A 57,671-nucleotide genomic window follows, 5' to 3' on the forward strand; every position below is an offset into this window, starting at 1 on the left:
TTTTTGTTGCACGGGACCCATGGGTGCAACCGGCACCCGGCTTTCCCTGCGCCCTCTGTTCAATGAGAGGGCGGAAAGTGACGCAAACCTCGGACGCAGAGCGCCGCGAGAACGCGAACTCACATCCCCACGCTGTTTGAAAGTTGAATCAGAACCCATCCCCGTCATTGCGAGCGCAGCGAAACCCATCATTTCGCGCGGCTTGCTCCATCGCGATGGGTTTCGCTGCGCTCTACCCATCCTACCTACCATCTTGCACGCATCCATGATGGCGCGTCGCGAACTATCTCGCAGGACAAGCCGCGCCGCTCTTCGCCCATGCTTCGACGAGCGCGCCCGCCTGTTTTTGCGTGCCCGGCGCGGGGGAACGGCCGAAGCCAGGCTGCCACGCCCAGCCGACCAGCGTATCCTCGCCAATGTGGTGGATCAGCTCTTCGACCTTGCGGCCGCCATTGCGGGCCGGGTCCTTGATCTGGGCGCAGATCTCGGCGAGCGACTTGCCTTCCCAGCCCATCTCCCGTGGCGCGAGATGCCATTCCGAGTGGCCCGGTATGCGGCCAGGCTCGAAATTGGCGTTGCCGTGACAGCTCGAGCACCGCATCGCCGCCAGCCCGTGGCCGTCGGTGCCGCGTGTGACCGGTGGCTGATGCGGCCGGCCCTCGTCGCCCTGGCGCGGACGGTCGCCGGCGGGATGGCAGTTTACGCAGCGCGGATGCGTCAGCACTTTGCCGAGCTCGGTGAACATCGCCGCCGATCGCGCGTCACTGTCGGCGATCCCGGCAAAGCTCTCAGGCGAAGCCAGGCCATGTGATGCGGTCTGCGAGGCCGCATAACCTGTCACCATGCTCAGGCCGAACGCCGCGACCACAACGACAATCCGAAACCGCATGTCTGATGTCATGGTCAGGCCAGATAACGCTGGGGATCGGCGAGGATCACGTCGCGGACGGCCTCGTGATATTTGATGTAGCCGGTGCAGCGGCAGATATGTCCGTCAAGCGCTTCTTCGATGGTCTTCTCGAGCTCGGTTCGCGCCACCGGCTTCTTCGCGAGACGTTCCAAGAGGACCTGCGCTTCGTTCAGGAAGCCGGCGGTGCAGTAGCCGCACTGGAAGGCGAAGTGATCGATGAAGGCTTGCTGAAGCGCGGTGAGCTGGCCATCTCTCGCATGGCCCTCGACGGTCCGGATCGCCTTGCCGTTGAAGCTTGCGGCCGGCACGACGCAGGTCGGAGTTGTGTCGCTGGTGCCATCGGGGTTGTCGACGATGATCGTGCAGCTCAGGCACTGTGCGGCGCCGCAGCCGAACTTGGTACCGGTCATGCCGAGATGTTCGCGCAGGAAGTCGTTCATCGAGAGATCGTCGCGGACCTCGATCGGATCGATCGCGCGGCCATTGATCGTGATCGCAAGCCTTGTCACGCGAGGGCTCCCTTGAGCATGGCCTGGGTGACCGGCAACGAATTGAAGCGGTGGCCGGTGGCGTCGAAGATGGCGTTGAGAAGGGCAGGGACCACGGGGACCATCACGACTTCGGCCATGCCTTTCGGCGGCTCGTCCGGCGTCAGTGGCGGCAGCATCTCGATCTCGAGATCGCGCAGCGGCAGGTCCGATCCCCGCGCCACCAGATATTGCCCGAGGTTCCATTGCCCGTTGCCGGGACCGCCTTCGTGAGGCGGCAGCGATTCCAGCAGGGCGTAGCCGACGCCCATGGCAAAGCCGCCCTGCGACTGGCCGAGCACGACTTCCGGCACCAGCGGCTGGCCGCATTCGAGCACGCTGTAGGCCTTGGCGATGCGCAGCGCGCCGGTCGTGCGCTCGATCTCGACGCGAACCAGCGTGCCGCACATCGAGGCGTAGGCCGTGCCGATCCTGTTGTTGTCGGTTGGCGGAAACCACACGCTGGCGCGATTGAGCGCGGTGAATTTCCCGCTACCCCTGCGCACCGCGAGCGCATCGATCTCCGCCCGGTGCTGCTCGGCGCCGAACTGGAAACGCGCGCGCGACCAGGCCCAGCGGGAGAAGCTGTGGGTGATCGCGCCGGTCACGAGGTTGCGCGCATGCGCGGTTGCGGCGAGCGCCGGCAGTGCCAGCGGCGCAAGGCCGGGCAGGATGAGTTGTCCATCCTTCCAGCGCGCTTTGGCGAAATCCTTCGCCCGCGGATCGGAGGGCGGGATGCGCCAGAGTTCGAGCGCCGCCGGCCACAGGCCATAGCGGAAGATGACGCGCGCCGCCTCAGCGGCCGCATGGGTCCCGACATGCGCGCCGATCGAGGCGCTGGTGGCCGAACTGATCGCAGGCACCCAGCGCGGATTCCTCGCAGCCGCGTCCTGGGTCTTCTGATCCATCGTGTAGGGATCGCCTGAGGTGACGAGACCCAGCGCATCATAGGTATCGATGCGGGCCACCGACACTTCGTCGGCTGCCGCGCCAAGATGGATCGCGACGCGGTTGGCGAGCGCGGTTCCGATGCCATTGCCCATCTCGACATGATCGCAATGGATCGAGATCTTGCCGTCGGCTGCAATCTCGACACGTCCGAGCGAGCAGTCCGCGCCGGTGCCGTAATCCTTGGTGACGCAGGCGACGCCGGTGCCGACCAGGACGCCGCTGTGTGCAAGCCGCGCCTTCTCTGCGGCGCGCTGCCGCCAGATCGGATGTGTCTCGAGCTTGTCCAGGATCTCCGGCGTGCGGACCGACACGATGTACGGATTTCCCGTCATGGTCCGGCCATTCTGCTTGAGCGCATTGCGCCGCCGGAATTCGATCGGATCGAGCGGCAAGGCGGCTGCGGCCTCGTCGATCAGCACTTCGAGCGCGGTCATGGTCTGTATGGTCCCGTAGCCCCGCATCGAGCCTGCGGTCACGCCGCGCGAATGCACGGCCACCGTGGTGACGTCGACCTTCGGGACGTCATAGATGCCGATCGCCGCCGTGGCGCCGACGACCGCCACGCTCGACGAGAAGTTCGCGAGGCCGCCGCCATCGAGCACGTGATCGGCCGCGAAGGCCTGGATCTTAGCGGTTGCGCGGTCGATCCCGATCCGGGATCGCATCTTGAACGGATGACGTTTGATGCCGCCCTGGAACTGCTGATAGCGGTCATGCGCGAGCCGGACCGGCCGTCCTGGAAAGAACATCGCAGCGAGCGCGACATAGAGCACGAAGGGCGTGTGGTCGCGGCCGCCGAAGCCGCCGCCGATATAGGTGAACTGCGTGTTGATGTGCGCGGGCTTGAAGGGAGGGCGGGCTTGCCCGAGCAGGTACGCGATCGACTCGGTGGCCTCATAGGGCGACTGCACGCCGAGCACGAGTTCGAGATTCCCGCCTCTATTGTCGTACCAGCCGAGGCCGCATTCCGGTTCGAGGAACATCGGGTCGACCGACTGGGTCTCGAAGGTGCGATCGAGCACCAACATTGCGGGGTTCTTCGCATCCAGTTCGGCGCGGATCTGCTCGCCATACCGCGCCGCCTTGCCATAGGGCGCCAGCGTCTCCTTGGCGAAGGAGGACCAGACCGGAAGCGTGGTGTCCTGGAGCCGCCCCGGCGTCACCCAGCCGGCCTGGATCGGCGAGTACACGTCGGGGGATTCGGGCGTCGGCCCGGCCACGCGCGTGAAGCGGAAGGCGGCGTAATTGGGAACGGAGACCGGACCGGTCTCTTCGCCTGACTTCACGAAGGTGCCGTCGCGCAGCGCCAGCCGCGCACGATCGAAGGCGTCGAACTGCTCGAAGATCAACAGCGCCACCGGCTGTCCCATATAAAGCGGCGTCTTGCCGACTGGGCAGAACAGATCGCCGGCATAGAATTCAGGGACGCGGGCGCCGATCTTCGCAAGCTCCTCGGCCGTCACCACGACCGACGGCTTCAGCGCGCCGCTGAGGCGTGCGAGGTCCATGCCGAGATAGACACGCGTCGCATCACTCGCGCGGACGAGGATCGCGTGCGACGTCGTGGCCGGCCATCCCGGCAGGTCGGCGGCGCGAAAATCGGAGGCGTAGAGCTTGGCGCCGGTGACCTTGGCGACGCCATCGATGCGACCGCGGCCATCGGCCGCCGGATTCCAGTTCTGCCGTCCGGGCAGCACCGCGCGCGCCGGATAGCCCGCCGGCTCGGCCGCCCCCAATCGTGACAGGCTGAGCGCTATCCCGCTCGCCGTGACCCACTTCACGAACTCCCTTCGCGAAGGCCGCATGCCCCTTACCCCCCTCGGTCAACGCTATCAGGCGTGCCCGATATCAGATCGTCGTTGCGCCCGAATCACACGCCGACACGGAAACACTATCGCAAGTCCGCGATCGATGCGGGGCCAGGACCGGGCGTGACCAGGGTCGGCCATTGCTTTGAGCCGAATGGCACGGCCGGCGGCAGAAACGTCGTCATGCCGCGCTTCTTGGTCTCGGCTGATATCGCGACACGCGCATCGCCGCCCATCAGTTCATAGTCCATCAGATGATAGTTGCCGAAGAACAGCGAACCGACCGAGCGATCCGCGATGATCCGCGTCAGCGATTCCAACATGTCCGCAGGCGTCGTTGTGAACGAGATGGTTTCGATCAGGAGCAGGCGATCATTGATGGCATCGGGACCGAAGAACTGCGCGAGCACGCTGAACAGCACGTTGTTCTGGCGCGCGACATAGATGGTGTTGCTCGCGGCATAGGTCTTGTCCCAATCGGCGCCGAGCTGGGCTTTCCAGTCCGCCAGCACGCCCATCCAGTGCGCAACTTGAGTCTCTGCCGCCCATGCAACGTTCTTGGCGAGGTACGGCGCCTGCTTCTTGCCGAAAGCCTCGAGCGTCGCAAATGGAATGGCGTCCTTGGCGAGGCATTCGTCCATGAAGGCGAGGTTGTTCTGCAGGATGGTGCGGTTGTTGTCGCGCCAGCCGGCTTCCATCGGCGTGCGGTCCAGCCCATCGAGCGCCGATTGCATGCGGCTGCGATAGGCGAGCATCGAGCCGCGCCAGGATTTGTCGCCGGGATTGTCGACATAGGGGCCGACCACTTCGGCCAAGGCCATCGTGCTGTGACCCACCGACTTCAGCAACTGGTAGACCATCGGCACCTGCGGCGCCTCCGTCGGCGCCATTCCCGGACGATAAAGGATCATCCTGCCGCCAGCGCCGGAAAACAGCGCAAGGATGACCGGGTGCTTGCTCAGGATGTTCTTCTGGAAAATCTTTGCCGCGTCACCATACAGCTCAAACATCGCGGTGTTGAGCGCCAGCACGTCCTTGGTCGCGGTGTCGGCGGGTGTCGCGTTCGTCTTGCCGGAGATCGGCGCCATGTAGGATGGAAGGCTCTGCGCCTCGGCGCCCGCACCGCTACCGCACCACAATAGAGTCGCCACCGCCAAGCCGACGTAGCGCTTCATGCCGATTCCCCCGCCCGTGATTCGCACGATTCCTAGCCGGGGCGGCAGTATTCCGTCATTCGCGCGACGCGCAAGCGACACTTGCCATGATCAACAGCGCTGGTTGCGGGATGATTGATGCGGTCCGTAAAATAGTGCGTTCATTGAAAAGCGGCGGACTAGTCGCTTGCGCCCGCAATGTCTTGCCGTCCCGAGTTAAGCCCGGGACGACTCGCTTGTCAGGTTGTGAACCACAACTTCCTTACGCGAAGCTGATGTTCTGCTGCCGCAGCGGCACCGAGCGGATACGTTTTCCAGTCGCCGCGAAGTAGGCATTCAGCACCGCGGGCGCGGCGACGCCGATGGTCGGCTCGCCGACGCCGCCCCAGAAGCCGCCGCTCGGCATCAGGATCGTCTCCACCTTCGGCATCTCGCTGATGCGCATCGAGTTGTAGGTGTCGAAGTTGGTCTGCTCGATGCGGCCGTCCTTCACGGTGCAGCCGCCGTAGAACAGGGCGGAGAGGCCGTAGACGAAGGAGCCCGCGACCTGCCGTTCCACCTGCGCCGGATTGACGACGTAGCCGGGATCGGTGGCGGCGACGATGCGATGCACCTTGATCTTGCTGCCGTCGGTCACCGAGATCTCGGCGGCGCCGGCGACATAGCTGCCATAGCCCATCACCTGCGCGAGCCCGCGATAGACGCCCTGCGGCGGCGGCTTATCCCAGCCGATCCGCTCGGCGACCGCATTCAGCACCGCCAGATGCTTCGGATGACCCGCCATCAGTTTGCGACGGAAGGCGAGCGGATCTTGGCCGACCGCATGCGCGAGTTCGTCCATAAAGCTCTCGAGATAGATCGTGTTCGGGTTGATGTTGACGCCGCGCCAGAAGCCGGGCGGGACGTGCGGATTGCGCATCGAATGTTCGATCAACAGGTTCGGGATCGAATAGCCGATCGCCGCTTCGCCGCTGGGTGCAAGCCCCTGGAAGGTCGCGGGATCCATGCCGTTGATCATCGCCTCGGGCCGCAGCCGCGCCAGGATCGACTGGCCGGAGATCCGCATCCGGAGCGCGGTCAGGTTGTTATCGGCATCGAAGGCGCCGACCATCCGGCATTGGGTGACCGGATGATAGAAGCCGTGCTGCATGTCCTCTTCGCGGGACCAGAGCAGCTTGATCGGCGTGCCCTGCATCTCCTTGGCGATCAAGACCGCCTGCCGCACATAATCGCTCTGGCCGCGCCGGCCGAAACCGCCGCCGAGGATCAGCTTGTGGACGTCGCATTTCTCAGGCGGAAGGCCTGAGGCTTGCACCGCGGTAGCGAAGGCAGCTTCGCCGTTCTGCGTGCCGCACCAGACATCGAGCTTGTCGCCGGTATGGAGCGCGGTTGCGTTCATCGGCTCCATCGTGGCCTGGTTCTGGTAGGGATAGTTGTAGACCGCCTCGACCACCTTTGCGGCACGCGCGATCTCCGCCATCGCATTGCCGTTCTGGTTGCCGACGAACGCCGCCTGCGACGGTTCCAGTCCTTCGGCCAGCCATTTGCTGATCGTCTCGCTCGAGGTCTTGGCGTTCGGGCCTTCGTCCCACTCGATCGGCAGTGCATCGAGCGCGGTCTTGGCGTGCCACCAGGTGTCGGCGACGACGGCAACCCCGCTGTCGCCGACGCGCACCACCTTCTTGACGCCTTTCATGTTGGCGATCTTGGCCTCATCGAAGCTCTTCAGCTTGCCGCCGAACACCGGGCAATCCTTGATCGCGGCGTTCAACATGCCGGGCAATTTGAAGTCGATGCCGTAGACCATCGCGCCGGTGGTCTTGTCGGCGGTGTCGAGGCGCTTCAGCCCCTTGCCGGCGATCTTCCAGTCCTTGGAGTCCTTCAGCTTCACATCGGACGGCGGGCTCAGCTTTGCCGCCGCTTCCGCCACCTGGCCGTAGGTCGTGGTCCGGCCCGTCGGCAGATGGGTGATGACGCTGCTCGCGGCCGAGCATTCGGCGGCCGGCACCTTCCACTCGTTGGCGGCGGCCTGGATCAGCATCAGCCGCGCGGTGGCGCCGCCCTTGCGGACGTAATCATGTGAGCCGCGGATGCCGCGGCTGCCGCCGGTCGAGAAATCGCCCCATGGCCGGCCGCGTGCCGCGCTCTGGCCCGGTGTCGGGTATTCGGTCGTAACCTTCGACCAGTCGCATTCGAGCTCTTCGGCAACGAGCTGCGCAAGCCCGGTGAGCGAGCCCTGGCCCATCTCCGAACGTGCGATACGGATCACCACCGTATCGTCCGGGCGGATCACCACCCAGGCGTTGACTTCAGGCGAGCCATCGGCTGCCCGCGCCACCGTCGGGCCGAGCGGGAGATTGAAGCCGAGTGCAAGGCCGGCACCCGCCGCGGCGGTGCCAATCACGAACGCGCGGCGATTGAGCATGACGTGCTGATTCATGATGGCACCTCACGCGTTCGCAACAGCGTGGATCGCTTCACGCACCTGCGCGAAGGTGCCGCAGCGGCAGATATTGGTGATGGCTTCGTCGATGTCCTGGTCGGTTGGCTTCGGATTGTCCTTCAACAGCGCCGCCACCGCCATGATCATGCCGGTCTGGCAATAGCCGCATTGCGGCACGTCGTGCTCGATCCAGGCCTGCTGCACCTTGTGCAGCTTGCCATCAGCGGCAAGGCCCTCGATGGTCGTGATTTCCTTGCCATCAGCTTCGCTGACGAGCACGCCGCAGGAGCGCATCGCCACGCCGTCGACATGAACGGTGCAGGCGCCGCATTGCGCGATGCCGCAGCCATATTTGGTGCCGGTCAGTCCAATGTTTTCGCGAATCGCCCAGAGCAGCGGCGTATCCGGCTCGACATCGACTTCGATTTTCTTGCCGTTGATTGTGAGGTTAGCCATCGCAGTCCCCATTTTGATCCAGTTCCACAACTGGATCTCGCTGCGAGTGTGAACCGGGCGCTAGAACGATTCAAATCAAGAAAATGCGTAGGCGGCGAGGCAGGAACAAACCGGATGATGCGGTGTTCTTGATTTCTTGTGCCTAGAGCATTTTCGGTTCTGATTGAATCAGAGCCGAAGCTCTAGATTCTTGTTTTGACGCGTTTTCTTCACGCGAACCGGTTTCCACTTCGCTGGAAAACGCTCTAGCGCAGGATCATGCGCCCTTGGGCGCGACAGCCAGCCGCAGGAAGCTCATTGCGCTTCCGAGCACGGCAAATCCGGCGCCCAGCGCTAGCGCGTAGGTTGCGCCTTCGTGGCCGGCGATGGCAAAGCAGAAAGCGGCGAGCGCGGCGCCGATGGTTTGCCCGGTGAGGCGCGCAGTGGCGACGATGCCGCTGGCGCTGCCGCTGCGATGCGGCGGCGCGCTGCTCATCAGTGCCTTCATATTGGGCGTCTGGAAAAAGCCGAACCCGATTCCGCAGATCACCATGCGCCAGACGATATCGGGAATGCTGGGCGAGGCGGGCAGTGTCGCCAAGAGTGTCATGCCGAGGCCGAGCAGGATTAACCCGATACCGCCGAGAATGCCGACCGGGTAGCGGTCAGACAATCGGCCGCCGATCGGTGCCATGATTCCGACAACCAGAGGCCAGGGCGTCATGAAGAATCCGGTCTCGACCTGCGACCGCATCAGCACGGCTTCGAAATAGAACGGCAGCGAAACGAAGGCGAGGCCCTGGATCGCGAACGAGCAGACCGCGGTTGCCGCGGACAAGGCGAATATCGGCCGGCGGAACAGGTCGATCGGCAGCATCGGCGCCGGATGATCCCGATGCCGATGCATCAGCAGCCAGCCCAGCACAACCGCGCCGACCAACTCAACCAACACCAATACCGGCGACGTCTTGTGCGCGGCGCTGCCGATGCCGATGATGAAGAGGCCGAGGCAGCCTGAGGCCAGCACTGCGCCGGGGAAGTCGAAGGCGTGCACGGCGCGCGGCGTTGGCGGCAGCGTCTTCATCCCGATGAACAACGCGATCAGGCCGAACGGGATATTGATCGCAAACAGCCACGGCCAGGTTCCGAACGCCAGGATGCCCGAGGCGATCGTCGGCCCGAGGGTAAAGGCAGTCGCGACGACCAGCGCGTTGTGGCCGAAGCCGCGGCCATGCATCCTGCTTGGGTAGACGTAGCGGACCAGCGCGGTGTTGACGCTCATCAGCCCGCTGGCGCCCAGCCCCTGCAGCGCTCGTGCAATGAGAAGGCTATCGAGCGACCATGCGAGCGCGCAGCCGAGCGAGGCGAGCGTAAACAACAGGAGGCCGCCGAGATAGATGCGCTCATGGCCGACGATTTCCCCGAGCGCGCCAAGCGGCAGCAAGGTCGCGACCAGTGCGATCTGGTAGACGTTGACGACCCAGACGACATCCGCCGGGCTGACCTGGAGATCGGTCGCGATCGCCGGCAGGGCGATATTGGCAATCGCTGTGTCGAGCGAAGCCATTGCGAGCGCGGTGAAGATCGCGGCAACGGCCCAGCGCCGCTTCTCCGGCGGCAAGCCGTCCATGACCGGCGCAACTGGCGCCCTCGCCACGAGCATGTCCATTGTGGTCAGATTCCCCGGAAGGGCGGGATCCCGCTCCGACCCATGTACTACGCGCGCGTGGGTTGCCACAGGCGTGCGGTTGCATGATGCGTATGCGCAATTCTGCCTTCCGGCCCCGCGTCAGCCGTGCAGGCGCGACAGATCAGGCGTTGGTGCTGAGCCCGAGCCGAGCATAGATGCGCCGGGCGTAGGCGCCGAATTCATCGGTGGTCTTGATCGGCAGCGCACGGGGCAGCGGCAATTCGATCGGGAAATATTCCGCCATCCGAGCGGGACCGGCGGTGAGCACGGCGCAATGGGAGCCCAGGAAGACGGCTTCCTGGATGCTGTGGGTGACGAAGATGATGGTCTTGCCGCTTTCGCGCCAGATCCTGAGCATCTCAAGATTCATCTGCTCGCGCGTCAGCGCGTCCAGCGCGCCGAACGGCTCGTCCATCAGGATCAGCTTTGGATCGTGGATGAAAGCGCGGGCGATTGCGGTGCGCTGCTGCATGCCACCGGAAAGCTGCTGCGGATATTTGTCCTCATAACCGGCGAGGCCAACCATTTTGAGCAGATCGCGGGCGCGCTCCCGTGCCGCCCTGATCGGCAGGCCGACGATCTCGGCCGGCAGCAACACATTGTCGAGGATGGTGCGCCATTTCAACAGCAGCGCCTGCTGGAACACCATGCCGATATCGCGCGCCGGATCGAACGGCGTCTTTGCGTTGCCGATCTTGATCGTGCCGCCGTCGGCGCCGTGCAGGCCGGCAAGAATCTTCAGTACTGTGGTCTTGCCGCAGCCGGATGGTCCAACCAATGCCACCAGCTCGCCCTCGGCGATGTCCATGGTGACGTCGGAGACGGCAAGGAATTCGGCTCCCTTGGACCGATAGACCTTGCGGACGTTACGCAAGCTGATGAAAGGCTCGGCTGTCATGCCAGCCATTTCTGCAGGTTCGCGGCGACGAAAGCATCGTCCGAGAGATCGGCGTGCTCGCGGCAGACGCGGTCGATCTGCTGCATCTGGCCCGGGCTGAGGCCTTCGTTGGGATCGAGGCACCGGATGCCCTCCATCAAGCCCTGGCGGCGGAGGATCTCGTGACAGCCGGCGATGCAGCCATGGAAATTGTTGGCAACGTCGAAGAACGCGCTGTTGCAATCGGTTACGCGGGCATCGAGCGCGAGCAGATCGGCGGGCACTGCATCCTTGTAGCGCGCGTCCCTGCACATCTCGAACTGCCGGATCGCCGTCTGCGTCCACACCGACCAGTGGCCGAGCAGGCCGCCCTTGAAGTAAGTGCGGGTGGTGACGCCGTTCTGGCGCAGGTCGAACGGCAAGGTGAGGTCGAGCAGGATGTGATCATCATTGCCGGTATAGAGCGCGACGCGGTCGAGGGCTCCGGCCGCGGCGACGCCGCGCAGCACATCGAGGGTGCGATAGCGGTTGAACGGTGCGATCTTGATCGCGATTACATTGTCGATCGCGGCAAAGCGCCGCCAGAAATCCGCGCTCAACACGACTCCGCCGACCGCCGGCTGCAGGTAGAAGCCGACCAGCGGGATTTCGCGCGCCACCGCCTGGCAATGCGCGATGATGTCATCTTCCGACGCGGTCTTCATCGCGGCGAGGCTGAGCAGGCCGGCGTGGTAGCCGATATCGCGCGCCGTGCGCGCTTCCGAGATAGCCTGCTGCGTCGGACCGGCGAGGCCTGCGACCAGCGCCAGTGGCCGCTTGGTCCAGTTCGCGGCCGTCTCGGCGGCGAGCTCCAGCACCGGTCGATAGAGACCAACCTCGCGGATTGCGAACTGGGTGGTGTGGACCCCGACTGCCAGGCCGCCGGCGCCGGCGTCGATGTAATAGCGGGTCAGGGCGCGCTGATGCCTCTTGTCGAGTGCGCGATTGGCGTCAAGCGCGAGCGGGTGCGCGGGCAGCACGGTGCCGTCGGCGATCAGCTTGCGTATGTCGGATTTGATCTCGCTGTGGTGCATGGCCAATCCTATCCAAATTCTGGGCCGGCGACCGCGAAGGGAAGCTCTTCGCTTTGGGTGGTGGCGCGACCGAACCGCATGCGCTGGAACGGCCGCTCGATGTTCCAGCCGGCGCCGGTCAATCCGACGATGAATGGTTCCTGCGACGCGATCGCGTCGATCAGGAGCGGACCGGTTTCGGTTCGGCTGATCGCATCGACCAGCACCAGCGCGTCAGCAGCGTTATCCGCGAAAAGTGGTCCGATGTGGCGCGCGGTGTGGCCGTCGCGCACGAGCGCCATCGCGTCGCCGTACGACAGAATGCGCGAGTTCGTGCGCGCGGCGAATTCGGTGAGCAGGGCGTTGCGCTCAAATCCCATGGCGCGCCGGTCGCGTGCGCTGAACGTATCGATATCGAAGGCCGCCAGCATCGCGGGCGCCTCCTGCGTCGGATGTTCGAGCCGCAAGCGCCGGAGCTGCAATGTCGGCGTGAAGCCGAGCGGGCCGTACACCGTGGCGCCCGCCGGCGTCGCGTCGAGCCAGGCGGTGAGCCCGCGCTGTCTTGCCGCGTCGAGACAGGCGTCGACGAGCCGGGTCGCGAGCCCGCGGCGGCGCCAGAGCTCCGTCACCAGCACCATGCTGATCCAGGCATTGCCGGCGGAATACGGCAGCAGCGCCGCGGTCGCGACCAAGTGCGTTCCGTCGCGGACGCCGAACACGATGCCGTTGGTCAGGAAGAAGCGCCAGTCGGCCTCGTTCTGGTTCCAGCGCGCTTCGGTCGACAGCGCAAGCCCGGCCGGTGCGTCGTCGACGCCGAGTTCGACGATGGCGACGGGCTCAGTATCGGCCATCGCGCACCTCATATTTGGTCGGCTTGCCGAGGCTCGGCATCGCGCGCGCCACCCAATCCGCGGTCCAGGCGATCAACTGCTCGGTGTCGACGACCGGCAGGCCAAACAGCTTGACCGCTTGCGATGTGTCGGTCAGCCACGCCGTCGGCTCTTCCTTGCCGACGATCACAGGCTCGCGGCCAAACCGCGCGCCGAACTTAGCGGCGAGATCGCGCACCGCGAGGATTTCATCGCCGCTGACATTGATCGGCGAAGTCGGCGTCGTGCAATGCGCCAGGCACCGCAACGCCTGTGAGGCGGCATCGCCCTGCCAGATGAAATTGACATGGCCGAGACTGACGTCGATCGGCGTGCCCGAAAGCACCTTGGTCGCGATGTCGTGCAGCACGCCGTAGCGCATGTCGATCGCGTAGTTCAGGCGGAACAAGCGGCCGGGCGTCGAGAATTTCCTGGAGAAGTACTCGAACATGCGTTCGCGCCCGACGCAGGATTGCGCGTATTCGCCGGGCGGATTCGGCGCTATGTCTTCATTGGAGCCTTTGCCGTCGACCGGCACGAACGGATAGACGCAACCAGTCGAGAAGGCCACGATCCGTGAAGCGGGGAAGGCCTGCGCGACCAGTGCGGGAACATGCGCATTCATCGCCCAGGTCAGCGACAGGTCACCCTCGGCGCCGAATTTGCGGCCAGCCATGAAGATGATATTCGGCGCCTTTGGCAGTGTCTTGATCGCGGCCTCGTCCAGGAGGTCGCAATTGATGGTCTCGATGCCGCGCTTCTCGAGCCAATCCTTCACCGCGGGATCGCTGAAGCGGGCGACGCCGATGACGCGGCGGTCCGGTGCAGCCGCCTTGGCAAGTCCGGCCAGCGTCGGTCCCATCTTGCCGGCGACGCCGAGGATCATGATGTCGCCGTCGACCCTGCTGATATCGTCGATCAAGGCCTGGCTCGGCCGGCACAGCAAGTCGTCGAGCGCTGCGATATCCGGGATCGTCTTTGGCAAAGTCTCGCGCGTAAGCAGCATGGCTCTTCCCCTGGTTTCTTATTGCAGCCGGATGTCGGAGACCACGAACAGCCGTTCAAGGCCGAGCACCAGGCCGTAGAGCGCGACGCCGAGCAGCGTCAGCAGCACGACCGCCATCACCATGGCCGGCGTATCGAGCGAGGACTGTACCTGGATCATGAGGTAGCCGAGCCCGCGCTCCGAGGCGATGAATTCGCCGACGATGGCGCCGGCAACCGCGAGGATAGCGCCGACCTTCATGCCCGAAAACACGTAAGGTAGCGATCCCGGCAACTGGATCTTCCGGAACAGCGTCCAGCGCGAGCCGCGCAGCGATTTGACGAGGTCGAGCAGGTCGGGCTCGACCTCGCGCAGGCCGCGTGCGGTCGTCAGCAGGATCGGAAAGAAGCAGATGCTGAAGGCGATCAGGATGTTCGGAATGATGCCGTAGGAAAACCACACGATGATCAGCGGTCCCATCGCCACTTTCGGGATCATGTTCAGCGTCACGAACAGCGGCAGCAGCAACAAGCTCACCAGTGGCGACCAACTGAAGATGACGGCGAGCGCGACGCCGACCAGCGCGCCGAGGCAGAAGCCGCCGAGGATCTCGGCTGCGGTGACGAGCAGGTTCGACAGCCAGGCATATTTGGCGGAGCTGAGCGTGGCGACGGTCGCGAGCGGCGAGGGCAGGATGAACTTCGGCACCTGGAAGGCGTCGACCAGGACTTGCCAGAGCACGATCACGGCAAGATGCACGATCAGGATGATCGCGATGGACCGCGTGGATCGCCCGCCGTCACTGAACACCAATTGCTCCTTCCAAACGCCGGCCGCTCTCGGCGGCCGCCATCAGCCTAGCCCGGTCGCACCAATCTTTCAACCATCTGGTTGATTGGAGTGCCAGGACCCAGCCTCCGTCATTGCGAGCGCAACGAAGCAATCCACGCCTCCACACGCGCGGAGAGAAATGGATTGCTTCGCTGCGCTCGCAATGACGGCTGTGGTAGCGGCTAACGCCGCAGCGACTGTAGCACCAGATCGGTCACGTGCCGCCGGCGGGCCCGCCGCGCGGTCGGGCTCGACAGGTCCTTGCCGAAGATCGCCGACAGCGTCGGCGTGTTGGAGAAGAAGAAGTAGCTCAGGGCCGCGATCGAGATATACAGGTGCACCGGATCGATGCCGCGCCGGAACACGCCGGCGCGTACGCCTTCATTGAGGATCTTCGAGACCATGCTGACGAGCGGCGAGTGCATGGCCTCCAGCCGGCGGGACCCGCGGACGTGCCGGGCGCCGCCGCGGTTCTCGTCGTTCAGGAGCACGATGAAGTCCGGGTGGGCGGCCAGATGGTCGAACGAGGCTTCGATCAGCTTCTTGATTGCCTGTTCGGGCGGCAATCCCTCCAGGTTGAGCTTGCGCTCCTGCTCCCGGATCTCCTCATAGACCCATTCGAGCACGGCGAGGTAGAGCGCGTCCTTGTCCCCGAAATAGTGATAGACGAGCTGCTTGTTGACGCCGGCTCTGGCCGCGATCTCGTCGACCCTGGCGCCGGCAAGTCCGTTCTGCGCGAATTCGCGCCGTGCCGCGGTTAGGAGCTTCCGTTGCGTGGCGACCGGATCGCGCCGCTGCGGCTTTGTGTCGTCGGATCGTCGCTTCAGCATTTTCAACCAAACAGTTGACAACTACACCTGTCCCCTGTTGCATTGGTAACGTCACAAACGAGGTGCGACAAGGCCGGGTTGCACACGAGGAGAGTAGCGATGAAGGGTTTGAGGCTTGCAGCCTTGGCGCTGGGGTTGGCTCCGGCCTTAGCGTTTGCGCCGGCCGCATCGGTTGCGCCGGCGCGCGCTGCCGAATCCGTCAATCTGATCCTGAACTGGACGCCGACGGCTGATCATTCACCGTTCTATTACGCCAAGGCGCAGGGCTGGTACGAGAAGGCCGGCATCGATCTCACGATCGAGACCGGCAAGGGCTCCGGCGTCTCAGCGCTGAAGGTCGGCTCCGGTGGCTCGCCGTTCGGCATCGCCGACCTCGCGACCATGCTGGTGGCCAAGAGCAAGGGCGCCGACGTGGTGGCGCTGATGAGCATCTACGCCAATACCGGGCAGACCTTCTATTGGCTGAAGAGCTACGGCGTGAACGGGGTGAAGGATTTCCCCGGCCACAAGATCGGCAATCCGCCGGGCGATGCCTCGCGCGTGATGTGGCCGGCTTTCGCCAAGGCGGCCGGGATCGCGCCTGACTCCGTCACTTTCGTCAATGTCGGCCCGACCGCGAAGATCGCGGCGCTGAAGAGCCACACGGTCGACATCATCAGCGACTTCTACAACGAGCACGATCTCAAGGCGATCGAGTTCGGCGCCGATCTCGGCTATGTCAACTGGAAGGACATCGGGCTCAATCCTTACGGCAATTCGCTGGTCGTCAATGGCGCATTCCTTCAGAAGAATCCGAAGCTGGTCGAGGAGTTCGTGCGGATCACGCAGAAGGCCTACGCTACCTGCGTCGCCGACGTTGCGCCCTGCCTGAAGGCGCTGCTGGACCAGGTCTCCGGGCTCGACCGCGAGAACCAGGAGCGGCAGTGGGAGCGCATCAAGTTCCTGATGACGGACGAGTTCACCACGACCAAGGCGCTCGGCTGGATCGACGCCGAGCGGATGAAGAAGGATTACGAGTTGGTGCACACCTATCTCGGGATGGAAAAGCCATTCGACGTGAACACGGCGTTTTCGACCAAGATGCTGGATACCAGCGTCAAGATGGACGCCAGCAAGGTGAAGAAGTAGCGGCTCGTCGTCTGCTTCGTCATGGCCGGGACAAGCCCGGCCATGACGAGCATTTGACGACTGGAGCTATGCTCTCATAATCCCTCTCCATAGCCGCGGCCGGATCGGCCGGGCGGGGAGGGACCAGACATGACCGAGACAATCGCAGGCGAAGCTCCCAAGGACGCTTCGCCCTCCGTGCTAGCGCAGCACGCGGCGATGCTGGATGCATTGCCATTCTCCGACACCGCCGATTTCGACGACGCTGCGCGCGGCTTCCTTGGCACCATCGAAAACGCGCATATCACCACTGCACAAGGCAGGGTGGTCTGGAGCCTTGAACCTTATCGCTTCCTGACCTCGGAAGACGCTCCGCCTACGGTCAATCCCAGCCTGTGGCGGCAGTCGCGATTGAACATGCATCACGGCCTGTTCGAGGTGGTGCCCGGGGTCTACCAGGTGCGCGGGCTCGATATCGCCAACATGACGCTGATCGAGGGCGATAGCGGCGTGATCGTGGTTGATACGCTGACCTCGATCGAGGGCGCGCGTGCTGCGATGGAGCTCTATTTCAGGCATCGTGGCAAGCGTCCGGTCATGGCCGTGATCTTCACCCACACCCACACCGATCATTGGGGTGGCGCCCGCGGGGTGCTCGACGATGAGACATTGTCGAGCGGGCGGGTGCCGATCATCGCGCCTGACATGTTCATGGAGCACGCCGTCTCCGAGAACATCATCGCCGGCCCGGCGATGCTGCGGCGCGCGCAATATCAGTTCGGGCCGTTCCTGGCGAAGGGGGCGCGCGGGCAGGTCGATTGCGGGCTCGGCAAGTCGATGGCGGCCGGATCGGTGGCGCTGCTGCGGCCGACCGATCTGATCATTGCGTCCGGCGACAGGCGCGTGATCGACGGCGTCGAGTTCGAATTCCAGATGGCGCCGAACAGCGAGGCGCCGGCGGAGATGCACTTCTACCTGCCGCGCTACAAGCTGCTGAACCTCGCGGAGAACTGCACCCACAATTTCCACAACCTGCTGCCGTTCCGCGGCGCCGACGTGCGCGATGCGCTGGCGTGGTCGAAATATCTCGGCGAAGCGCTCAAGATGTGGGGCGGCAAGGCGGAGGCGATGTGCGGTCAGCATCATTGGCCGGTGTGGGGGCGGAAGCGGATCGACACCATGATCCGGCAGCAGCGCGATCTCTACAAGTTCGCGCATGACCAGACCATCCGCCTGATGAACCATGGGCTGACCCCGAGCGAAATCGCGGAGACCATTCGCCTGCCGAAAAGCCTGGAAGGTGCCTGGCACGGGCGCGGCTATTACGGCCATATCAGGCACAATGTGAAGGCGATCTACCAGAAATATCTCGGCTGGTACGACGCCAACCCCGTCAATCTCGATCCGATGCCGCCGGTCGAGTCGGGCAGGAAATATGTCGAGTATATGGGCGGCGCGGATGCGATCCTGGAACGGGCGCGGAAAGATTTCGCCAACGGCGAATTCCGTTTCGTCGCGCAGGCGGTGAGCCATGTCGTGTTCGCCGAACCGGAGAATCAGGCGGCCCGCGCGCTGCTGGCCGATACGTTCGAGCAGCTCGGCTATGCCGCGGAAAGCGCGACCTGGCGCAACAGCTATCTGTTCGGCGCGCAGGAACTGCGGCAGGGCATGCCGAAGGCGCCGGCGCGGCCGGCGATGCCGCGCGAAACGCTCGCCGCGCTGCGCACCGAACAGCTCTGGGACGTGCTCGGCATTCGCCTCAACGGCCCCAAGGCCGAGGGCAAGCGCATCGTCTTGAACTGGAAGTTCACCGACACCAACGAGGCCTTCATCCTTAACCTGGAGAATTGCGCGCTGACCTATGTCGCCGGTGCGCAAGCTGGGGACGCCGATGCAAGTTTCACGCTGGTGCGCAGCACGCTCGATGAAGTCATTGCGAAGTTGACCACGTTTCCGGAAGCGGTCGGCAGCGGCAAGATCAGCGTCACCGGCGATGCAATGCGGCTCACTGAGCTGATGACGCTGATGGACGAGTTTCCGCGAATGTTCGAGATCGTCGAGCCGAATCGAACAGCGGTGAGTTGACTGGCGCGTAGGGTGGGCAAAGCGACGTCTTGCACCGTCGCTCGAACAAACGCGGGCGGAAGCGTGCCCACCATCACGGGCGGAGCGCGGAGAGGTGGGCACGGCGCTTGCGCGCCTTTGCCCACCCTACGGCACCTACGGCACGTTACTCCGCGCTTGCGACCAGCTTGATGCGCGGCTCGGCCGCTTCCATCAGGTCGCGATAGCAGTTGAGATAATCGAGCGCCATGCGGCGCGCGGTGAAGCGGGTCTCGAACCGCTTGCGGATCGTCTGCCGGCTCAGCGACGGAAGCCGGCCGACCGCGCCGACGGCGCTGGTCTCATCCTCGACGATGAAGCCGGTCAGGCCATCCTCGATGATTTCCGGCACCGAGCCGCGGTTGAAGGCGATGACCGGCGTGCCGCAGGCCATGGCCTCGATCATCACCAGGCCAAACGGCTCCGGCCAGTCGATCGGCAGCAACAGCGCGATGGCGCCGCTGAGGAACTCCGGCTTCTCCCGGTCGCTGATTTCGCCGATGAAATCCACCAGCGGATTGTCCACGATCAGCGGACGGATCACCGCCTCGTAATATTCCTGGTCGGCGCGGTCGACCTTTGCCGCCATTTTCAAGGGGATGCCGCAGCGCATCGCGATCTTGATGGCACTGTCGACGCCCTTTTCCGGCGCGATGCGGCCGAGCACCGCCAGGTATGACGGATTGACCGCCTGCGGCGTCAGCAGGTTCTCCGGCAGGCCGTGATGGATCGTCCTCACCCAATTCGCCTGCGGCACCGGACGGCGCTGGGCGTTGGAGATCGAGATCACCGGCACCTCCGGGAACGTGTCGAACACCGGCTGGTGCTCGGGAAGGTCCAGCCGACCGTGCAGCGTGGTCACGAACGGCGTCGGCTGCCGCTGGAACAGCGACCACGGATAATAATCCAGATGGAAGTGAAGGAAGTCGAACTCCTCCTGATCGCATTTCTGTCGGACGCGCTCGAGCAGCACCATGTGCAGCGCGTTGGGATCGCGGACCGATCCGTCCAGGCGCAATGCTTTCGGCCAGGTCGCCTCCAGCTTGCCTGAGGTTTGCGAGTCCCCGCTGGCGAACAGGGTGACGTCGTGGCCTAGCGTGACCAGTTCTTCAGTCAGCCAGTGCACGACCCGTTCCGTCCCGCCATAGAGCTTCGGGGGAACAGCCTCCGTCAGTGGCGCAACCTGCGCGATGCGCATGCTTTCGTCTCCTCTGTGTGATGTGGGATAATCAAGCCCAACCCCATTTGTCCGGCACCGGCATGCCGTAACGGGAACGTTCCCGCACGTGCGAAGTTCCTTTGCTGTGCGGGTCGTTCTTTCTTCCTTCACAGTGTGGTCTTGCTGATGCCATCTGCCACGAACAAATTTTCGCAACTATCGGTGCTGCAGAATTGTTGCGCAGTGATGGCCTCGCCATACGAAACATCGATCGCTGTCCCTCACGGAATCGTGTGCGGGACGGTGCGCTAAGAAAATTCACCTTACTGCTCAACAGGTTTGCAGGCGCTCATGGACAATCTTTCAGGATACGCGCACCGCCCCTTTCCCTTTGTGCTGCGCTATCTGCGGCGGCGGCCCGCATCACACGCCGTAATATTGGGATGCGTTCTGGGTGCGGTTGCCTGCTCGGTAGGCACGCAGTACGGGGTGAAGAGCCTCGTCGACAGCCTGTCGGGCGGTCCGGCCAAGGCCAGTGGCGTATGGCTGGCATTCGTTCTGCTCATGTCGCTGATCGCGGCAGATAATTTTCTGTGGCGGATCGCAAGCTGGATCGCGAGCTACGCCTTCGTCGGCGTCACCGGCGACCTCCGGCGCGATATGTTCCGTCACCTCACCGGCCATGCGCCGAGCTATTTCACCGATCGCCTGCCGGGCATGCTGACCAGCCGGATCACCGCGACCTCGAACGCGGTCTATACGGTCGAGAACATGTTCGTCTGGAATGTGCTGCCGCCGTGCGTTGCGACCTTCGCGGCGATCGCGCTGATAGGGACCGTAAGCATGACGATGTCAGCGGTGCTGATCGTCATTGCGGGAACCATGGTGTTCGCGATGTTCCGGATGGCGGCCGCCGGCCGCCCCCTGCACGATGATTATGCCGACAAGGCGGCCGCCGTGGATGGTGAGATGGTTGACGTCATCAACAACATGCCGCTGGTGCGGGCGTTCTGCGGATTGAGCTTCGAGCACGCCCGGTTCGATGCGACCGTGAACCGGGAACTGACCGCCCGGGGCCGCAGCCTGCGCTACCTCGAAAAGCTGCGGCTCACCCATGCGGCGGTGACGGTGGTTCTGACCATCTGCATGCTGGCGTGGGCGGTCAACCTTTGGCAGCAGGGCGCCGCCACCACCGGCGACGTGGTGCTGGTCTGCACGCTGGGGATCTGCATCCTGAGCGCGACGCGCGATCTGGCCGTGGCGCTCGTCGATGCCACCCAGCATGTCGCCCGCCTGATGGAGGCGCTGGCGACGCTGCTGACCCCGCACGAATTGAAGGATCACCCGGAGGCGGAGCCGCTGATCAAGAGCGGGGCCGCGATCGCCTTCAACAACATCTCGTTCCAATACCCCGGCGGCATCCAGGTGTTCGACAAGTTCAACCTGCGTATCCAGGCCGGCCAACGGGTCGGGCTGGTCGGGCAATCCGGCGGCGGCAAATCGACGCTGTTCACGCTGCTGCAGCGCTTCTACGACGTGGAGCGCGGCAGCATCACCATCGACGGCCAGGATATTTCGCGGGTCACCCAGCAGAGCCTGCGCGAGGCGATCTCGGTGGTGCCGCAGGACATTTCGCTGTTCCACCGCTCGATCCTGGAAAACATCCGCTACGGACGGCCGAACGCCACCGACGACGAGGTGCTGCGCGCGGCGATCGCGGCGCGCTGCGACTTCATCGAGAATTTACCCGAGGGCATGGACACCATCGTCGGCGATCGCGGCATCAAGGTGTCAGGCGGCCAGCGCCAGCGCATCGCGATCGCCCGCGCGTTCCTGAAAGATGCGCCGATCCTTCTGCTCGATGAAGCGACCGCGGCGCTTGACAGCGAGTCCGAGGAGGCCATACGTGAAGCGCTGTCGCGCCTGATGCGCGGGCGCACCGTGGTTGCGATCGCCCATCGCCTGGCCACGCTGCGCAGCTTCGATCGCGTGGTCGTGCTACAGGGCGGCCGCATCGTCGAGGACGGGCCGCCCGATATCCTCGTGCAGGGCAGGGGGCCATACCGCGAACTGGTCGCGCGCGAAGTGGGCCGCCTCACCACCCAGGCTGCCTGATCCATAGTAGTTGCGTATAATCAGCGTCCATCGCAAACCCGAGAGAGAAGCGCTCGAGGTCTAAATGGCAGCGGAGATCGTTACGCAGATTTCGACCATGCGCGTCGTCGAACAAATCGCGGAATCGCCCTTCTACATCCCGATGACCGGTCCCGCCGCGAGGCCGCGGCGGTCGCTCAAGCACGACGACACGTTCATCGTGCTCGACAGTCATGGCGACATCGGCGCTTCCGCCGGCGGACCCGATGGCCTGTTCAACGCCGACACGCGCTATCTCGCGCGGCTGGAAATGGTGCTCGACGACGTGCAGCCGCTGTTGCTCGGCTCGAACCTGCGCGACGACAATTCGGCGCTGACCGTCGATCTCACCAATTCCGATGTCTATCGGGGCGGCCGGCTGATGCTGCAGAAGGACACGCTGCACATCGTGCGCTCGATCTTCCTGTGGCGCGGCACCGCCTATCAGCGCATCGGTCTGCAAAATCATGGCGATCGGCTCGCGAGCTTCGATCTCACCTTGCTGTTCGACAATGATTTCGCCGATCTGTTCGAAGTGCGCGGCGAGCGCCGGCCGCGGCGCGGCATCGGCTCGAGCAGGTTGCTCGGCCCGACCGACGTCGTGCTCGAATACGTCGGACTGGACGAACAGTCACGGATCACGGCGCTGCATTTCGATCCCAAGCCGACGCGGCTCGCGGTCAATGCCGCGACCTATCATTTCGAACTGGAGCCCAAAGCGGTCACCTCGCTGTTCATCGCGGTGTCCTGCAACAAGCCGATCATGCACAAGCCGGTGCCGTTCTTCCGCGGGCTGCTTGCCCATCGCCGCGAGATGCGGCGCTCGACGGCGGGTGCTGCCAGCATCGAGACCTCGAACAACATCTTCAACGAGGTGCTGTGCCAGGCGATGGCCGACCTCAACATGCTGATGACGGAGACGCCGCAGGGCCGCTATCCCTATGCCGGCATCCCCTGGTACTCCACGACTTTCGGCCGCGATGGATTGATCACCGCGTTGCAGATGCTGTGGATCGATCCGCGCATCGCGAAAGGCGTCTTGAAGCGGCTTGCGTTCTTCCAGGCCAAGAGCGTCGATCCGCTTTCCGATGCGGAGCCCGGAAAGATCCTGCATGAGATGCGCGGCGGCGAGATGGCGGCGCTGCGGGAGGTGCCGTTCGCGCAATATTACGGCAGCGTCGATTCGACGCCGCTGTTCGTGCTGCTGGCCGGCCATTATTTCGAGCGCACCGGCGACGAGGCGACGCTTGCGGAACTCTGGCCCTCGATAGAGGCGGCGCTGCAATGGATCGACGGCCCCGGCGATCCCGATGGCGATGGTTTCATCGAATATCAGCGTGCGACCGAGCAGGGCCTCGCCAACCAGGGCTGGAAGGATTCCTTTGACGCCATCTTCCATGCCGATGGCAGGCTGGCGGAGGGCTATATCGCGCTCTGCGAGGTGCAGGGCTATGTGTTCGCGGCCAAGCGGCTGCTGGCCAGGGTGGCGCGACGGCTCGGCTATGCCGATAGGGCGGAAAAGCTCGATAAGGAGGCCGAGACGCTGCGCCAGCGCTTCGAGGAAGCCTTCTGGTGCGAGGAACTCGGCACCTATGCGCTGGCGCTCGACGGCAAGAAGGAACCGTGCCGGGTGCGGACCTCGAATGCCGGCCAGCTCCTGTTCACCGGCATCGTGCGGGAAGACCGCGCGCGGCTGGTTGCAGCCGACCTGATGAGCCAGAGCTTCTTCTCGGGCTGGGGCATCCGCACGGTTGGCAGGAACGAGGTCCGTTACAATCCGATGTCCTATCACGACGGCTCGATCTGGCCGCACGACAATGCGCTGATCGCGCTCGGCTTTGCGCGCTACGGGCTGAAGCGCTCCGTGGCGCATCTGTTCAAGGGCCTGTTCGATGCCGCAAGCTACATGGATCTGCGGCGGCTGCCCGAATTGTTCTGTGGGTTCCAGCGCGAAAGGCGGCGCGGCCCGGTGCTCTATCCGGTAGCCTGCGCGCCACAGGCTTGGGCGAGCGCGACCCCATTCACGCTGCTGGAGGCGGCGCTGGGGCTCGAATTCGATGCCGTGCGCGGCGAGATCAGGCTGCGCGATCCGCGCTTGCCGGAATTCCTAAATGAGGCGATCCTGCGCGACCTGCAGCTCGGCGCCTCCAGCGTCGATCTGAGAGTCCGCCGCCATGATGGCGAAGTGTCGCTGGAAGTGTTGCGTACACGCGGTCAAATCCAGGTGTCGATCGTGCTGACGCATTAGAATGTCGGCCAGAATGTCTAGCTTTATTCCTGGATTGGAGGCCCCCGATGTGGGCGAGCATGGTGATGACAATTATTGCCGCGGCCTTTGCCGCTACTGTGGCCGCGCAAGCGGCCGATGATCCGGCGGCACCGCCGCCGGCCAAACCCCCGGCTGCGCAAAAGGAACCGGCGCCTCCACCCTCGGTGACGGTGATCGGCGCGAGGGATGCGCATGGCATCCTCGGGCGCGACGTGCGCAGCGCCGCCAATGAGAACATGGGACGGATCGTCGACGTGATCGTCGATCGCGAAGGCACCGTGCGCGCCGCCGTGATCGACTTCGGCGGCTTCCTCGGTGTCGGCAGCCGCAAGATCGTCGTCGACTGGAACGCACTGCATTTCGGCCAGGTCGCCAACAAGAGCGACAGCATCACGCTCGAACTGAACAAGGAGCAGGTGAGCGCGGCGCCGGAATACAAGGAGGACACGCCCCTCATCGTGCTCGGCGCTGCCGGCAGTTTGCGTCCATGGCAATATGACCATTAAAGTCGGAGATACATTGATCGCTCGTCCCTCCTCTTTAACGGACAGGATTGGCGGCGATCGCAGGCGGTCGACGGCGGACGATCACGGTGCGCCATTGGTTCCGGAGTTGCCGGCACCAGAGCCGTCGCGCCAGCCTTCATCCCAGAGCCAGCGCGGACTAGACTGGTTCATCTTCTTCCTGGCCGATGTGCAGACCGGGTTCGGCCCGTTCGTGGCGGTCTACCTGACCACGCAGAAATGGACCCAGGTCGAGATCGGCTTCGTGCTGTCGATCGGCGGCATCGTCGCCTTGCTGGGACAGATGCCGGGCGGCGCTATCGTTGACGCGGCGCGCTCCGAAAAAATGGTCGCCGGGGCCGCGGTCGCGACCATCGGCTGCGCCGCGCTGGCCTATGCGGTGTGGCCGATCTTCCCGGTCGTGGTGGCGGCGGCGACCCTGCACGCGCTCGCAAGCTGCGTGCTCGGCCCCGCGATCGCGGCGATCAGCCTCGGCCTGGTCGGGCCGTTCGCGATCGGCGAGCGGCTGGGGCGCAATGCCCGTTTCGCCTCGCTCGGCAACGGTTCGGCGGCAGCGCTGATGGGCGCCGCCGGTTACCTGATCTCGAGCCGTTCCGTGTTCCTGGTCACCTTCATCCTGGCGATACCGACCTTGATCGCGCTGTCGCGGATCCGCGAGAAGGAGATCGATATCGCGCAGGCCCATGGCGCCGTTGTCCGCGAGGTGCCCGACAAGAAAGCGACCAGCGTGTTCGCGCTGTGCAGCAAGCGGGCATTGCTGATCTTCGCCGTCAGCATGCTCCTGTTCCAGCTCGCGAACGCGGCGATGCTGCCGCTGATGGCGGGCGTGGTGACGATGCGATCCAGCCAGTGGGCGCCGGTGCTGATCGCGGCTTGCATCATTGTGCCGCAGGCGATCGTGGCGCTGGCCTCGCCTTCGGTCGGGCGCAAGGCGCAGGCCTGGGGCCGGCGGCCGCTGCTCCTGCTCGCCTTCGGCGCGCTCGTGATCCGCGGCGTGCTGTTTGCGACTGTGCACGATCCCTATCTGCTGGTGGCCGTGCAGATCTTCGACGGCATTACCGCGGCGGTGTTCAGCGTCATGGTGCCCCTGATCGTGGCCGACGTCGCCTTCGGCAGCGGGCATTTCAACCTGGCGCAGGGCATCATCGGCACCGCGGTCGGGATCGGCGCATCGCTGAGCACAGTGCTCGCCGGCTATGTCAGCGACAAGTTCGGCAGCAATGTCGCTTTCCTGGGGCTCGCGGGCATCGCCTCGCTCGGCCTCCTGATGATCCTGTTGATCATGCCCGAGACGCGACGAACCGCGCCGACGTGACTCGCGTAGCCCGGGTGGAGCGCAGCGAAACCCGGGACCGCTGGCGGAATAGGATGCAGGGGCTCCCGGGTTGCGCTGCGCTCCACCCGGGCTACGAGATGGGCTGCGGCAGTGCCAGCTTGCGATAGAGCGCGCCGTAGAGGGCGGCCGAGATGCTCCAGCTAAAGCTCCGCGCCATGGCGCTGCGGCGCATGGCGTCGAGCCGTTCCTTGGCGACGAACGCCTCGAACGCCCGGCGCACGCCGCCGAGGAAGGATTCCGGCGACGGCTGCGGGAACAGAAATCCGGTCTCGCCGTCCTTGATGGTCTCGGCCAGCCCGCCGGTCTGGTGGCCGATCGGCAGTGAGCCGAAGCGCTGCGCATACATCTGGCTCAGGCCGCAGGGCTCGAAGCGTGACGGCATCAGCGTGAAATCGCTGCCGGCAAAGATCCTTCGTGCCTGGGCGTCGTTGAAGCCGATCGCGACCCCGATGGCGTCCGGCCGCCGCCGGTGCGCTTCCACCAGCGCCTGCTCGATTCCCGGCTCGCCGGAGCCGGTGACGACGATCTGCCCGCCGGCCGCGACGATCTCGTCGGCCGCCGACAGCACGAGGTCGACGCCCTTCTGGTGGACCAGCCGGGCGACCAGGCCGAACATCGGTCCGCGGGAGACCGCGAGGCCGAACTGCTTGCGGACGTAATCCGCATTGGCCTGCTTGCCGGCCCAGTCGCCGGCGCCGAACTGCTGCGCAAGCTTGGCGTCGAAGCGCGGGTCCCAGCTCTCGTCGATGCCGTTGAGGATTCCGGTGAGCTGCGCGGCATTGGAGCGGATGCGGAGCAGGCCCTCGAGCCCGCAGCCGAGCTCGGCCGTCGTGATCTCCCTGGCATAGGTCGCGCTGACGGTCGTCAGGTGCGAGGCATAGACGATGCCGCCCTTGAGGAAGGACAGCTTGTCGTAGAATTCGAGCCCGTCGATATGGAAGGAATTTTCCGGCGCGCCAATCCGCCGCAACGAATCCTTCGGGAAGAGTCCCTGATAGGCGAGGTTGTGGATGGTCAGGATCGAGGGGATGCGCGCGCCGCGCCAGGCCAGATAGGCCGGCGCCAGCGCGGCCTGCCAGTCATTGGCGTGGACGAGGTCGGCTGCCCAATTCTTGTCCAGACTGCCTGCGGCGAGTTCTGCCGCGGCGGACGCGAAGCGCCCGAAGCGGATGTCGTTGTCCGGCCAGTCGCATCCACTCTCGTCGCCGTAAGGGTTGCCTGGACGGTCATAGAGCTGTGGGCACAGCACGACGTAGACCGGCATGCCGTCGCGGGTCGCGGCGCGGCCGATCGTGCATGCGGGCATCTCCGCAAGCGGCGCGCATTCGCCAACGATTTCAATATGAGTGAGCTGCTCGATCACGTCCCGATAGCCGGGGAGCATGATCCGGACATCGTTCAGGGGACGCAGGGCTCGGGGAAGGGCGGCAGAAACAGCGGCAAGGCCGCCGACGCGGACGAAATCGTCCATTTCAGTGGTGATGAATAAGACCCTCAAAAAAAGCGCCTCGCTCCAACCTGTAAACGACTATGCAAAAATGGGTCCAGTTTTCCTTTGACGAAAATCAAAGGGCCCGCCCAGTCCGGTCTGGATCAGACGCTTCCCTGTAGAAGCCGCTCCACCTTCTTGTTTGAGCATGATCCTTTCGGAAAACCGGTTTCCACTTTTCCGGATCAGGCTCTAGGTTGACGCCGCGCCGACAAGAGGTGCGGCCGAGGGAGCTTTGCGAATGACGATAGTCGAGAACGATGAGGGCTATTTGACAAAGAGCCTGGACGGCCTTCGTGTGCTTGATTTTTCGACTACGATCGCCGGCCCTCATTGCACGCGCATGCTTGCCGACCTCGGAGCGGACGTCATCAAGATCGAGCCTGCCGAAGGCGAGATGATGCGTACCCGCCCACCGGTGCGTAAGCTTTGCTCGACTGCGTTCGGCCAGCTCAATGTCGGCAAGAAGAGCCTGACGCTCGACCTGAAGTCGGCGGAAGGGGCGGAGGTGGTACGCCGGCTCGTCGCGACCGCCGACATCCTGGTCGAGAATTTCCGCCCGGGCGTGATGCAGCGCTTGAGGCTCGATTATGCCAGCCTGCGCGGGCTCAACCCGCGGCTGATCTATTGCTCGATCTCCGGCTATGGCCAGACCGGGCCGTCTGCCGGCTTGCCGGCCTATGCTCCGGTCATCCATGCCGCCTCCGGCTACGACATGGCGCATCTCGCCTACCAGGCCGGGCGGAGCAGGCCCGACTATTGCGGCATCTACATTGCCGACGTGCTGAGCGGCGTCTATGCGTTCGGTGCGATCGGAGCGGCGCTGCATCAGCGGCACCGCAGCGGGGAGGGCCAGCACATCGACGTCTCCATGCTCGAAGCGATGCTGAGCCTGACCTTGAACGAGGTGCAGTGGGCGCAGTTCAAGGTGCAGCCGACGGCGCGGCCGATGTTCGGCCCAGTCGAAACCTCCGACGGCTACGTGATGGTCGCGATCGCCAGCGAGAAGACGTTTCAGAGCCTGATGCAGGTGATCGGCCGTTCCGAATGGGTGAGCGACCCGCGCTTCGCCAGATATTCCGACCGCCGGGAAAATTGGGCGGCCTTGATGGATGGCGTCGAGGATTGGTCGCGCCGCGTGACGACGGAACAATGTCTCGCCGCGCTGAATGAGGAGGGCGTGCCCTCATCCGCCTATCGCACGGTTGAGCAAGCGCTGGCCGATCCGCAGCTCGCGCATCGCGGCGCTCTGGCCGAGGTCGAGGACGGCGGCGGGACCTTCAAGGTGGTCAATCTGCCGTTCCGGATGTCCGGTGCGAAGGTTGCAGCCGTAAAGCGAGTCTCGACACTCGGCGAGCACACCCGCGCCTATCTCAAGGAGGCGGGCCTGTCTGACGCGGAGATTGCCGCATTCGCTGGCTAACAGCCGGCAAGGCTGATCGTCGCCCGCCGCGGTTTGTCTCGCGTCGGCAGACGTGGCAATGTTGCCGCAACAACAAAGAATGTTGGGAGAATAGAGATGAAAAGTTTCCAGGTTGCCGAGTTCAACGCCCCCTTGAAGGAAGTCGACCAGCCGACGCCGGAGCCGACCGGAACGCAGGTGCTGATCAAGGTGAAGGCGGCCGGCATCTGCCACAGCGATCTGCATATCTGGGAAGGCGGCTACGATCTCGGCCACGGGCGCAAGCCGCTGTCGCTGAAGGATCGCGGCGTCTTGCTGCCGCGCACGATGGGGCACGAGACCGTCGGCGAGGTGGTGGCGTTCGGGCCGGACGTGAAGCCGGGCGACAGCGGCGGCCTCAAGGCCGGCGACGTCGCGCTGGTCTATCCCTGGCTCGGCTGCGGCAAATGCCCGACCTGCCTGGCCGGCGACGAGAATATGTGCGCGGTCAAGCCGAACTCGCTCGGCGTCTATTGCGATGGCGGCTATGCCGATCACATGCTGGTGCCGCATCCAAAGTACCTGCTGACCCTCAAGGGGCTCGATCCCGTCACCGCCGCGCCCTATGCCTGCTCGGGCGTGACCACCTACAGCGCGCTGAAGAAGGTCGAGTTCGCCTTCGATTCGCCGATCGTGATCATCGGCGCCGGCGGTCTCGGTCTGATGGCGCTGTCGCTCCTGAAGGCGATGGGCGGCAAGGGGGCTGTTGTCGTCGACATCGACGCGCGCAAGCGCGAGGCGGCGGAAGCGGCCGGCGCGCTCGGCACCGTTGACGGCAAGGCGCCCGATGCGCTGGAGCAATTGGCGAAGAAGGCGGGCGGGCCGATCCGCGCGGTGATCGATCTGGTCGGCAACGCCCAGACCACGCAGCTCGGCTTCGACTGCCTGGCCAAGGGCGGCAAGCTCGTGATCGTCGGCCTGTTCGGCGGTGGCGCGACCTTCGCGCTGCCGCTGATCCCGATCAAGGCGATCACGATCCAGGGCAGCTATGTCGGCAACCTCCGCGAGACGCAGGAACTGCTCGACCTGGTCCGGACCAAGAAGATCGCGCCGATCCCGGTAACGACCGTTCCGCTCGCCAAGGCCTATGATTCCCTGCTCGAATTGCAGAAGGGCAAGCTGGTCGGCCGCGCCGTGCTGACGCCTTAGGCCGCCACGGTACTCCGCCGTCATGCCCGGGCTTGCCCGTCTTCGCTATCGCTTCGCCGGACTGACATTAGAGTGCCCGGCGAAGCCTCGGCGTAGCCGGGTCCCGGGCATCCACGTCTTACTGTCAATCAGCGGGAAGAGCGTGGATGGTCGGGACAGGCCCGGCCATGACGAGTCCAAAACTTCCATTGTCTCGAATGGAAAATCCCATGTCCGCAAACAACGCGCTCCACATTGCCGTGCTCGGCGGCGACGGCATCGGTCCGGAGGTAATGGCGCCGGCACTCGAGGTGTTGCGCAAGATCGAAGCGACGACGGAGCTCAGGTTCCGCTTCACTGAGTCGCCCGCGGGCGCCAACCATTATAGAGAGACCGGCACCTCGATGCCGGAATCGACGGTCCGGCTATGCGAGCAGGCGGATGCGATCCTGTTAGGGGCCTGCGGCCTGCCGTCGGTGCGCTACCCTGATAACACCGAGATCGCGCCGCAGATCGAGTTGCGCTTCCATTTCGATCTCTATGCCGGCGTGCGGCCGGCGCGGCTGATCCCGGGCGTGCCAAGCCCGATCGTCGGCGCCGAGCAGCGCGGCATCGATTTCGTCGTGATCAGGGAATCGACCGAAGGCCTGTTCGCCTCGATGGGCAAGGGTGTCGTCACCGAGGACGAGGCGCGCGAGACCATGCTGATCACGCGCAGGACCTCCGAGCGCCTGTTCGAGTTCTCGTTCCGCCTCGCCGAACGCCGCAAGGCACGCGGCCGCGTTGGCGGCGGGCTGACCTGCGTCGACAAGGCGAACGTGTTCAAGGCTTTTGCGTTCTTCCGCGGGATCTTCGACGAGACGGCAAAGCGGCATCCGGACGTCAGGGCCGACCACCTCTATATCGATGCCTGTGCGGCGTTGCTGGTGAAGCGTCCGTGGGATTTCGACGTCATGGTGACGGAGAACATGTTCGGCGACATCCTCTCCGACCTTGCTGCCGGACTGATCGGCGGCATGGGCATGGCGCCGTCAGCCGACATCGGTGACCGCTACGCGGTGTTTCAGCCCTGCCACGGCACCGCACCCGATATCATGGGGCAGGGCAAGGCCAATCCGACCGCCATGATCCTCTCGGTTGCGATGATGCTGGACTGGCTCGCCGACAAGCACGGGCTTGAGAGTGCGGCGGAAGCCGGTGAGCGGATCGAGCGCGCAGTCGACAAGGCCTATGCCGGCGGCATCAAGCCGACCGAATTCGGCGGCAGCAACGGCACCGCCGACATCGCCAAGGTAGTGCTGGCGCTGTTGTAGGTCGAACGCGCCAGCCGCCCCAGGGACGCGGTCACGTCGCCGGCGATCGCGCGACCAATTGTCGCTCCCGGCATCGCTGCTGGAACGAATGCGCGGCTGCGCATCGCATTGAGAGCCGCGATGTCAAAAGCAAAAAGCGCCGCCATCTCGATGGCAGCGCTTCAGCAAAGCCTCGATCCGAACCAACGCATAGCCCGGTGCAGCGTTTTGCCACGGTTCGACGCGCTTGCGCGGATCGATGCGGTCCGCGCCACGAAACGGAGAAGGGCCGACGGCTCAGCCTTCGTTCGCGGCGATCGATTCCATCAAGGACACCAGTTGACGTTGAACCGTCTGGTCCTTGATCTTGCTGTAGGCTCGCAGCAACCTCAGGCTGAAAGCACTGTCCAGGAAAAGGAGGCTTTCGACCTCGCGCGACTTGTTGTCGCCGTCGTAGAAGAATGTGACAGGCACGTCGAGCGCGGAAGCGATCTGCTGAAGGCGAGCAGCGCCGACGCGGTTCACGCCCTTCTCGTACTTCTGGACCTGCTGGAAGCTGACGCCGAGCTTTTCGCCCAGCTCCGCTTGCGAGATCTTTTGCTCCACACGCCGCAGGCGAATCCGCTTGCCCAACTCAATGTCGGGCTTGCCGGCACTGCGTTGCTTCATCTTCTTTGCTGCTGATCTGTTCATTCTGGTTACCCGTCCTTCAAATCGGGAGGCCCTGCGCAGATTGGTCAGGGATTCGTCCATACTTCCGCGTTAACTTTGTCCGGATCGTGAGTTCGTTCGCGAACAACGGTACTCCAAGCAGACTGTCGAATGGTAGCCAAACGCCACGCGCTTTGGAAGTATCCGGATACCGGCGCCGTCAGACTACCTAAAGTCGTCAACGCCCGGGATAACTTGCGATATCCCGCCACGTACATTTGGCAAAATATTGGACAAACCACAACTACTACGGGTTGGATCGACACAGATTTTGAACGCATGCTTACTACCTCGCCTCTGCATACGTAATCCTACACCCCGTACTTGTACGGGACCTGAACGGCTCGGATTTCGCCGAAAAATGACAGCGGACGTAGCCGCGTGGCGCATCCCTCCCGCGCGTTACGCGCATTAGAAGGAAAACAGAGGACCAATCACCCGCTGGACAATTTCGCAAAATTTCTGGATCATCTGCTCATTCACGCGCCCGACCACCCGCAGGCTTTTGTGGAGAGGCTCATGAAGCGAAGAAATGAAACGCCGCGAATCTATCTCGCAAGTTCGGGAGCGGAAGAAATGCCGGTTGCCCATACCGAAGAACGGTTGCTCTCGCTGCTTGCGACGCTTGAGGAGTGCAGGGACTTCCTCACGGACAAGGCAAGTCCGGAAACGGCGCGTTTGCTGTCGCTGGCAATCCTCGAACTCAGGATGGAACTGCATCAGGTGACCGACGCCGAGCTCAAGGCGCTGTGCGATCTGATGACTCCGGAGGAGCGGCGGCCGCAGGAAGTAAGGTCGGTCTCGGGCAGGCCGCTGCCGCCGTATCTGAAACTAGTCAAATAGCGCCCGTTAGCGCGTAGCCCGGATGGAGCGAAGCGCAATCCGGGACCTGGCCAGACGAATCGTGTGGTCCCCCGGATTACGCTGCGCTCCATCCGGGCTACGATTCTCTAGCCCGCCGTCACGTCGACCAGTTCGGCGCCGTCGAGGACGCGCGTGGCCTTCTCGCGGTCGAGATCGCCTTCCCACGCCGCCACCACGACCGTCGCAACGCAGTTGCCGATCAGGTTGCCGACGGCGCGGGCCATGCCGATGAACCAGTCGACCGACAGCACCAGCACGAGGCCGATGGCGGGAATGGTCGGCACCGCGTTCAGCGTCGCCGCCAGGATCACGATCGCCGAGCCCGGCACGCCGTGTGCACCCTTCGAGGTGATCAGGGAGACGCCGAGCACCAGCAACAGATCGCCGAACGACAGCGGCGTGTTGGTCGCCTGTGCGATGAACACCACAGCCAGCGTGAGGTAGATCGAAAAGGCGTCGAGATTGAACGAATAGCCGGTCGGGATCACGAGCCCGACGACGGAGTCCTTGACGCCCAACCGCTCCAGCTTGCGCATGATCTGCGGCAGTACCGCGTCGGAAGAGGCGGTCGCAAGCACGATGGTCAATTCCTCGCGCAGGTAGCTCAGGAATTTGAGGATGTTGATGCCGGCCAGGGCCATGACGCCGCCAAGCACGCCGAACACGAAGATCGCGACCGAGACGTAGAACAGCGCGACCAGCGAGACCAGTTGCTTGAGCGAGCCTACGCCGTATTTGCCGACCGTATAGGCCACCGCGCCGAGCACGCCGAGCGGGGCGGCGCGCACGATCAGCCCCATCGCGCGGAACAGCACCGCCGACACCGCGTCGATCATGGACGTGACCTTCTCGCCCTTTTCGCCGCCAACCAGCGCCAGGCTGACGCCGAAGATCACCGCGAAGAACAAGACCTGCAGCACATCGTTGCGCGACAGCGCATCGAAGGAGGTGGTCGGAATGATGTTCAGGAGGAAAGCGCCGATGCCGCCGCCTTGCAGCTTGTGGGCGTTGTCGGCATAGGTGTTGAGCGCCTTGGCATCGAGCGTTGAGGTGTCGATGTTCATGCCATGGCCGGGCCCGAACAGATAGGCGAGCAGGAGGCCAACGACCAGCGCGATCGTCGTCATCACCTCGAAATAGATCAGCGCCTTGACGCCGACGCGACCGACCTTCTTGAGATCGCCGGCGCCGGCAATGCCGTGCACGACCACGCAGAACACGATCGGCGCCACGATCATCGAGATCAATTTGAGGAATGCGTCGCTGAAGATCTTCAGCCCGATCGCGAAGTCAGGGGCGATCACGCCGAGCGCGATACCGAGCAGCAGCGCGGCAAGCACCTGGACGAAAAGGGATGTGTAGAGCGGCTTGCGAGCTTCGGCGGCGGCCGTTGCTGTCATGGTCGACATGGCGTGTTCCCCATAGGTTTCGTCCAGTCGTAGCAACTTGCGTGCCAAAAGGTCGCAGGAGATCGCCGTCTGCCGTGCAGCGCGCGGCTCGAATGGGCGTTCGATCCCTGCCTTGAAATCAGCTTCCATCGCTCCATTCTTTTGCATACGCTTCGAGATCGCTGCCGCTTCGTCGGCGGCACCCACGACCCCGGTTAACAGGGGCGGGGCATCACAGGGAGGGAGACGATGAAGCGAAGATCCGTGCTCGCCGGGCTTGGCGCTACGGCTGTTGTCTGCACATTCGGCGCGCCGTCAATTCTCAGAGGCCAAACGCCTGTCTCGCTGAATGGCGCAGTGCAGTTCAACGACGATCACGCGTTCACCAAGGCGCTGGTGCGATTCCAGGAGCTGGTGCAGAAATACTACGGCAAGCCGGTCAATTTCACGCTGCACAAGAACTCGTCGCTGGGTCTCGAAAAGCAGTATTTCGAATATATGTCGCAGGGCAAGGCCGTCGACTATGCGATCGTCTCGCCGGCCCACATGTCGACCTTCGCCAAAGCCGCGCCCTTCATCGATGCTCCCTTCGTGTTCAAGGGCATCGAGCACATGAACAAGGTCGTTGAACAGAATATCCTGGCGCCGATCGCCGATGAAGTGGCGAAGAAGGCCGAGGTCGTTCTCGTCGGCTACGCAGGCGGCGGCGTCCGCAACATCTTCGCCAACAAGCCGCTGAGGACGCTTGCCGACATCAAGGGTCTCAAAATCCGCGTGCAGGGCGCGCCGATATGGTCGAAGACGTTCGCTGCCGCCGGCATGAGCCCGACCGTGATCGCCTATAACGAGGTCTACAACGCGATCCAGAATGGCGTGATCGCGGCCGGTGAGAACGAGGCGGCAGGGGTCGAGGCGATGAAGTTCTACGAAGTCGCGCCGCACCTCAGCCTGACGCAGCACGCCGTGTCGATCCGGCCGATCTGCTTCTCGGTGAAGACGCTCAAGACCCTGCCCAAGGAGCTGCAGGACGCGATCTTCAAGGCCGGCAAGGAGGCCGGTGATTTCGGCCGGCAGCTCGAATCGAGCGAAGAAGTCGTCAAGCTCGATGCGTTGGAGAAGGCAGGCAAGCTCAAGCGCGTCCCGTTCGAGGAGCGCGACGCCATGAAGAAGCTCGCTGATCCCGTGATGGCCACCTACGCGAAGGAAATCGGCGCCGAAGGCATCTTTGAAAAGATCAACGTCGCGTAAGCCGGCAAGCCATTGAATGAGATGTCGGGGCGAGCCTTGTTGCTTGCCGCGGGGACGACTGAGAGCGCGGGGGCCAATGACCGAAATGCCGCTGACAACCAGGCCAAGTTTGTGGCGTCGCGTCACAGCCGGCTACGCGAAACTCCTGGAAATCCTGCTGGCGGCGTGCGTCGGCATCCTGGTCGTCCCCGTCACGCTGCAGGTGATCTCGCGCTACACCCCCTTCATCCCGTCCTACATCTGGACCGAGGAGATGGCGCGGTTCCTGTTCATCTGGACGATCATGATCGGCGCGATGGTCGGTGTCAGGGAGGCGCTGCATTTCGAGGTCGACGTGTGGCCGGACCTCTCGCGGCGGGCCGAGGCCGCGGTGCGGATCCTTGCGCGTCTTGGCATCTTGGGGCTGGCGCTGGTGTTTGTATGGGCGGGACTCGAGTTCACGCAGTTTGCCTGGAACAGGACATCGGAATTGGCGGAGTTGCCGCTCTGGCTCATTCACGTTGCCTGGCCGGTGGCGGGCGTCACCTGGATCGTGTTCGCCGGCGAGCAGATCATCGATGAAGCGCGCATCCTGTTTGGAGCTGCGCAATGAGCGGAAACATCCTTTCCGCCAGACAGGCCGCTCTGATCTTGTTTGGCTGCTTCGTCGCGCTATTGATCGTCCGTGTGCCGGTCGCTTTCGCGCTCGGCCTTGCATGCCTGCCCATCCTTCTGGTCGAACCACATCTGTCGGCGATGACGCTGGCCCAGGAAACCTTCAACGCCTACAATTCATTCATCCTGCTCGCGGTGCCGTTTTTCCTCTTGACCGCGAACCTGATGAGCATCGGCGGCATCACGGATCGGCTGGTTGCGCTGTCCCGCTCGATGGTCGGGCATTGGCCGGGATCGCTGGCGCAGATCAACGTCGTGCTCTCGGTGTTCTTTGCCGGTATCTCGGGTTCTTCGACCGCGGATGCGGCGAGCCAGTCGAAAATCTTCATCGATGCCCAGACCAAGGAGGGGTACGACCTCTCCTTCTCGATTGCGATTACAGCGGTCTCGGCGGTGCTTGCCGTCATCATCCCGCCCTCGATCCTGATGATCGTGTGGGGCGGGCTGATCTCCACCTCGATCGCCGCCATGTATCTGGCGGGCATCGTGCCCGGACTATTGATCGCGGGCGCGCAAATGCTGACCGTGCATGTCTATGCGGTGCGCCGCGGCTATCCGACCTATCCGAAGGACGGCTGGGTGGATTTCGGACGCGCTGTCTGGCGGTCGTTGCCAGCATTGACGACGCCGTTCATCATCGTCGGCGGCATTCTGCTCGGCTGGTTCACGGCAACCGAGTCCGCTTGCGTCGCAGTGCTCTATTCCATGGCGCTGTCGACGTTCTTCTACCGCGAGACTGGCCGGCGGGAACTGTACAAGGCACTGCTCGATACCGGGCGTCTGGCCGCGGTCGCGCTGTTTTGCGTCGGCACCGCCAGCGCATTCGGCTGGCTGCTGGCCTATTACAGGATTCCACAGGAACTGCTGGCCAACGTCTCGACCTGGGGCATGGGGCCGATTGCGGCTGGCTTCTTCATCTCCTTCTGCTTCCTTGTCGTGGGCTGTTTCCTTGACGCGATTCCGGCAATCGTGATCGTCGGCACCGTCCTGGAGCCCCTGGCAAGATCGGTCGATCTGCATCCGGTGCAGTTTGCGATCATCTCGATCGTCTCGCTGGCGTTCGGGCTGGTGACGCCGCCATATGGATTATGCCTGATGATTGCCTGCGCCGTTGCCGGCGTACGGCTGCGCTATGCTCTGAAGGATACTGCGATCATGCTGGTGCCGATGCTGATCGTGCTGGCGTCGCTCATCATCTGGCCGAGCGTGTCGCTGTTTCTGCCGCGCCTGATCGTTCCGGAGATGCTGAAATAGCTTTGAGCCATTCCGCGGCGCCGAAAATCTGCGCCGCGGAATCTTTGGGCGTCAAAGATTGCTGTCGGTGATCGCGGCGTAGACCATGGTGCGCAGCTCGCGCCGGAGCGGGTAGGCGCTGGAGGGAAGCACCTGGGTCATGAAGATCGCGATCAATTCCTCCGCCGGGTCGATCCAGAACGACGTGGTTGCGGCGCCGCCCCAATTGTATTCGCCGGGGCTGCCGGCGAGCAGCGTCTGCGCCGGGTTCATGGTCACGGCAAAGCCCAGACCGAAGCCGATGCCGTTATAGGCCGCCTCCGAGAACAGCGAGCGCGACAGTGCCGGCAGGTCGACGCCGCCGGGCAGGTGGTTCGATGTCATCAGCTTCAACGTCTTCGGCCCGATCAGCCGCACGCCGCCGACCTCGCCGCCATTGAGCAGCGCGCGGCAGAAGGTGAGATAGTCGGCGGCTGTCGAGCACAATCCGCCGCCGCCGGAAATCAGCGAAGGCGGCGACAGGAACGAACTGGTGGCCGGGTCATCCTGCAGCGTCAGCCCGCCCTTGCGCTCGGCGGCGTGGAACGTCATGCCGCCTTGTGGGTCGGCGGAATAGCAGGCCGCCAGGCGATGAGCCTTGTCTGCGGGCACGAAGAAATCGGTATCGTTCATGCCCAGTGGGTTGAAGATGCGCTCCTTCAGGAACTGCTCGAACGGGATGCCGCTGATCTTGCCGACGAGATAGCCGATCACGTCGGTGGCAACTGAATAATTCCAGGCCTCGCCAGGCGAGAATTCCAGCGGGATCTTGGCGAGATCATCGATCATGGTGTCGAGCGTGCCGGCCTTGACGACTTCGCCGATCTTGTTCTCGCGATAGGCTGCATCGACATTGGAGCGCTGCTGGAAGCCGTAGGTGAGCCCCGAGGTGTGCCGCAAGAGGTCGACGATCAGCATCGGCCGCGACGGCGGCTTGGTCAGGAACGCTGGCGCGGTGCCGGCCTGGAACACGCCGAGGTTCTTCCATTCCGGGATATATTTGTGGACGGGCTCGTCGAGCGCGACGAGGCCTTGCTCGACCAGCATCATGAAGGCGACCGAGGTGATCGGCTTGGTCATGGAATAGATGCGGAAGATGGTGTCGTCCTTGACCGGCACCTTGCGCTCGACATCGGCAAAGCCCTGCACGGTCGAATGCACGATCTTGCCGCGGCGATAGATCAGGAGCTGGGTGCCCGGAAACCGCCCGGCCTCGATGTAGCGCCGCTTCAGATGGTCCTCGAGGCGATCGAGCGCCGCTTGCGACATGCCGGCGGATTCGGGGAAAGCGGGGGTGGGGGCTAGCATCGCTCTTCTCCGGTTGTGAGGCAGGCCTTGATAGCCGAAAAGTGTCCTGTGTTCCAATCACCTGGCGCTTACGCCGCCGTGGGCCGTCGTGTAGGCTGAAGCCAGGCGATACCGATTTCGCAGGGATGGAAGCAATGCCGCAATTCAACGACACTGAGCTGACTGCCGCCGTCATCCAGAGTTTCGAGGAAACGCCGAATCCGCGGGCAAAATTCCTGCTTCAGGAATTGGTGAAGTCGCTGCACGACTATGTCCGCCGCACCGACCTCACCTTCGCGGAGTGGGAATATGCGATCGATTTCCTGACCCGCACCGGTCACAAATGCACCGATATCCGCCAGGAGTTCATCCTGCTCTCCGACGTGCTCGGCGTCTCCATGCTGGTCGATGCCGTCAACCACCGCGACCGCGACGGCGCCACCGAGACCACGGTGCTCGGTCCGTTCTATGTCGGCGAGCACAAGGTGGCGCCTGATGGCACCGACATCTCGGCGCTGCTGCCGGGCGAGCGGCTATACGTGCAGGCGCGCGTCACTGATCTCGACGGCAAGCCGGTCGCGGGCGCGCCTGTTGACGTCTGGCATGCCGATGACGATGGCTTCTACGATTCACAGAAGCCGAGCTATGCGACGCAGGGTCCGTCGTCGCGGGCGCGCTTCATCACCGGCGATGACGGCCGTTTCCATTTCCGCACTATTCTGCCCTGCAGCTATCCGATCCCGACCGACGGCCCGGTCGGCGAGATGATCATGCAGACGCGGCGTCATCCGATGCGTCCTGCACACATCCATTTCCTGGTCGCGGCGAAGGGCTATGAGCCGCTGATCACCCACGTCTTCATGGAGGGCGACAAATATCTCGACTCCGACGTGGTGTTCGGCGTCAAGGACGAACTGGTCGCGAAGATCGAGAAGCGCACCGATCCTGTGATGCCCGACGGCACGAAAACGAGCGAGCCGTGGCACCTGATGACCTACGACTTCCGCATCAAGCCCGGCGAGGGAACGCCGCCGGCGCCGCTCGGCGTGAAGGCGGAAAAGGTTGGCGAAGAGGCGTAGGGCACGCGCAGCCCGGGTAGAGCGCCAGCGTAACCCGGGGTCGCTCGTAACCACGCGCGCAGATGTCCCGGGTTGCGCTGCGCTCCACCCGGGCTACGGGTCCGAACATGATCTGCTCAAATTTTGTGCGGCGCACAAGGATTGAGCGAATCGCAAATTTTGGCGGCGGAACCGGACGAGCCGCGCCGTCCTGCGCGACCCCCAACCCGTTACATTCCTTAGAATTTTTCCAACGTCGCGGCTTGGCACGAAGCTTGAATGGCTATGTTGCGACGCCATTGAAGCCGTCCCTCGAAACCAATCATCCGAATTGTGACACCGCCAGACTGGGGCCTCCCCAGCACGCGACCCCGTGCGCTTTAGCGCGGCGCCACAAGCGGACGGGCATTCAGACGCAAAGGACATTTGCACGCATGACGAAGCCGACCAAAGAGACCTCCCGCTATGGCGTCAGCCGCCGCCAGCTTCTGAAGGCGGCAAGCGGAGCGGCCGCATTGCTCGCCGCGGCGAAACTGAATTTACCGGCCGGCGCATTCGCGCAAGGCGCGGGCCCCGAGGTGAAGGGCGCCAAGCTCGGCTTCATCGCGCTCAGCGACGCCGGCCCGCTGTTCGTCGCCAAGGATAAGGGCATCTTCGCCAAATACGGCATGCCCGATGTCGACGTGCAGAAGCAGGCCTCATGGGGCACGACGCGCGACAATCTCGTGCTCGGCTCGGAAGGCAACGGCATCGACGGCGCACATATCCTCACGCCGATGCCTTACCTGATCTCCGCCGGCAAGGTGACGCAGAACAACCAGCCGACGCCGATGTACATCCTGGCGCGGCTCAACCTCGACAGTCAGTGCATCTCGGTCGCCGGCGAATATGCCGATCTCAAACTCGGCGTCGACGCCACGCCGTTCAAGGCGGCACTGGAAAAGAAGAAGGCCTCCGGCAAGGCCGTGAAGGCGGCCATGACCTTCCCAGGCGGCACCCATGATCTCTGGATCCGCTATTGGCTCGCCGCCGGCGGCATCGATCCCGACAAGGACATCGAGACCATCGTTGTCCCGCCGCCGCAGATGGTCGCCAATATGAAGGTCGGCACCATGGATTGCTTTTGCGTCGGTGAGCCCTGGAATCTGCAGTTGATCCACCAGCGCATCGGCTACACCGCTGTCACGACCGGGGAAATATGGAACAAGCATCCGGAAAAGTCGTTCGGCATGCGCGCCGCTTTCGTCGACAAATATCCGAAAGCCGCCAAGGCGCTGCTGATGGCGGTGATGGAAGCCCAGCAATGGTCCGACAAGGCGGAGAACAAGCAGGAACTCGCTTCGATCATGGGCAAGCGGCAATGGATGAATTGCCCGGTCGAGGACGTCTATGACCGCACCGCCGGCAAGTTCGACTACGGCATCCCCGGTAAGGTGGTCGAGAACTCGCCGCACGTCATGAAGTATTGGCGCGATTTCGCGTCCTATCCGTTCCAGAGCCACGATCTCTGGTTCCTCACGGAAGACATCCGCTGGGGCAAGTATGAAGCGGGCTTCGACACCAAGGCGCTGATCGCCAAGGTCAATCGCGAAGATATGTGGCGCGAGGCGGCCAAGGAAATGGGCGTGCCCGCGTCCGAAATTCCGACCTCGACCTCGCGCGGCAAGGAGACCTTCTTCGACGGCAAGGTGTTCGATCCCGAGAATCCGTCGGCCTACCTGAAGTCGCTGTCCATCAAGCGTGTTGACGTCTGATCCGCGCAAGGCCGCGCGCATGTGTGCGTGGCCCGGCACCTGAACACGGAGAGAGATTTTCGATGTCTATGCCTGCAGTGAAAACCGACGCCGCGACGACGGCGCTTCCGGTCGCCTCCGCGCCGGTCGTGACCATGACGCCGAAGCGTGCGCCGCAGTCCGAGAAATACGCCAAGATGGCGAAGGAAGCCGCGGCGCGCGTGGTGCCGCCGCTGATCGTCGTCGCGCTCCTGCTCGTGGTCTGGGAGCTGATCTGCCGGCGCGCCGGCTCGGCGCTGCCGCCGCCCTCGCGTGTGTTCAGCGACACCAAGGAACTGATCTTCGATCCGTTCTTCGACCATGGCGGCATCGACAAGGGCCTGTTCTGGCACCTGTCGGCGAGCCTGCAGCGCGTCGCCTATGGCTATTCGATCGCGGCGATCGTCGGAGTTGCGCTCGGCACGCTGGTCGGTCAATCGGTCTGGGCGATGCGCGGGCTTGATCCCTTGTTCCAGGTCCTGCGCACGATCCCGCCGCTCGCCTGGTTGCCGCTGTCGCTCGCGGCCTTCCGCGACGGCCATCCGTCGGCAATCTTCGTGATCTTCATCACCTCGGTGTGGCCGATCATCATCAACACCGCGGTCGGCATCCGGAATATCCCGCAGGATTACCGCAACGTCGCCGCGGTCGTGCAGCTCAATCCGCTCGAGTTCTTCTCCAAGATCATGATTCCGGCGGCGGCGCCCTACATCTTCACTGGCTTGCGCATCGGTATCGGGCTGTCCTGGCTAGCGATCGTCGCAGCCGAAATGCTGATCGGCGGCGTCGGTATCGGCTTCTTCATCTGGGATGCCTGGAATTCCTCGCACATCAGCGAAATCATCCTGGCGCTGTTCTATGTCGGCATCATCGGCTTCGTGCTCGACCGCCTGATCGCAGGGCTGGCGAAGTTCGTGACCCACGGCACCGCCGTGAACTGAAGGGAAATGTCATGCACGCCTATCTGAAGCTCGATCACATCGACAAGACCTTCACCCGCGGCAATTCCACGACCGAGGTTTTGAAGGACATCAACCTGACGATTGAGAAAGGCGAATACGTCTCGATCATCGGCCATTCCGGGTGCGGCAAGTCCACGCTGCTCAACATCGTGGCCGGCCTCACTGGCGCCACCCATGGCGGCGTGCTGCTGGAGAACCGCGAGGTCAACTCGCCGGGTCCGGATCGCGCGGTGGTGTTCCAGAACCACAGCCTGCTGCCCTGGCTGACGGTCTACGAGAACGTCAAGCTCGGCGTCGACAAAGTGTTCGCCAAGACCAAGACGCGGGCCGAGCGCGACGCCTGGGTGATGCACAATCTCAACCTCGTGCAGATGGCGCATGCCAAGGACAAGCGCCCCAACGAAATCTCCGGCGGCATGAAGCAACGCGTCGGCATCGCGCGGGCGCTCGCCATGGAGCCGAAGGTGCTCTTGCTCGATGAACCCTTCGGCGCGCTCGATGCGCTGACCCGCGCGCATCTGCAAGATTCCGTGATGGCTCTGCACCAGAAGCTCGGCAACACCATCTTGATGATCACCCATGACGTCGACGAGGCGGTGCTGTTGTCGGACCGCATCGTGATGATGACCAACGGTCCGAGCGCACGGATCGGTGAAGTGCTGGAAGTGCCGCTGGCGCGGCCGCGCAAGCGGCTCGAGCTCGCCACCAACTCCAGCTACCTCAAGTGCCGGCAGCGCGTGCTCGAATTCCTCTACGAGCGGCATCGCTTCGTCGAGGCGGCGTAGGTTCCAACCACGGAGCGCAGCATGACACCGGAGCAAGTCAAACTCGTGCAAGAGAGTTTCTCCAAGGTCGCGCCGATCTCCGAGCAGGCGGCGACCCTCTTCTATGATCGCTTGTTCGAGGTCTCTATGATCGCTTGTTCGAGGTCGCGCCGGCGGTGAGGGCGATGTTTCCGGACGACATGACCGAACAGCGCAAGAAACTGATGGCGGTGCTGGCTGTGGTGGTGAATGGGCTCAGCAATCTGCAATCCGTGCTGCCCGCTGCAAGCGCGCTCGCCAAGCGGCATGTGAGCTACGGGACCAAGCCGGAGCATTATCCCGTTGTCGGCGGCGCGCTGTTGTGGACCTTGGAGAAAGGGCTCGGCGAAGCCTGGACGTCTGATGTCGCCGATGCCTGGACTGCGGCCTACGGTACGCTGTCCGGCTACATGATTTCGGAAGCTTACGGCAGCACCTGAGCTGCCGAATAGGGAATGCGCCGTGAGCGAACCTCTGGTCATTGTTGGCAACGGGATGGCGGCTGCGCGCCTGGTCGACGAATTGTCGAAGGTGGCGCTCGGGCGCTACGCCATCGCGGTGATCGGCAGCGAGCCGCGGCTCGCCTATAACCGCGTGCTATTGTCCTCCGTTCTTGCCGGCGAGACCACGTCGGAGGATATCGAGCTGCAGCCGGCATCATGGTGGCGCGACCGCGGCGTCACGCTGAAATATGGCTGCGTCGCCACCGAGATCGATGTCGGCCGCCGCGAACTGAAGATCGAAGGCGAGGAGAGCATCGTCTTCTCGAAGCTCGTCTTGACCACCGGCTCGTCGGCGCTGCGCTTGAACGTGCCGGGCGCCGATCTGGCCGGCGTGCACACGTTTCGCGACAGCCGCGACGTCGACCTGTTGCTCGCGCTCGCAGCACGCAAGACGCGCGTGGTCGTGATCGGCGGCGGCTTGCTCGGGCTTGAAGCGGCCTATGGGCTTGCGAAGGCCGGGGCGCCGGTGACGCTAGTGCACCTGATGGACCGGTTGATGGAGCGCCAGCTCGATGTTCCAGCAGGCGCACTCTTGAAATCGCTGGTCGAGCAGAAGGGCATCGAGATCCTGCTTGAGGCCAGCACAGCGCGCATCCATGGCGAAGGCCGCGTTGAAGGCGTCGAGCTTGCGGATGGACGCCTGATCAAGGCGGACGCGGTGATCTTCGCCGCCGGCATCCGGCCGAACATCGCGTTGGCAAAGGAAGCCGGCATTGCCGTCAATCGCGGCATCGTGGTTGACGATTGCTTACAGACCGCTGCGGAAGGCGTGTTCGCGGTCGGCGAATGCGCCGAGCATCGCGGCGTCTGCTACGGCCTGGTCGAGCCGGCCTATGAGCAGGCGCGCGTGCTGGCGCGGCATCTCGCCGGGCAGGATGTCGCCTATGCCGGCAGCATCGTGGCAACCAATTTGAAAGTGTCCGGTGTCAGCGTGTTTTCCGCCGGCGATTTCATGGGCGCCGAAGGCAGCGAGAGCATCGTGTTCAGCGACGTTAACCACGGGACCTACAAGAAGCTCGTGATTGCAGACGGGCGCCTGACCGGCGCGGTTCTGATCGGCGACACGTCAGATGCGCTCTGGTATCTCGACCTGATCCGTAGCGCGAGACCCGTTACGAAGATTCGCGGCGACATGATGTTCGGCCGTTCGACGGCGGAGGCGGCATGAGCGCCGATCCCGCTCTCCGGACCGTCAAGACCACCTGCGCCTATTGCGGCGTCGGCTGCGGCGTCCTGGCGACGCCTGACGGCAAGGGCGGCGCCGCGATCGCGGGTGATCCCGATCACCCCGCTAATTTCGGACGCCTGTGCTCGAAGGGCTCCGCCCTCGGCGAGACGCTCGGGTTATCGAACCGGCTGCTCTATCCGATGATCCGCTGCGACAACGGGATGGAGCGCATCGCCTGGAGCGACGCGCTCGACCATGTCGCACACCGCTTCAAGCACATCATCGCGCGCGACGGCCCCGGTGCGGTCGCGTTCTATCTCTCCGGTCAGTTGCTGACGGAGGATTACTACGTCGCCAACAAGCTGATGAAAGGCTTCATCGGCAGCGCCAATGTCGACACCAATTCGCGGCTGTGCATGTCGTCCTCGGTCGCAGGCCACCGCCGCGCCTTCGGCGCCGACACCGTGCCCGGCTGTTACGAGGATCTCGAACAGGCCGACCTCCTGGTGCTGGTCGGCTCCAACGCCGCCTGGTGCCATCCGGTGCTGTTCCAGCGCATGCTCGCCAACAAGCAGCAGCGTGGCGCGCGCATCGTGGTGATCGATCCGCGCCGCACCGATACGACTGAGGATGCCGATCTCTTCCTCGGCTTGAAGCCCGGCACCGACACCGCATTGTTCTGCGGCCTGCTGGTGCATCTTGCTGACAGCGGCGCGCTCGACCACACCTATATCGACCACTATACGGTCGGCTTCGACGAGGCGCTGGCGCGCGCCCGCGGCATGGCCGGCAGCGTCGGCGCGACGGCGCTCGCGACCGGCCTCTCCGAGCAGGACGTCGCGACGTTCTTCAAGATGTTCGCCAACACGCCGCGTGCGGTGACCCTGTATTCGCAGGGTGTCAATCAGTCGGCGCAGGGCACCGACAAGGTCAACGCCATCCTCAACTGCCACCTCGCCACGGGCCGCATCGGCAAGGTCGGCGCGTCCCCGTTCTCGCTGACGGGACAACCGAACGCGATGGGCGGGCGCGAAGTCGGCGGGCTCGCCAACCAGCTCGCCGCCCATATGGTCTTCACGCCGCCGGACATCGACCGCGTCCGCCGTTTCTGGAAGGCGCCGCGCATCGCCACCCATGAGGGGTCGAAGGCAGTGCAGATGTTCGAGGCGATCGGACGCGGCGAGATCAAGGCTCTGTGGGTGATGGGCACCAACCCGGCGGTATCGCTGCCGGATGCCGACGCTGCGCGCGAAGCGCTGAAGAAGTTGGAGCTGTTCGTGGTGTCGGAGAATGTTCGCTCCAACGACACCGTCGATGCCGGAGCGCATGTGCTGTTGCCGGCGCAGGCCTGGGGCGAGAAATCCGGCACGGTGACCAATTCCGAGCGCCGCATCTCGCGGCAGCGCACGTTCCTGGAGTCTCCTGGCGAAGCGCAGCCGGACTGGTGGATCCTGTGCGAGGTCGCAAGGCGCCTCGGCTTTGGTGCGGCGTTCGACTTCAAATCCGCGGCTGACATCTTCCGCGAGCACGCGGCGCTGTCGGCGTTCGAAAACAACGGCATCAGAGATTTCGATATCGGCGCGCTGACGTCGTTGTCGGACGAGGCTTTTGACGTGATGGCGCCGGTGCAATGGCCGGTGCGGCAGGATGCATCGCCGCAGCCGCGCTTCTTCGCGGAAGGCGGCTTCTTCGCCAACGACCGCAAGGCGCGCTTCGTCGCGCCGGAGATTCCGTCGCTGCGGACCGAGACGACGCCGGCGCGGCCGTTGCGGCTCAACACCGGCCGGATCCGCGACCAGTGGCACACGATGACGCGCACCGGCGCGAGCCCGAGGCTCGGCCAGCATCTGCCCGAGCCGTTCGTGGAGGTTCATCCTGATGATGCGCTGCGCTACGGCGTGAGCGACGGCAGCTTTGCCCGCGTCACCACCGACTACGGGCAATGCACGCTCCGCGTCGTCGTCAGCGAGCGCCAGCAGCGCGGCATGCTGTTCGCGCCGATCCACTGGAGCGAGGCCACCGCGACCGGCGCCCGCGTCGGTTCGCTGGTTGCGCCCTTCACCGATCCGTTCTCCGGCCAGCCCGAGAACAAGGCGACGCCGGCCTCGATCGCGCCCTATGAATATGTGTTCCGCGGCTTTGCCTTGTCGCGCCAGCCGCTGCAATTGCCTGTTCATGCCTGGGTCGCGCGCGTCGCGGTCAATGGCGGCCACGGCTACCTGTTCGCAGACAATGCCGACCTGTTGGGCTGGCAGCTCTGGCTCAGGATGAACACCGAGGGCGATCTCGCCGAATACAAGGATTTCGGCGGCGGCATCTACCGCGGCGCCTCGTTCAATAACGGCCGCATCGAGACCTGCCTGTTTCTCGGCCCCGCTGATGATGCCGGCGACTGGAACGTGGTGAAAGGCTTGTTCGCCGCCGATGCGCTCAGCGACGGGCAGCGGCGCATGCTGCTATCAGGCAAATCGGCAGACGGCCTCGCCAACGCCGGCCCGATCGTCTGCGCCTGCTTCGGCGTCGGCCGCGCCACAATCTGCGATGCGATCGCCGCCGGCGCGAGCTCTCCGGCCGAGATCGGTGCAAAGCTCAAGGCCGGCACCAATTGCGGCTCCTGCATCCCGGAATTGAAGCGGCTCATCGCGCAGACGGGGGCGCGAGATTCTGAACAACCACCATTGGCTGCGGCCAATTAGGTCTCTCCCCACGTCATTGCGAGCGCAGCGAAGCAATCCATCTCGCCGCTTGTGGAGGCATTGATTGCTTCGTCGCAAGGGCTCCTCGCAATGACGGTGGGGAGCTAATCGACGTCGCCTTCGATGTCCTCTATGGTGCCGCCCGTTCCGATAACGGGTGAACCAAGAAATGCTGTACCTGGAAACGCCGCCGAAACTGATCGAGACCGCGATCTTCTCAGCCATGCCGGACGAATTCCGGCGCAAGCACTCAACCGAATGGGCAGATGCCAATCGCCCGGGTCAGCCAACCGATTGTTTCATCGAAGGCCCGTCCTTCGACGCGGATGGCAATCTCTACATCGTCGATATCCCCTTCGGTCGCATCTTCAGGATTTCGCCGGATAAGAAATGGTCGCTGGCCGTCGAATATCAGGGATGGCCGAACGGGCTGAAGATCGATTCCAAGGGGCGCATCCTTGTCGCCGATTATCGGCACGGCATCATGGAGCTCGACGCGCGGGCAGGGCGGATGATTCCGGTGCTGACCTCGCGCAATTCGGAATCCTTCCGCGGCTGCAACGATCTGCACATCGCCTCCAACGGCGACATCTATTTCACCGACCAGGGCCAGACCGGCCTGCACGATCCGAGCGGCCGGGTCTACCGCCTGCGGGCAAGCGGCCAGCTCGATTGCCTGATCCAGACCGGTGTCAGCCCCAACGGGCTGGTGCTCGATCCGCACGAGGCCGTGCTGTTCGTCGCGATGACCCGCGACAACGCGGTGTGGCGCGCGCCGTTCATGAAGGACGGCAGCGTGTCGAAGGTCGGCCGCTTCTGCTCGATGTTCGGCCCCGGCGGGCCTGACGGGATCACGATGGACAAAGCCGGGCGGCTGTTCGTCGCCCATGTCTCGCTCGGCCACGTCTTCGTGTTCGCGCCGTCAGGCGAGCTGATCGCGCGCATCAAGTCCTGCGCCGGAAATGCCGTCACCAACGTCGCGATCGGCGGCCCGAACCGTGACCGGCTCTACATTACGGAATCTGCGACGGGCAGCGTGCTGGTCGCTGATATCAGCGTGCTTGATAAGTAGCGCCGTCATTGCGAGGCGACGAAGCAATCCATGTCTCCGCAAGTGGAGAGGTGGATTGCTTCGCTTCGCTCGCAATGACGGACGGTGAAATTTGCCTCACGACTTCCTGTTCTTCGCATTCACCGCAATCGCGGCCGCCGCGGTGCGGTTCTCCACCCCGAGCTTGGAGTAGATCTGCTCGAGATGCTTGTCGACCGTGCGTGGGCTTAGCCCCAGGATCTGCGCGATGTCGCGGTTGGTCTTGCCCTTGGAGAGCCAAGACAGCACCTCGCCCTCGCGCGTGGTGAGGCCGAGTTCGCTGGAGAATTCCGCGGGCATATCGGCGCTGGTGTCTTTCGCCAGCCGCAGCAGGAATTCATTGGCGCCGAGCTTGCCCATATATTGCAGCCGCAATTGCTCGTTGCCGGGAAACGACGCCATGGTCGTGGTCTTTGCTGCCGTCTTGCCCTTCTGCGCCTGCTCCAGCCATTGCGGGATCGGATCGGGCAGCACGACGTCATCGCCGTCTTCCGCCAGCGTGTCCGATAGCAGCCTCTGCGCCTGCGGCGTGGCCCACAGGATCTTGCCGGCGGCGTTGACCGCGAGCAGATAGCGGCCGGAGACGTCGAGCGCGGCGCGCGCGCTCTGCGTCATCCGCGCGTTGGCGAGATGTACGCGGATGCGCGCCAGCATTTCCTCTACCACAATCGGCTTGGTCACATAGTCGACGCCGCCGGCCTCCAATCCGCGCACGATGTGCTCCGTCTCGGCGAGGCCGGTCATGAAGATGATCGGCACATTGTCGAGCCCGGCATCGCGCTTCAGCCGGCGGCAGGTCTCGAAACCGTCCATGCCGGGCATGACCGCGTCGAGCAGCACGATGTCGGGCGTGATCTGGTCCACGATCCGCATCGCGGAGGCGCCGTCGAGCGCCACCATCACGGTCATGCCAGCGCCGTCGAGCGCGTCGGTCAGGAGCCGCAGCGTCTCCGGCGAGTCGTCGACGACGAGCGCGACGTCGCGCTTCTTGCTTTCAATGGTCATAACTGTGCAGCGCCTTCAGGGTCGCCATGTACTGATCGAGGTCGAAACGATCGACCAGTGAGCGCATCTGCGCGACGAAGTCGGCATGTTCAGGATATTCAGTTCCGATTTCGTCGAGCTTGAGCTGGATCGCCCGGATATAGCCCAATTGCCCGAGGCCGATCAGTTCCTCGATATATTTCACCGGCGGCCGCGAGCCGCTTTCCGGCTGCCACTGCGGCACGGCCACCTCGTCGGCGTCGTGCTGCCAGTCGAGCTTGAGCAGCAGGCGGATGGTCTCGAGCAGGCGCGGGATATCGATCGGCTTCATCAGGTAGCCGTCATGGAACGGTTGCGCCAGCGGCGCGCCATGCGCCTCCAGCGCGCTCGCCGAGATCATCAGGATGCGTGCCTGGTGATGGCCGGCCGAGCGCAGCGCTTCCGCGACCGTCCAGCCGTCCATGCCCGGCATGGAGATGTCGAGCAGGAACAGGTCGGGCCGGCAATGCTGCGCCAGCGCGAGGCACCCGGGCCCGTCGGGCGCGCTGAGCAGGATGAATCCGAGCGGCGCCAGCACCTCGCGCAGGAGATCGCGATGCGTCGGATCATCGTCGGTGATCAGGACCGTCTTGCGCGCCCCGTGATAGCCATAGACCGGCGCATCGATCGGCGCGCTGCGCCGCGGATTGGTCACTTCCGAGAGCAATATCTTGACGCGGAAGGTGCTGCCGGCGCCGACGGCGCTGGTCACCTTGATGTCGCCGCCCATCACGCCCGCCAGCAGCCGGCTGATGGTCAGCCCGAGGCCGGTGCCGGTCTGCGGCTGGGAGACGCCGAGCGCGCCGCGCTCGAATGGCGCGAAGATGCGTTCGAGATCGTCCGGCTGGATGCCGGGGCCGGTGTCGATCACCTCGAATTCGGCGACCGGGCTGCGGTAGTGCACGACGAATTGCACATGCCCGGCTTGCGTGAACTTGATCGCGTTCGACAGCAGGTTGATCAGGATCTGCCGCAGCCGCTTCTCGTCGGCATAGACCACGACCGGCAGCACGGCCGGCCGCTTGAAGATGAATTCGACGCCTTTCGCCGCCGCCTGCAAGCGGAACATGCCAACGAGCTGGTCGAGGAAATCATTGAGACGAACCTCGTCGCGCGACAGATACAGCCGGCCGGCCTCGATCTTGGAGATGTCCAGAATGCCGTCGATCAATCCGGAGAGATGGTCGGCGCTACGGCGAACAACGCGCACCTGTTCGCGCGGTCGCGTCTGCAGGCTGTTGTCCTGGTCGAGCAGTTGCGCGTAGCCGGAGATCGCGTTCAGCGGCGAGCGCAGCTCGTGGCTCAGGCCGACGACATAGCGGCTCTTGGCGAGGTTGGCGGATTCGGCGACTTCCTTGGCGCGCTGCAATTCGGCGTCGGTGCGCTTGTGGGCGTCGATTTCCTGGATCAGGAGCGCGGTCTGCCGCCGGGTCTCTTCCTCCGCCGCGCGTCGGCTCTGCTGCGCCAGCACGAACAGCCAGGCGACCACGCCGATGATGATGGTCAGCCCGAAAAATACCTTCCACAGCACGTCCGACAATAGGTCGCCGGCTTCAACAGTCGCCGAGGTCTGCAGATAGATCAGGCCGAGCACCAGCCCGACCAGGCCAGCGGAGACCGCGAATACACCGAGATAATGCCCGAGCTGCGAATTGATGCGGGCATAGATCGGCTGCGGCAGCAATTTGCCCAGGGTCTCCGACACCTGCGCCTGGATCCGCGCATGCGGCTTGCAGAGGTCGTGGCAGCGCGCATCCAGCGAGCAGCACAAGGAGCAGATCGGGCCGGCATAGGCAGGGCAGGCGGCCATATCCTCAGGCTCGAACGAATGTTCACAGATGCAGCACTGGATCTGATCGAGGTTCTGCCAGCTCCGCTTCGGCTTGCGCGCGATGTAGTATTTGCCGTCGGTGGCCCAGGCGATCAGTGGCGCAGTGACGAAGGCCACGGCCAGCGCGACGAAGGCGGAGAGCGCTTTCGCTGTCGGTCCGAACACGCCATAGAAAGCACTGATCGAGACGATGGTCGCAATCAGCATCGCGCCGACGCCGACCGGGTTGATGTCGCAGAGATGGGCGCGCTTGAATTCGATGTGTTGCGGTCGGAGGCCCAGTGGCTTGTTGACGACGAGGTCGGCCACGAGAGCACCGACCCAGGCGATCGCGACATTGGAATAGAGCGCGAGCGTCTGCTCCAGCGCCTTGTAGACGCCGATCTCCATCAACAAGAGCGCGACGATCACGTTGAAGACCAGCCAGACCACGCGGCCGGGATGGCTGTGGGTGAGGCGGGAGAAGAAGTTCGACCAGGCGATCGAGCCGGCATAGGCGTTGGTGACGTTGATCTTCACCTGCGACAGGATCACGAATGTCCCGGTCAGCGCCAGCGCCAGATCCGGCTGCGACAGCACGTAGCGATACGCTTCCAGATACATGTTCGCGGGCTCGGCGGCGTGCTCATAGGAGACGCCGTGGCTCAGCGCGAAGAAGGCAAGGAACGATCCCGCCAGCAGCTTCAGCGCGCCCAGCACGATCCAGCCCGGCCCCGCGCTGAGCAGCGCGATCCACCATGCCCGCCGCGACGTCCGCCGGTCGCGCGGCAGGAAGCGGAGGAAGTCGACCTGCTCGCCGATCTGCGCCACCAGCGAGAACACCACGGACGCCGCGGTGCCGAACAGCAGCAAGTCGATCTGGCCGGAGGGGTCGCCATGCTCGCCGGCGAAGTTGCGCCACTCGATGAAGGAGCGCGGATGGGCGTAGGCGATCGCGGCAAAAGGCAGGATGTGCAGCACGATCCAGATCGGCTGCGTCCACAACTGGAAGCGGCTGATCAGGGTGATGCCGTAGACCACCAGCGGGATGATCACGACCGCACTGATGACGTAGCCGATCGGCCGCGGGATGCCGAAGCACATTTCAAGCGCGGTGGCGAGGATCACCGCCTCGATCGCAAAGAAGATGAAGGTGAAGGAGGCGTAGATCAGCGAGGTGATGGTCGAGCCGATATAGCCGAAGCCGGCGCCGCGCGTCAGCAGGTCGATATCGATGCCGAACTTGGCGGCGTTATAGGCAATCGGCAGTCCGCAGCAGAAGATGATGGCGCTGACCACGAGGATGGCGGCGGTCGCGTTCATCGCGCCATAGTTCAGCGTGATGGTGCCGCCGATCGCTTCCAGCGCCAGGAACGAGATCGCGCCCAGCGCGGTGTTGGCAACGCGGGCGGCGGACCAGCGGCGCGCGCTCTTTGCGGTGAAGCGCAGCGCGTAGTCCTCCAGCGTCTGGTTGGCAACCCACTGATTATACTGGCGCCTGACGCGGTCTATCCGCTGCCGCCCTGCCAATTCCCCACCTCCTGAGCCGACGTCGGTCTCGCCCGTTGGCTCGCAAATCCCGTACCAGAACCTACGTCGCTATTTTGCGGTGCAGTATACGCAATCTTGCGTATCAGTGCGCTGCACAAATCTGGGCAATCCTCGCCTGACCATTAAGCGCGTTCTCGAACCAGTTGGGGTGCTCATGTCAGACGAAAAGAAACCGGGCCTGCGGTCGCCGCTTCGGCGCAAGCTCCTGATGGGAATGGCGGCGCTGCCGGCCATCTCGATGCTTCCACGCGCCTCGTTTGCGGAAGCTCCGCCAACGTCCGCGGTCAACACCACCGGCCTTGCCGTCACCGATAGCGAAGTGACCGTCGGCATCCTGCACTCCGTCACCGGCACCATGGCAATCTCCGAGACCGGGTCGGTCGAAGCGGAAAAACTGGCAATTGAGCAGATCAATGCGGAAGGCGGCGTGCTCGGCCGCAAGATCAAGTTCATCCAGGAGGACGGCGCCAGCGACTGGCCGACCTTCGCCGAGAAGGCGAAGAAGCTCCTCGTCAACGACAAATGCGCGGCCGTGATGGGCTGCTGGACCTCGGCCTCGCGCAAGGCGGTGCTGCCGGTGTTCGAGCAGTATAACGGCATGCTCTACTACCCGACCTTCTACGAAGGCCTCGAGCAGTCCAAGAACGTCATCTACACCGGCCAGGAAGCCACCCAGCAGATCATCGCGGGGCTGGACTGGGTCAACAAGACCAAGGGCGCCAAGACCTTCTATCTGCTCGGCTCCGACTACATCTGGCCGCGCACCTCCAACAAGATCGCGCGCAAGCACATCGAGGGCCATCTGCAGGGCGCCAAGGTCGTTGGCGAGGAATACTTCCCGCTCGGCCACACGCAGTTCAACTCGGTCATCAACAAGATCAAGTTGACCAAGCCGGACGTGATCTACGCCATCATCGTCGGCGGATCGAACGTCGCCTTCTACAAGCAGCTCAAGGCAGCGGGCATCGACCTTTCCAAGCAGACGCTGCTCACGATCTCGGTGACCGAAGACGAAATCGACGGCATCGGCGGTGAAAACATCGCGGGCGCCTATGCCTGCATGAAATATTTCCAGTCGCTCGACAATCCCAACAACAAGGCTTTCGTCTCCGCCTTCAAGAAGATGTGGGGCGAGAAAACCGTGATCGGCGACGTCACCCAGGCCGCCTATCTCGGCCCGTGGCTGTGGAAGTTGACGGTGGAGAAGGCGGGCTCCTTCGACATCGACAAGATCGCGGCGGCATCGCCCGGCGTCGAGTTCAAGGGCGCGCCCGAAGGCTATGTCCGCATCCACGAGAACCATCACCTCTGGTCGAAGACGCGCGTCGGCCGCGCCAAGGCGGACGGCCAGTATGAATTGATCTACGAGACCGCCGATCTCGTCGAGCCCGATCCGTTCCCGAAGGGCTACCAGTGAGAACGCGCCTCGGCTGAGGCCGCTTCTCAACTCTCATGACATCGGCGTGGGCCGCAGGGCCCGCGCCACCCAAAACGCACGCGCCGTGCGCGCGCGTAAAGCTGCCCCATGCAGAGGACGGATCATGTTCGGTGACTATTCGCTCAGCGATCTCGGCGCCATCTTCGCCATGCAAGGCTTTGCCGGACTGATCCTGTTCTCGGTCTACGTTCTGATGGCGCTGGGGCTCGCCATCATCTTCGGCCAGATGGGCGTCATCAACATGGCCCATGGCGAGTTCATGATCCTGGGCGCCTACGTCACCTGGATGACGTCGAACGGCTTCCAGCAATATCTGCCGTCGCTGTTCCCTGGCTACTTCTTCCTCGCGATGATCCTGGCGTTCATCGCCTCCGGCGCGCTCGGGATGCTGGTCGAATGGGCGCTGATACGCCATCTCTACAAGCGCCCGCTGGATACGCTGCTGGCAACCTGGGGATTGAGCCTGATCCTGCAGCAAGCCTATCGCTCGCTGTTCGGCGCGCGCGAGGTCGGCGTCGAACTGCCGGAATGGATGATGGGCTCCTGGCAGGCGACCGACGCGATCCAGATCCCGATCAACGGCATGTTCGTGATGGGACTCACCGTGCTGATCACCATCGTCGTCGCCTATGTGCTGTTCTGGTCGCGCTGGGGCCGCCAGGTCCGCGCCGTCGTGCAGAACCGCGTGATGGCGGGCGCCGTCGGCATCAACACCGAGAAGGTCGACCGCTACACCTTCGGCCTCGGCTGCGGCATCGCAGGGATCGCGGGAAGCGCCTTCACCATGATCGGCTCGACCGGGCCGACCGCCGGCCAGCTCTACATCGTCGACACCTTCCTGGTCGTCGTGTTCGGCGGCGCGGCCTCGCTGCTCGGCACCATCGCTTCCGCCTTCACCATCTCGCAGGCGCAGTCGACCATGGAGTTCTTCCTGTCGGGCTCGATGGCGAAGGTGCTGACGCTGCTTGCAATCGTCGCGATCCTGATGGTGCGGCCACAGGGACTGTTTGCACTCAAGGTCCGCAAGTAAGAACAAGCAGGCAAAGGTCATGATCATCAACTCGCGCTTTTTCAACCGCACCGAACTGATCGGCTTCATCGCGCTCGCGCTCCTCCTCTTCGCCATCCTGCCGCTGTCGCTCGATATCTTCCGCCTCAACCTGGTCGCCAAATATCTGACCTACGCGTTCGTCGGCATTGGTCTGGTGCTGTGCTGGGGCTATGGCGGCATCCTGAGCCTGGGGCAGGGCGTGTTCTTCGGTCTCGGCGGCTACTGCATGGCGATGTACCTGAAGCTCGAGGCCTCCAGCGTCGAGAACACCAAGATTCAGTCGACTCCAGGCATTCCCGATTTCATGGACTGGAACCAGCTCACGCAGCTTCCCTTTTTCTGGAAGCCGTTCCACAGCTTCCCGATCACCCTGATCGCCATCATGCTGGTGCCGGGAATCTTCGCCTTCATCATCGGCGCGGCGATGTTCAAGCGGCGCGTCGGCGGCGTCTATTTCGCGATCATCACGCAGGCGATCGCTGCGATCATGACCATCCTGATCGTCGGACAGCAGGGCTACACCGGCGGCATCAACGGCATCACCGATCTCCGCACGCTGCACGGCTGGGACATCCGCACCGATCATGCCAAGTTCATCCTCTATTTCGTCGAGGTCGTGCTGCTGTTCGCCTGCATCATCGCCGCACAGTTCATCCGCCTGACGAAGCTCGGCCGCATCCTGGTGGCAATGCGCGAGCAGGAGGACCGCGTTCGCTTCTCCGGCTACAGCGTCGCCAATTTCAAGATCTTCGCCTTCTGCGCTGCCGCGATCTTCGCCGCGATCGGCGGCGCCATGTTCACGCTCGAAGTCGGCTTCATGTCGCCATCTTTCGTCGGCATCGTGCCGTCGATCGAGATGGTGATCTACACCGCGGTCGGCGGCCGGATGTCGATCTTCGGCGCGGTCTGGGGTTCATTGCTGGTCAATTTCGCCAAGACCAGCCTGTCGGAATCGTTTCCGCAACTCTGGCTGTTCGGCCTGGGCGCGCTCTTCATCGCGGTCGTGCTGGCATTCCCGAACGGGCTCTCAGGGATCTGGCAGGACTACGTCCAGCCGCACATCGATCGCCTGCTGGCCTCGCGTAAGTCGAAACCCGGTAACGGCTTCCCCGTCGCCGACGGCGCACCGGCAGAGTAGGGGAGAGGGTCATGCTCATCGGTCATCAGCCCAAGGATTTCCTGCTCGCGGTCTCCGGCCTCACCGTCTCCTTCGACGGCTTCAAGGCGGTCAACGATCTCTCCTTCTACGTCGAGGATAGCGAGATCCGCGTCATCATCGGCCCCAACGGCGCCGGCAAGACCACCGTCCTTGACCTGATCTGCGGCAAGACCAAAGCTACCTCGGGCTCGATCCAGTTCCGCGGCCAGGAGCTGACGAAGCTGCGCGAGAACGAGATTGTGCAGGCCGGTGTCGGCCGCAAGTTCCAGACGCCCTCGGTGTTCGAAGACCTCACCGTGTTCGAGAACCTGGAGATTTCCTTCCCGCGCGGCCGGACCGTGTTCGGCTCGCTCACGTTCCAGCGCGACGCTACGGTGAAAGAGCGCGTCGAGGAAGTCGCCGAGATGATCTTCCTCAAAGATCGCCTCCACACCTATGCGGACCAGTTGAGCCACGGGCAGAAGCAATGGCTCGAGATCGGCATGCTGCTGATCCAGGACCCGGACCTCCTGATGCTGGACGAGCCCGTCGCCGGCATGAGCGTGTCCGAGCGCGCCAAGACCGCCGAACTGCTCAACCGCATCATCAAGGGCCGCTCCGTGCTCGTGATCGAGCACGATATGAAATTCGTCGAGGACATCGCCCACAAGGTCACCGTGCTACATCAGGGGCAGATTTTGTCCGAGGGAACGATGGAGCACGTCAAGAACGATCCCAAGGTCATCGAAGTCTATCTCGGGCACTAGCGCATGATCCCGGAAAGTGGCGTCCGGTTTCCGGACAAGATCATGCGCAAGAAATAAGGAACACGTCGATGCTC

45 protein-coding genes and 1 pseudogene (1 of these 46 running past the window's edge) are annotated in these 57,671 nt (G+C 63.9%); 26 read left to right on the forward strand and 20 right to left on the reverse strand.

Annotated features, from left to right (window positions below):
- Nucleotides 1–283: 283 nt before the first annotated feature.
- From OZ411_RS08190 to OZ411_RS08250, 13 genes are all read right to left on the reverse strand, one after another.
- Nucleotides 284–901 (reverse strand): Isoquinoline 1-oxidoreductase subunit, encoded by a 618-nt coding sequence (locus OZ411_RS08190; protein WP_282527519.1) that lies wholly within the window; start codon nucleotides 899–901, stop codon nucleotides 284–286.
- A 2-nt stretch (nucleotides 902–903) separates the two neighbouring features.
- Nucleotides 904–1,419 carry a (2Fe-2S)-binding protein gene (locus OZ411_RS08195; RefSeq protein WP_282527520.1) on the reverse strand — a complete coding sequence of 172 codons (516 nt, stop codon included), beginning with the start codon at nucleotides 1,417–1,419 and terminating at the stop codon, nucleotides 904–906.
- Nucleotides 1,416–4,193: a molybdopterin cofactor-binding domain-containing protein gene (locus OZ411_RS08200; protein ID WP_282527521.1), complete on the reverse strand. Its 2,778-nt coding sequence runs from the start codon at nucleotides 4,191–4,193 to the stop codon at nucleotides 1,416–1,418. Before OZ411_RS08200 ends, OZ411_RS08195 begins: the two co-directional genes overlap by 4 nt.
- An 86-nt stretch (nucleotides 4,194–4,279) precedes the next feature.
- Nucleotides 4,280–5,371 (reverse strand): hypothetical protein, encoded by a 1,092-nt coding sequence (locus OZ411_RS08205; RefSeq protein ID WP_282527522.1) that lies wholly within the window; start codon nucleotides 5,369–5,371, stop codon nucleotides 4,280–4,282.
- 241 nt (nucleotides 5,372–5,612) lie between these two features.
- A complete protein-coding gene (locus OZ411_RS08210) occupies nucleotides 5,613–7,790 on the reverse strand; it encodes a molybdopterin cofactor-binding domain-containing protein (protein WP_282527523.1) in 2,178 nt (725 codons plus the stop codon).
- 9 nt (nucleotides 7,791–7,799) lie between these two features.
- Nucleotides 7,800–8,249, reverse strand: coding sequence for a (2Fe-2S)-binding protein (locus OZ411_RS08215; RefSeq protein WP_282527524.1), 450 nt, complete (start codon nucleotides 8,247–8,249; stop codon nucleotides 7,800–7,802).
- A gap of 256 nt (nucleotides 8,250–8,505) precedes the next feature.
- On the reverse strand, nucleotides 8,506–9,897 hold the full coding sequence (locus OZ411_RS08220; protein WP_282527525.1) for an MFS transporter: 1,392 nt from the start codon (nucleotides 9,895–9,897) through the stop codon (nucleotides 8,506–8,508).
- 142 nt (nucleotides 9,898–10,039) lie between these two features.
- A complete protein-coding gene (locus tag OZ411_RS08225) occupies nucleotides 10,040–10,825 on the reverse strand; it encodes an ABC transporter ATP-binding protein (RefSeq protein ID WP_130580240.1) in 786 nt (261 codons plus the stop codon).
- The gene (locus tag OZ411_RS08230) at nucleotides 10,813–11,868 is read right to left on the reverse strand and encodes a dihydrodipicolinate synthase family protein (protein WP_282527526.1); all 1,056 of its coding nucleotides are present in this window, start codon (nucleotides 11,866–11,868) and stop codon (nucleotides 10,813–10,815) included. The genes OZ411_RS08225 and OZ411_RS08230 overlap by 13 nt, the downstream gene beginning before the upstream one ends.
- A gap of 8 nt (nucleotides 11,869–11,876) precedes the next feature.
- Nucleotides 11,877–12,698, reverse strand: coding sequence for a GNAT family N-acetyltransferase (locus OZ411_RS08235; protein WP_282527527.1), 822 nt, complete (start codon nucleotides 12,696–12,698; stop codon nucleotides 11,877–11,879).
- Nucleotides 12,685–13,722, reverse strand: coding sequence for an NAD(P)-dependent oxidoreductase (locus tag OZ411_RS08240; RefSeq protein WP_282527528.1), 1,038 nt, complete (start codon nucleotides 13,720–13,722; stop codon nucleotides 12,685–12,687). The genes OZ411_RS08235 and OZ411_RS08240 overlap by 14 nt, the downstream gene beginning before the upstream one ends.
- Nucleotides 13,723–13,740: 18 nt before the next feature.
- Complete coding sequence (locus tag OZ411_RS08245) at nucleotides 13,741–14,511, reverse strand: ABC transporter permease (protein WP_130580237.1); 771 nt, start codon at nucleotides 14,509–14,511, stop codon at nucleotides 13,741–13,743.
- Between the two features lie 203 nt (nucleotides 14,512–14,714).
- Complete coding sequence (locus tag OZ411_RS08250) at nucleotides 14,715–15,362, reverse strand: TetR/AcrR family transcriptional regulator (RefSeq protein ID WP_130580236.1); 648 nt, start codon at nucleotides 15,360–15,362, stop codon at nucleotides 14,715–14,717.
- Between the two features lie 99 nt (nucleotides 15,363–15,461).
- Between OZ411_RS08250 and OZ411_RS08255 the strand changes: the two genes are divergently transcribed.
- Nucleotides 15,462–16,490: an ABC transporter substrate-binding protein gene (locus OZ411_RS08255; RefSeq protein WP_282527530.1), complete on the forward strand. Its 1,029-nt coding sequence runs from the start codon at nucleotides 15,462–15,464 to the stop codon at nucleotides 16,488–16,490.
- Nucleotides 16,491–16,619: 129 nt separating this feature from the next.
- Nucleotides 16,620–18,554, forward strand: a complete 1,935-nt coding sequence (locus OZ411_RS08260) for an alkyl sulfatase dimerization domain-containing protein (RefSeq protein WP_282527531.1) — start codon at nucleotides 16,620–16,622, stop codon at nucleotides 18,552–18,554.
- 145 nt (nucleotides 18,555–18,699) lie between these two features.
- Here OZ411_RS08260 and OZ411_RS08265 read toward each other — a convergent pair whose 3' ends face one another.
- A complete protein-coding gene (locus OZ411_RS08265; RefSeq protein WP_282527532.1) occupies nucleotides 18,700–19,770 on the reverse strand; it encodes a glycosyltransferase family 4 protein in 1,071 nt (356 codons plus the stop codon).
- 312 nt (nucleotides 19,771–20,082) lie between these two features.
- Between OZ411_RS08265 and OZ411_RS08270 the strand changes: the two genes are divergently transcribed.
- The 4 genes from OZ411_RS08270 (at nucleotide 20,083) to OZ411_RS08285 (ending at nucleotide 25,972) form a co-directional block, all read left to right on the forward strand.
- Complete coding sequence (locus tag OZ411_RS08270; RefSeq protein WP_130580232.1) at nucleotides 20,083–21,846, forward strand: ABC transporter ATP-binding protein; 1,764 nt, start codon at nucleotides 20,083–20,085, stop codon at nucleotides 21,844–21,846.
- A 64-nt stretch (nucleotides 21,847–21,910) separates the two neighbouring features.
- Nucleotides 21,911–24,112: an amylo-alpha-1,6-glucosidase gene (locus tag OZ411_RS08275; RefSeq protein WP_282527533.1), complete on the forward strand. Its 2,202-nt coding sequence runs from the start codon at nucleotides 21,911–21,913 to the stop codon at nucleotides 24,110–24,112.
- Between the two features lie 59 nt (nucleotides 24,113–24,171).
- A complete protein-coding gene (locus tag OZ411_RS08280) occupies nucleotides 24,172–24,639 on the forward strand; it encodes a PRC-barrel domain-containing protein (protein WP_130580247.1) in 468 nt (155 codons plus the stop codon).
- A gap of 106 nt (nucleotides 24,640–24,745) precedes the next feature.
- Complete coding sequence (locus tag OZ411_RS08285) at nucleotides 24,746–25,972, forward strand: MFS transporter (protein WP_282527534.1); 1,227 nt, start codon at nucleotides 24,746–24,748, stop codon at nucleotides 25,970–25,972.
- 91 nt (nucleotides 25,973–26,063) lie between these two features.
- Here OZ411_RS08285 and glgA read toward each other — a convergent pair whose 3' ends face one another.
- Nucleotides 26,064–27,491, reverse strand: a complete 1,428-nt coding sequence (gene glgA / locus OZ411_RS08290) for a glycogen synthase GlgA (RefSeq protein WP_130581959.1) — start codon at nucleotides 27,489–27,491, stop codon at nucleotides 26,064–26,066.
- A gap of 232 nt (nucleotides 27,492–27,723) precedes the next feature.
- On the opposite strand from glgA, the gene OZ411_RS08295 reads away from it, so the two are divergent.
- The 3 genes from OZ411_RS08295 to OZ411_RS08305 all read left to right on the forward strand — a co-directional run bounded on the left by OZ411_RS08295 (nucleotide 27,724) and on the right by OZ411_RS08305 (nucleotide 31,364).
- A complete protein-coding gene (locus OZ411_RS08295) occupies nucleotides 27,724–28,905 on the forward strand; it encodes a CoA transferase (RefSeq protein WP_282527535.1) in 1,182 nt (393 codons plus the stop codon).
- A gap of 96 nt (nucleotides 28,906–29,001) precedes the next feature.
- A complete protein-coding gene (locus OZ411_RS08300) occupies nucleotides 29,002–30,072 on the forward strand; it encodes an alcohol dehydrogenase (protein WP_282527536.1) in 1,071 nt (356 codons plus the stop codon).
- Nucleotides 30,073–30,281: 209 nt separating this feature from the next.
- On the forward strand, nucleotides 30,282–31,364 hold the full coding sequence (locus OZ411_RS08305; RefSeq protein ID WP_130581957.1) for an isocitrate/isopropylmalate dehydrogenase family protein: 1,083 nt from the start codon (nucleotides 30,282–30,284) through the stop codon (nucleotides 31,362–31,364).
- A 276-nt stretch (nucleotides 31,365–31,640) separates the two neighbouring features.
- On the opposite strand, the gene OZ411_RS08310 is transcribed toward OZ411_RS08305, so the two are convergent.
- Nucleotides 31,641–32,036: a helix-turn-helix transcriptional regulator gene (locus tag OZ411_RS08310; RefSeq protein ID WP_130581961.1), complete on the reverse strand. Its 396-nt coding sequence runs from the start codon at nucleotides 32,034–32,036 to the stop codon at nucleotides 31,641–31,643.
- A 399-nt stretch (nucleotides 32,037–32,435) separates the two neighbouring features.
- Between OZ411_RS08310 and OZ411_RS08315 the strand changes: the two genes are divergently transcribed.
- Nucleotides 32,436–32,897, forward strand: coding sequence for a hypothetical protein (locus OZ411_RS08315; protein WP_282527537.1), 462 nt, complete (start codon nucleotides 32,436–32,438; stop codon nucleotides 32,895–32,897).
- Between the two features lie 107 nt (nucleotides 32,898–33,004).
- On the opposite strand, the gene OZ411_RS08320 is transcribed toward OZ411_RS08315, so the two are convergent.
- Nucleotides 33,005–34,327: a dicarboxylate/amino acid:cation symporter gene (locus OZ411_RS08320; RefSeq protein ID WP_282527538.1), complete on the reverse strand. Its 1,323-nt coding sequence runs from the start codon at nucleotides 34,325–34,327 to the stop codon at nucleotides 33,005–33,007.
- A gap of 228 nt (nucleotides 34,328–34,555) precedes the next feature.
- Here OZ411_RS08320 and OZ411_RS08325 point away from each other — a divergent pair, with 228 nt between their 5' ends.
- The 3 genes from OZ411_RS08325 (at nucleotide 34,556) to OZ411_RS08335 (ending at nucleotide 37,462) form a co-directional block, all read left to right on the forward strand.
- The gene (locus OZ411_RS08325; protein WP_282527539.1) at nucleotides 34,556–35,554 is read left to right on the forward strand and encodes a TRAP transporter substrate-binding protein; all 999 of its coding nucleotides are present in this window, start codon (nucleotides 34,556–34,558) and stop codon (nucleotides 35,552–35,554) included.
- 76 nt (nucleotides 35,555–35,630) lie between these two features.
- Nucleotides 35,631–36,146, forward strand: a complete 516-nt coding sequence (locus OZ411_RS08330) for a TRAP transporter small permease (protein ID WP_130581953.1) — start codon at nucleotides 35,631–35,633, stop codon at nucleotides 36,144–36,146.
- Entirely contained in the window at nucleotides 36,143–37,462 is a 1,320-nt protein-coding gene (locus OZ411_RS08335) for a TRAP transporter large permease (protein ID WP_282527540.1), read from the forward strand. The genes OZ411_RS08330 and OZ411_RS08335 overlap by 4 nt, the downstream gene beginning before the upstream one ends.
- Before the next feature lie 51 nt (nucleotides 37,463–37,513).
- Here OZ411_RS08335 and OZ411_RS08340 read toward each other — a convergent pair whose 3' ends face one another.
- Nucleotides 37,514–38,788, reverse strand: a complete 1,275-nt coding sequence (locus tag OZ411_RS08340) for a serine hydrolase domain-containing protein (protein WP_282527541.1) — start codon at nucleotides 38,786–38,788, stop codon at nucleotides 37,514–37,516.
- Between the two features lie 134 nt (nucleotides 38,789–38,922).
- Between OZ411_RS08340 and OZ411_RS08345 the strand changes: the two genes are divergently transcribed.
- The 8 genes and pseudogenes from OZ411_RS08345 (at nucleotide 38,923) to OZ411_RS08380 (ending at nucleotide 48,801) form a co-directional block, all read left to right on the forward strand.
- Nucleotides 38,923–39,846: an intradiol ring-cleavage dioxygenase gene (locus OZ411_RS08345; RefSeq protein ID WP_282527542.1), complete on the forward strand. Its 924-nt coding sequence runs from the start codon at nucleotides 38,923–38,925 to the stop codon at nucleotides 39,844–39,846.
- 413 nt (nucleotides 39,847–40,259) lie between these two features.
- A complete protein-coding gene (locus OZ411_RS08350) occupies nucleotides 40,260–41,579 on the forward strand; it encodes a CmpA/NrtA family ABC transporter substrate-binding protein (RefSeq protein ID WP_282527543.1) in 1,320 nt (439 codons plus the stop codon).
- A 62-nt stretch (nucleotides 41,580–41,641) separates the two neighbouring features.
- Nucleotides 41,642–42,538 (forward strand): nitrate ABC transporter permease, encoded by an 897-nt coding sequence (gene ntrB / locus OZ411_RS08355; RefSeq protein ID WP_282527544.1) that lies wholly within the window; start codon nucleotides 41,642–41,644, stop codon nucleotides 42,536–42,538.
- An 11-nt stretch (nucleotides 42,539–42,549) separates the two neighbouring features.
- Nucleotides 42,550–43,344 carry an ABC transporter ATP-binding protein gene (locus tag OZ411_RS08360; protein WP_130580560.1) on the forward strand — a complete coding sequence of 265 codons (795 nt, stop codon included), beginning with the start codon at nucleotides 42,550–42,552 and terminating at the stop codon, nucleotides 43,342–43,344.
- 21 nt (nucleotides 43,345–43,365) lie between these two features.
- Nucleotides 43,366–43,802, forward strand: a pseudogene (locus OZ411_RS08365) (globin family protein).
- A 22-nt stretch (nucleotides 43,803–43,824) separates the two neighbouring features.
- Complete coding sequence (locus OZ411_RS08370; protein WP_130580558.1) at nucleotides 43,825–45,033, forward strand: FAD-dependent oxidoreductase; 1,209 nt, start codon at nucleotides 43,825–43,827, stop codon at nucleotides 45,031–45,033.
- On the forward strand, nucleotides 45,030–47,729 hold the full coding sequence (locus OZ411_RS08375; protein WP_282527545.1) for a nitrate reductase: 2,700 nt from the start codon (nucleotides 45,030–45,032) through the stop codon (nucleotides 47,727–47,729). The genes OZ411_RS08370 and OZ411_RS08375 overlap by 4 nt, the downstream gene beginning before the upstream one ends.
- A gap of 169 nt (nucleotides 47,730–47,898) precedes the next feature.
- Nucleotides 47,899–48,801, forward strand: a complete 903-nt coding sequence (locus tag OZ411_RS08380; protein WP_282527546.1) for an SMP-30/gluconolactonase/LRE family protein — start codon at nucleotides 47,899–47,901, stop codon at nucleotides 48,799–48,801.
- A gap of 96 nt (nucleotides 48,802–48,897) precedes the next feature.
- Here OZ411_RS08380 and OZ411_RS08385 read toward each other — a convergent pair whose 3' ends face one another.
- Both OZ411_RS08385 and OZ411_RS08390 read right to left on the reverse strand, forming a co-directional pair.
- Nucleotides 48,898–49,824, reverse strand: coding sequence for a response regulator (locus OZ411_RS08385; RefSeq protein WP_282527547.1), 927 nt, complete (start codon nucleotides 49,822–49,824; stop codon nucleotides 48,898–48,900).
- A complete protein-coding gene (locus tag OZ411_RS08390) occupies nucleotides 49,814–53,182 on the reverse strand; it encodes an ATP-binding protein (protein WP_282527548.1) in 3,369 nt (1,122 codons plus the stop codon). Before OZ411_RS08390 ends, OZ411_RS08385 begins: the two co-directional genes overlap by 11 nt.
- 175 nt (nucleotides 53,183–53,357) lie before the next feature.
- On the opposite strand from OZ411_RS08390, the gene urtA reads away from it, so the two are divergent.
- The 5 genes from urtA to urtE all read left to right on the forward strand — a co-directional run.
- Nucleotides 53,358–54,620 carry an urea ABC transporter substrate-binding protein gene (gene urtA / locus OZ411_RS08395; protein ID WP_130580554.1) on the forward strand — a complete coding sequence of 421 codons (1,263 nt, stop codon included), beginning with the start codon at nucleotides 53,358–53,360 and terminating at the stop codon, nucleotides 54,618–54,620.
- Nucleotides 54,621–54,744: 124 nt separating this feature from the next.
- Nucleotides 54,745–55,671, forward strand: coding sequence for an urea ABC transporter permease subunit UrtB (urtB, locus tag OZ411_RS08400; RefSeq protein WP_282527549.1), 927 nt, complete (start codon nucleotides 54,745–54,747; stop codon nucleotides 55,669–55,671).
- A gap of 19 nt (nucleotides 55,672–55,690) precedes the next feature.
- Nucleotides 55,691–56,830 (forward strand): urea ABC transporter permease subunit UrtC, encoded by a 1,140-nt coding sequence (gene urtC, locus OZ411_RS08405; RefSeq protein WP_282527550.1) that lies wholly within the window; start codon nucleotides 55,691–55,693, stop codon nucleotides 56,828–56,830.
- A gap of 11 nt (nucleotides 56,831–56,841) precedes the next feature.
- Nucleotides 56,842–57,597: an urea ABC transporter ATP-binding protein UrtD gene (urtD, locus tag OZ411_RS08410; RefSeq protein ID WP_282527551.1), complete on the forward strand. Its 756-nt coding sequence runs from the start codon at nucleotides 56,842–56,844 to the stop codon at nucleotides 57,595–57,597.
- A gap of 68 nt (nucleotides 57,598–57,665) precedes the next feature.
- A protein-coding gene (urtE, locus tag OZ411_RS08415; protein ID WP_282527552.1) for an urea ABC transporter ATP-binding subunit UrtE crosses the window boundary here: on the forward strand, nucleotides 57,666–57,671 show its beginning. 684 nt of this gene lie beyond the right edge of the window; 6 of the gene's 690 nt are visible here — the first part of the coding sequence; it begins with the start codon at nucleotides 57,666–57,668; its stop codon lies off the right edge, out of view.

Source organism: Bradyrhizobium sp. Arg237L (genome assembly GCF_029990105.1).
Taxonomy (GTDB): Bacteria; Pseudomonadota; Alphaproteobacteria; order Rhizobiales; family Xanthobacteraceae; genus Bradyrhizobium.

Coding starts and splice junctions, on each gene's coding strand:
- OZ411_RS08280 (WP_130580247.1), top strand. CDS start 24,172: ATGGTGATGACAATTATTGCCGCGGCCTTTGCCGCTACTGTGGCCGCG.
- OZ411_RS08325 (WP_282527539.1), top strand. CDS start 34,556: ATGAAGCGAAGATCCGTGCTCGCCGGGCTTGGCGCTACGGCTGTTGTC.
- OZ411_RS08310 (WP_130581961.1), bottom strand. CDS start 32,036: ATGAACAGATCAGCAGCAAAGAAGATGAAGCAACGCAGTGCCGGCAAG.
- OZ411_RS08275 (WP_282527533.1), top strand. CDS start 21,911: ATGGCAGCGGAGATCGTTACGCAGATTTCGACCATGCGCGTCGTCGAA.
- OZ411_RS08215 (WP_282527524.1), bottom strand. CDS start 8,249: ATGGCTAACCTCACAATCAACGGCAAGAAAATCGAAGTCGATGTCGAG.
- ntrB (WP_282527544.1), top strand. CDS start 41,642: ATGTCTATGCCTGCAGTGAAAACCGACGCCGCGACGACGGCGCTTCCG.
- urtC (WP_282527550.1), top strand. CDS start 55,691: ATGATCATCAACTCGCGCTTTTTCAACCGCACCGAACTGATCGGCTTC.
- OZ411_RS08295 (WP_282527535.1), top strand. CDS start 27,724: ATGACGATAGTCGAGAACGATGAGGGCTATTTGACAAAGAGCCTGGAC.
- OZ411_RS08220 (WP_282527525.1), bottom strand. CDS start 9,897: ATGGACATGCTCGTGGCGAGGGCGCCAGTTGCGCCGGTCATGGACGGC.
- OZ411_RS08230 (WP_282527526.1), bottom strand. CDS start 11,868: ATGCACCACAGCGAGATCAAATCCGACATACGCAAGCTGATCGCCGAC.
- OZ411_RS08300 (WP_282527536.1), top strand. CDS start 29,002: ATGAAAAGTTTCCAGGTTGCCGAGTTCAACGCCCCCTTGAAGGAAGTC.
- OZ411_RS08255 (WP_282527530.1), top strand. CDS start 15,462: ATGAAGGGTTTGAGGCTTGCAGCCTTGGCGCTGGGGTTGGCTCCGGCC.
- OZ411_RS08335 (WP_282527540.1), top strand. CDS start 36,143: ATGAGCGGAAACATCCTTTCCGCCAGACAGGCCGCTCTGATCTTGTTT.
- OZ411_RS08265 (WP_282527532.1), bottom strand. CDS start 19,770: ATGCGCATCGCGCAGGTTGCGCCACTGACGGAGGCTGTTCCCCCGAAG.
- OZ411_RS08260 (WP_282527531.1), top strand. CDS start 16,620: ATGACCGAGACAATCGCAGGCGAAGCTCCCAAGGACGCTTCGCCCTCC.
- urtA (WP_130580554.1), top strand. CDS start 53,358: ATGTCAGACGAAAAGAAACCGGGCCTGCGGTCGCCGCTTCGGCGCAAG.
- OZ411_RS08250 (WP_130580236.1), bottom strand. CDS start 15,362: ATGCTGAAGCGACGATCCGACGACACAAAGCCGCAGCGGCGCGATCCG.
- OZ411_RS08225 (WP_130580240.1), bottom strand. CDS start 10,825: ATGGCTGGCATGACAGCCGAGCCTTTCATCAGCTTGCGTAACGTCCGC.
- OZ411_RS08350 (WP_282527543.1), top strand. CDS start 40,260: ATGACGAAGCCGACCAAAGAGACCTCCCGCTATGGCGTCAGCCGCCGC.
- OZ411_RS08345 (WP_282527542.1), top strand. CDS start 38,923: ATGCCGCAATTCAACGACACTGAGCTGACTGCCGCCGTCATCCAGAGT.
- OZ411_RS08360 (WP_130580560.1), top strand. CDS start 42,550: ATGCACGCCTATCTGAAGCTCGATCACATCGACAAGACCTTCACCCGC.
- urtD (WP_282527551.1), top strand. CDS start 56,842: ATGCTCATCGGTCATCAGCCCAAGGATTTCCTGCTCGCGGTCTCCGGC.
- urtB (WP_282527549.1), top strand. CDS start 54,745: ATGTTCGGTGACTATTCGCTCAGCGATCTCGGCGCCATCTTCGCCATG.
- OZ411_RS08340 (WP_282527541.1), bottom strand. CDS start 38,788: ATGCTAGCCCCCACCCCCGCTTTCCCCGAATCCGCCGGCATGTCGCAA.
- OZ411_RS08270 (WP_130580232.1), top strand. CDS start 20,083: ATGGACAATCTTTCAGGATACGCGCACCGCCCCTTTCCCTTTGTGCTG.
- OZ411_RS08205 (WP_282527522.1), bottom strand. CDS start 5,371: ATGAAGCGCTACGTCGGCTTGGCGGTGGCGACTCTATTGTGGTGCGGT.
- OZ411_RS08190 (WP_282527519.1), bottom strand. CDS start 901: ATGACATCAGACATGCGGTTTCGGATTGTCGTTGTGGTCGCGGCGTTC.
- OZ411_RS08305 (WP_130581957.1), top strand. CDS start 30,282: ATGTCCGCAAACAACGCGCTCCACATTGCCGTGCTCGGCGGCGACGGC.
- OZ411_RS08330 (WP_130581953.1), top strand. CDS start 35,631: ATGACCGAAATGCCGCTGACAACCAGGCCAAGTTTGTGGCGTCGCGTC.
- OZ411_RS08210 (WP_282527523.1), bottom strand. CDS start 7,790: ATGAATCAGCACGTCATGCTCAATCGCCGCGCGTTCGTGATTGGCACC.
- OZ411_RS08240 (WP_282527528.1), bottom strand. CDS start 13,722: ATGCTGCTTACGCGCGAGACTTTGCCAAAGACGATCCCGGATATCGCA.
- OZ411_RS08385 (WP_282527547.1), bottom strand. CDS start 49,824: ATGACCATTGAAAGCAAGAAGCGCGACGTCGCGCTCGTCGTCGACGAC.
- OZ411_RS08320 (WP_282527538.1), bottom strand. CDS start 34,327: ATGTCGACCATGACAGCAACGGCCGCCGCCGAAGCTCGCAAGCCGCTC.
- OZ411_RS08235 (WP_282527527.1), bottom strand. CDS start 12,698: ATGGCCGATACTGAGCCCGTCGCCATCGTCGAACTCGGCGTCGACGAC.
- OZ411_RS08375 (WP_282527545.1), top strand. CDS start 45,030: ATGAGCGCCGATCCCGCTCTCCGGACCGTCAAGACCACCTGCGCCTAT.
- OZ411_RS08200 (WP_282527521.1), bottom strand. CDS start 4,193: ATGCGGCCTTCGCGAAGGGAGTTCGTGAAGTGGGTCACGGCGAGCGGG.
- OZ411_RS08380 (WP_282527546.1), top strand. CDS start 47,899: ATGCTGTACCTGGAAACGCCGCCGAAACTGATCGAGACCGCGATCTTC.